The organism is Xanthomonas sp. 3075 (genome assembly GCF_014197275.1).
GTDB lineage: Bacteria > Pseudomonadota > Gammaproteobacteria > Xanthomonadales > Xanthomonadaceae > Xanthomonas > Xanthomonas campestris_B.
The window spans coordinates 1-57,671 of sequence record NZ_JACIFI010000013.1 but is presented as its reverse complement, the minus strand read 5'-3'; the positions used below and the strand labels follow the sequence as shown (position 1 = coordinate 57,671).

Below are 57,671 nucleotides of genomic sequence, written 5' to 3'. Positions count from 1 at the left end.
CATGCCGCACAACGGCGCACGTGGCTGGCCGCTGCACGATTGTCGAAAGTGCAGCGTTGCCAGCGCCACTGCGGCCGCGACGCTGGCACCGGCCGGCACGTCGACCGGCTGCGCATCCACGTACAGGCGCACGGTCGCGCTCATGCCGCCGCGCCGTGCACGGCGCGCGCCGGCGCGTACGGCGCCGGGTCGATCGCCGGGGTGCGTCCGAGCAGGCTGTCCACGATCACCCGTGCGCTCCCCAGCGCCGTGGTGACACCCAGGCCCTCGTGACCGGCGGCCACCCACACATCGCGCCGGCCGGGCACTGCCCCCAGATACGGGCGCCCGTCCGGCGTGGCCGGACGCAGACCGGTCCACACCCGGATCGCCTGCAACTCGCGCAATACCGGCAGATACGCGAATGCGCGCTGCAGCATCTGCTGCAACACCGGCATCGACAGCGCGCGATCGTCCTCGCCGAACTGGCGCGAGGAGCCGATCAGGATCTGCCCGGTCGGTCGCGGCTGCACATTGAACGCCACGCTGGTGTCGTCGGCGCCATGCGCCGAATCGGCGTAGCCCAACTCCAGCAACTGATGCCGGATCACCCCCGGATGGCGATCGGTGATGACCAGATGGCCCTTGCGCGGACGCACCGCCAGCTCCGGCAGCAACTGCGGCAGGGCCACGCCGCTGGCCACCAGCACCGGCCCGGCCAGCACCTGTCCATCATCCAGACGCACCCCATGCGCCTGCAGCTGCTCCACCTTGCGGCCGGCAAACAGCTGCGCGCCGGCCCTGCAGGCCAGGCTCACCAGATGCCGCGCCACCCGTGGCGGATACACCACGGCTTCATCGGGTACGCGCATGCCGCCGGCCAGACCCGACACCAGCTGCGGCTCCAGTGCGTACAACTGCGCCGCATCGACGGCCTCGGCATGCAGATCGGCCGCAGCCAGCCGGGCGATCTTGGCCGGCACCGCAGCCAGTTCGCGCGCATCGCGTGCCACCCACAGCGTGCCGCAGCGGCTGAATTCGGCCTCGTTCAAGTGCGCAAACCGTTCCCACAACCGCAGCGAGTAGGCCGACAACGCCAGCTCGGCCGGGTCGTCGTCCATCGCCACCAGGTGCCCCATCGCCGCGGCGGTGGAACCGCCGCCGATCGACCCCGGCTCGACGATCGCCACGCGCAGACCTTCGCCAGCCGCCGCCTCGGCACAGGCTGCGCCGACAATGCCCGCGCCCACCACAATCAGGTCGTAGCTGCGGCGTGTGGACACAGCGGCCAGCGCGGCATCGGCGGCCGGCATGCCGCCAACGCCCTCCGATGCTGGCCGCAGCGTGTCCATCAGGCAACGATGCCCCACGCGAACGGGTCGGCCGGGTCGATCACCAACTGCGAGCGCGCCGTGACATGGGCATGCCCGCTGATGCGCGGTGCAATGCCGCGCCCGCTCAGGCGATAGCTACCCTCGAACGCACTGCCCAGAATGCCCTGCTGCACCCAGCGCTCGCCCTCGCCCAGCTTGCCGTCGGCGGCCAGACAGGCCAGCTTGGCGCTGGTGCCGGTGCCGCAGGGCGAGCGGTCATAGGCCAGCCCTGGGCACAGCACGAAGTTGCGCGCCACGCCGCTGCCGTCGGGCGCGGCGCCGTTGACTTCGATATGGTCGATCTCGCCACCGGCCTCGCCGGTGATGCCGGCCGCGTCCAGCGCCAGCCGGACCGCCTCGGTGTACGCGGTCAACTCGCGCTGATGCGCCAGATCGAGCACGCACGGCGCCTGTTCGGTGATGAAGAACCAGTTGCCGCCCCAGGCCACGTCGCCGCGCACCCGGCCGTGTCCGGGCACGTCCACCTCCACACCCGCCGCAAAGCGGTAGCTCTCGACATTGTCCACCGACACCGTGCCGTCGGCGGCCAGTTCCACGCCTACCGTGCCGACCGGGGTCTCGATGCGGTGCTGGCCAGGGCCGATGCGCCCCAGCTCGGCCAGGGTGCGGACCACCCCGATGGTGCCGTGCCCGCACATGCCCAGATAGCCGACGTTATTGAAGAAGATCACTCCGGTGCAGGCAGCAGGGTCGCGCGCCGGCAGCAGCAAGGCGCCGACCATGGTGTCCGAGCCGCGCGGCTCGCAGGCGATCGCGCTGCGCCACTGGTCGAAATCGCCGCGGAAACGCTCGCGGCACTGCGCCAGATCGCCGTCGCCCAGATCGGGGAAACCGGAGAGGACCACGCGGGTGGGTTCGCCAGCCGTATGGGAGTCGATGACGTCGATGGTGTGCATGACGCATGCTCCCATTGCCGACCCGCGGGCGACTAGCGTCCAATGCGAAGTGCAAATGCGGAAATCCGCACAATCGACAACCTGATTCACAGCCTCGCGTTTGCGCTAGGATCATCGCTGGGCCGCACCTTCGTGCAGCCGTCAAATCGTGACCGCCACCATGACGCCGATGGACCTCAACCTTCCCGCGCTGGAAATGCAGACGCTGTTCGATGCACTGCCGGACGTGGTGTTCTTCATCAAGGACAGCGAGGGCCGCTACAGCCATTGCAACCTGACCCTGGTGCGCCGGCTCGGGCGCAAGCTGCGCAGCGAAATCATCGGCCGCTCGCCGCTGGAAGTGTTCCCGCTGCCGCTGGGCGGCAGCTACATGATGCAGGACCGCCGCGTGCTGTGCGGCGAGCTCATCGACAACCAGCTCGAAGTGCATCTGTATCCCAACCGCCTGCCCGGCTGGTGCCTGACGTTCAAGCGCCCGCTGTGCGAGGCAAACGAGGTGATCGGCGTGGTCGGTATTTCGCGCGACCTGGGCCAGCCCGACAGCCGCCACTCGGCATACGAGCGCCTGAGCCAGGTGATGGAGCACATGCAGGCCAATTTCGGCGACAACCTGCGCGTGCAGAGCCTGGCCGATCTGGCCGGGCTGTCGGTGGCGCAGCTGGAGCGGCACTTCCGCCGCGTGTTTCAGGTCACCCCGCAGCAACTGCTGACCAAGCTGCGCATCGAATCGGCGATGCGGCTGCTGTACGGCGACGACAGCATCGCCAGCATCGGGCAACGCTGCGGCTTCGCCGACCAGAGCGCCTTCGCGCGTCAGTTCAAGGCCACGGTCGGCATGACCCCGCGCGATTACCGCGCGCTCAAGGGCCAGCTGTAAGCCCGACAGCGCGCGTTGCCACATGCCTGGCACAAATGCCGAATTCGGCAGGATATGCGACAAGCCGGCATCGCAATTTACCGCGCATTCCTGACGCCGATGCAGCACGCGGCGCGATGCCGCGCAGAGGACGCCACTGAAGGACGCGTCAAGGCGGCACGGGACCCGGATGGTAGAATGTCGGGTTTCCCCTACTGCGTTGCCAATGGCCAGCTTTTTCCGCCGTAACAAGCCAACCACGCCCGACAGCGCGCGTACCTCGCGCTACAGCCTGGAAGAACTGGCAGCCGCCTTCCCGACTGCGCCATCCACCGCCACGCCGGTGTCGCCGGTCGAGGCGATGCCGACTGCGGATCCCGACACGGCATCGACCACAGCGCCGGCCGCGCCTGCGTCCCTCGCACCCGCGGCGCCGGCCGAACAGCTTGCGCAGGACATCGCCGCGCGCACTGGCCAGGCGCAAAGCATCGCCGCGGTGCCGACTGCCCCCGCGCCGCAGCCAACGCCCGCGCCGTCGGCATTGCAGGCGCTGCCCGATCCAACCCCGGCTTCCATCCCCAGCGCTCCACCGCAGGTGGTGGTGCCGTCGATTGTCGCGCAGCCGCAACGCGCGCCCGCACCGCCACCGAGCACGCCGGCGACGCCCTCGCACGGCTCGGCTCCGGCGGCTGCGCCAGCCGCCCTGTCCCCTGCACCGCCTGCCACACCGCCTGTCGTTGCGCCGGCTGCCGCGACACCTGCGCATCCCGTGTTGCCGCCCGTCGCTGCGCCCGTCGTCGCCCCCGCCGTTATCAGCACCCCGTCGCCGGCCACGTCCGACACCGACAGCATCGACGGCCGGGAAGACACGCTACCGGCCGCCCCGGCCGGAAAACCGGGCTGGCGCGACCGCCTGCGCAACAGCACGTTCGCGCGCAGCTTCGGCGGTCTGTTCTCGCGCAATCCCAAGCTCGACGACGATCTGCTCGACGAGATCGAAACCGCGCTGATCACCGCCGACGTCGGCATCGGCGCGACCACCGCCTTGGTCGAAGGGCTGCGCAAGCGCATGAAGTCGCGCGAATTCGTCGATGCGCAGGCGATGTTCAAGGCCTTGCGCGCCGATCTCATCGCGCTGCTGCAGCCGGTATCCAAGCCGTTGGTCATCGACCGCTCGGCCAAGCCGTTCGTGGTACTCACCGTCGGCGTCAACGGCGTCGGCAAGACCACTACCATCGGCAAGCTGGCCAAGCGATTCAAGGACGATGGCAATAGCCTGATGCTGGCCGCCGGCGACACCTTTCGCGCCGCTGCGGTGGCGCAATTGCAGGCCTGGGGTGATCGCAACGGCGTGGCCGTGATCGCGCAGGGACAGAACGCCGATGCCGCCTCGGTGGCATTCGACGCATTGCAGGCCGCCAAGGCGCGCGGCACCGAGGTGTTGATCGCCGACACCGCCGGCCGCCTGCACACCCAGACCGGCCTGATGAACGAGCTGGGCAAGATCCGCCGCGTGCTCGGCAAGATCGACCCCGCCGCACCACACGAGGTGCTGATGGTCATCGACGGCACCACCGGCCAGAACGCCATCTCGCAGCTGCGCCAGTTCCATGCCGCGGTTGGCGTCACCGGCCTGGTGGTGACCAAGCTCGATGGCACCGCCAAGGGCGGCGTGGTGTTCGCGCTGGCGCGCGAGTTCAATATTCCGATCCGTTTTGCCGGCATCGGCGAACGCCCGGAAGACCTCCGCGTGTTCGACCCGGTCGCCTTCGTCGATGCCTTGCTGCCGGAAGCATTGGGCAGCTGAATGGAAGACGCCTGCCCGCATCTGCAGCCACTGTACGCAAGCGCGTTGCAGGCCGGCTGCGCGGTGCAGCAGGTGTCGCACGGCTGGTCGCGTGCCAAACGCGTGCTGGAGTTCGCGCGCCCCATGCCCGCCGCGCTGCGTGCAACACAGTGCAGCGATGCTGCGGTGTCTTACTACCACGCACCTCAGGCGCCGCATTGGCCTGGCGATGAAGGATTCTTCTGCCAGCAGTGCCTGGTCTGCATTGCGTTTCCATTGCGCTGAGATCGCCACCGCAACACCGCGCTTGTGCCCAGCACCGCCCTCCTTCACCGCCAGCAGACCTCATGCCCGCAGATCTCGCCGTTTCATCCGCTGACGCCTTCGTCGCCCCGTTGCTGCACTGGTTCGACGGCCACGGGCGTCACGACCTGCCCTGGCAACATCCGCGCGCGCCATACCGGGTCTGGCTGTCGGAAATCATGCTGCAGCAGACCCAGGTCGCGGTGGTCATTCCGTACTTCCAGAAGTTCGTCGCCAGCTTCCCGACCCTGGCCGATCTGGCTGCGGCCGACAACGACACGGTGATGGCGCATTGGGCGGGGCTGGGCTACTACGCACGCGCACGCAATCTGCATGCCGCTGCCAGGCAGTGCGTCGCCCTGCACGGTGGCGAGCTGCCGCGCGATTTCGATGCGCTGCTGGCGCTGCCCGGCATCGGCCGTAGCACCGCTGGCGCCATCCTCAGCCAGGCCTGGAACGACCGCTTCGCGATCATGGACGGCAACGTCAAACGCGTGCTGACGCGCTTCCACGGCATTGCAGGTTATCCCGGCCTGCCGCTGATCGAAAAACAGTTGTGGCAACTGGCGACGACGCATGTCGCGCAGGTTCCAGCCGGCCGCCTGGCCGACTACACCCAGGCGCAGATGGATTTCGGCGCCACGCTGTGCACACGTGCAAAACCGGCCTGCGTGCTATGCCCGCTGCAGGACGATTGCGTGGCGCGCCGCGATGGGCTGGTCGAGGCACTGCCCACGCCCAAGCCCGGCAAGCAACTACCCGAGCGCGAAGCCACCGCCTTGCTGCTGGAAAACGCCGACAGGCAGATCCTGCTGCAGCGCCGCCCGCCGAGCGGCATCTGGGCCTCGCTGTGGACGCTACCGCAGGCCGAGACCGATAGCGGCATGCGCGCATGGTTCGCTGCGCATGTGGATGGCAACTACGAACGCGCCGACGAAATGCCACTGATCGTGCATACCTTCAGCCATTACCGCCTGCATCTGCAGCCGTTGCGCATCCGCCAGGTCGCGCTGCGCCCGGCGGTACGCGACAATGACGATCTGCGCTGGGTCGCCCGCGCCGATCTCGCATCGCTGGGCCTGCCGGCGCCGATCCGCAAACTGCTAGACGCCCTCTAGAGCGCCGGCCCTATCAGGCGCACTCTTCAAAGGAATTCGCATGTCCCGCACCGTGTTCTGTCAGTACCAGCAATGCGACACCGAAGGCCTGGATTTTGTGCCCTATCCCGGCGAGCTCGGCCAGCGCGTGTTCGCGCAGATCGGCAAGTCCGCATGGCAGGCATGGTTGGCGCACCAGACCATGCTGATCAACGAAAACCGGCTCTCTCCGCGCGACCCCAAGCACCGCGCATTCCTCGAAGCCGAGCTGCAGAAGTTCCTGTTCGAGCGCAACGCCGACAAGCCGGATGGCTATGTCGCACCGATGAGCGAAGAGTAAGAGCGGCTAACAAGACGACCTCGCGTCAGCCTACTGCAGGTCGGCTGATCTGCGGCCTGGCTGCAGGGCCCTTGCCCGTCCAGCGTCGCGGGACCTTACGCGGCATGGATGCCGCGTAAGCGCTGACAAGGACGTACTTGCAGCGTATCCCGCGACGCTGGGCGGGCAAGGACCAGTCGAGATGGTCGGCATGCATGGGTTTAAACCAAGCAACCAGCGGAGTCTCTGGTGTGGTGTGCTCGCCGCTTGCGGGACCGTGTGGCGGCATGGATGCCGCCACCGAGCCTCCAGGGATGGATTCACGGCGTGTCCCGCGAGCGGTGAGGGCACCGCGCATTCGACCCACTCGGTGTTTGATCTGGACTTCTGACTGCATCCCCAAGATACGGCCGACAAAACCACTGCACTCACTGACAGGCGCTCGCTAGGTCTTGTTAGCTGCTCTAAGTACGCCAAGATTCAGAGCACCCGGCAGACGACTGCGCTCACTCGTCGGGCCAACGCGGCCAACGCCCGGGATTGACGGGCATCACGTGCGCCCTGCGGATCCTGCGCGCCGTCCATGCCCCCCCGAGAACTGCTCGCACGGGCTAGCTTCGGCTCGCTGGCCGCTCCTTAGGCGCGACAAGCGGAGCGCAGCGCATACCGGCGACGCAGCCGCCGCACGATCGCATTGACCAGCGGCGCGCGATCCGGGCATTGCACTACCCGGATGCATGCATCCTCAGCCGACTCCGGTCGGCCCGTCCAGCAACATGCGGACCCGCTTGAGCAACTCCTTCTGCGTATACGGCTTGTTGACCACGCCGAATTCCGCACCGCCCACATCGGTGCGCTGAATGCTGGCATCGGCGTAACCGGTGGTGAGCAGGATCTTGATCCTGGGCAGCATGCGGCGTGCTTCACGCGCCAGCACCACGCCATTCATGCCGCCGGGCATGATCAGATCGGTAAACAACGCATCCACTTCCGGATGCTGCTCCAGCACCTCGATCGCCTCGCGTCCGCTGGACGCGGTCAGGATGCGATAACCGGCACCTTCCAGAAACATCTGCGCCACCACCGACACATCCTGCTTGTCTTCCACGATCAGAATGGTTTCGTTGCCGCCCTTGTCGATCGCACGACTCTTGACGGCCTGCAGATCGTTGGCAAATTCGCTGGATGCGGGGAAATACAACCGCACCGTGGTGCCTTCGCCCACTTCGCTGTAGATGCGCACGGTGCCGCCAGACTGCTTGACGAAGCCGTACACCATCGACAGCCCAAGTCCGGTGCCCTGTCCTTCGTCCTTGGTGGTGAAGAACGGCTCCATCACCCGGCTGACGACATCCGGCGGCATGCCGGAACCGGTATCGCTCACCGCCAGGCTCACATAACGGCCTGGCGCCAGCTGGTGGTACATCGCCAGATCGTGGCTGGTGATCTCCACATTCTGCGTCTGCACGGTGACCCGCTTGCGCTCGGCCTGCGCCATCGCATCGCGCGCGTTGATCAATACATTCAACAACGCCACCTCGGCCTGCGTGGTGTCGATCTGACAATTCCACAGCCGCTCTTCCAGCGCCTGATGCATGGTGATGCCGCCACCCAGCACGCGCTCGGCCATGTTGTTCATGCCCGACACCAGGCCATTGAGGTTGACCACGCGCCCGCGCAGCTTCTGCTTGCGCGAAAACGCCAGCAATTGCTGGGTCAACGTCGCCGCCTTGGCCGCCGCGGCTGCCGCGTGCTCGGCACTGAACGCGATGCGCTGGGTATTGTCACCGCCCTTGTTGACCATCATCTGGATCACCTCCAGATGCCCGGACATCACCTGCAACAGGTTGTTGAAATCGTGCGCAATGCCGCCGGTCAGCTGTCCCAACGCTTCCATCTTCTGTGCCTGCCGCAATGCATCCTCAGCGTCACGGCGGCGGCTCACGTCCAGCTGCGAGCCGAAGAAATAGACCAGGTTGCCCTTGTCGTCGAACACCGGCGAGACGAACAACGCATTCCAGAACGACGACCCATCCTTGCGGTAATTCAGCACCTCGGTGGCGAACTCGCGTCGGGTTTGAATCGATTCGCGCACATCGTCGACGCTGGACCGGTCGGTTTCCGGCCCCTGCAAGAATCGACAGTTCTTACCAATGATCTCGTCGGCCGCATATCCGGTCATTTCCAGGAATGCGCGGTTGGCGAAGACGATCGGGTTATCCGGCAGATGCGGGTCGGTGACCGTCATCGGCATCCGCGTGGTTTCCACTGCGGCGAAGAAGATATCCGAGCGATGCTTCTCGACAGGAAGACTCCGCGATTGGCTGATGTGAGGCGCCCGTAGCTCTCCGTGACCGGGATCGTTCAAGTGATGTTCTCCGCGGGGCCATTCCCGTGGCCACAGTCTAGTGGTGCGCGGTGAGTTGATTCCTCACATCCGTGAGCCTTTCCCATACGGCTGCAGTCGCCAATGCGATCGGCCATGGAGCAGTGCGTGATCGCTCGACGAGGCCCACCATGCGCGATGCCGCGGGCAGCGCTGGACAACACGCGCCCGGCGTGTTTGCCGTAGCATGCGCGGGCAGCAAGCAGCTCTTGCGCTTCGTCCGGCCGTCCTGGCGCCGTTGCGCGCGTTTTCCAGCCAGCGCGGGTTCTGGCGACCATGCGATGCCATCATGCCGGGCTATCAGACCCAGATTCACACGTTGACCTTCGGGCAACTGACCTATGTCATCCGCGCGCTGGCCGATAAACAGCAATACGCCGACCCCGACGACAGTGCCGCAGACGCAGGCATTTCGTCGGCGCAGTGGAGCCTGTTCGGACAGGTCTGGCCTGCCGGTCAATTCCTGGCCGAAGCGATGGCCACGCATCCGATCGAAGGCAAGCGCATCCTCGAGCTCGGGTGCGGCCTGGGGCTGGCGAGTCTGGTGCTGCGCAGGCGCGGCGCCGATGTGGTCGCAAGCGACCACCATCCGTTGGCGGAAGTCTTCCTGGCCTACAACGCCGCGCTCAACGCACTGGACTCGGTGCCGTATCGGCGGCTGGACTGGGACACCGGTGCGTCGAACATGGGCCAGTTCGACATGATCATCGCCAGCGACGTGCTCTACGAAACACGTCACGCCACCATGCTGGCCAAGTTGATTCCCGCGCTGGCCAGGCCCTCCTGCGAGATCGTCATCAGTGACCCGGGCCGGGGCAATGCCAACGCGCTGTCGCGCATGCTGGCCGATATCGGGTTCTCATTCACTGCCGGCGAACGCCAGGTCGCAGCCAAAGCGCCACGCTTGTTCGTCTATCGGCGCGAGGCGAACAACGACACGCACGCGGGCCGTTAATCGTCTCAGCGTGCGTTGCTGTTTCAGCGCCCGACGATGCGCCGGCACGATCGCCAGGCGCGCGCCTTCGACACAGCTGCCAGCCTTCCCCTTACCGAGGCCGGCTCTCAGGGCCGGTATTCCTTTGGATCCAGGAATTCCGCCAGACAGGAGCCGACACGTAGCGCTTGCTCGCGTGCATCACCGCGATATTCGCCCTGCCCGGCACCTTCGATCGTTGCGATCGGGGAGGCGCGATCACGGTGATACACAAATGCGGTCGACAGCCACAGCGTCGCGCCAGGAGCCTGACTTTCCATCGTCTCCACGCGGAATTCGCCGCAATACCCGTGAATCAATGTGCGTCGAAGTGTCTTGTGCGTCATGCGCGCAAGTATCGCTGCAGGCGGTTGAAGACCACGTGGAAATACCGCGGGTTTCCAAAGCTGCCGCCGGCATTCAAACCACGGTCCTGCTTGCTGATCGCGCAAGCGGCGCAGCGTTGCCCGATCACGCGCAGAGCGCAGACGCGCGCAGCGACACCGCATCCGCAACACGGTGCAAAATCGACGCCATCGCATGGCGCTATACAGAGAGGCGGCGGATCCGGCGATAACCGGGAAGCCTTGCCAACGCAGGCCCGGCGGAGGGCGCCCGTATCAATCGGTGCTGCGAGACGCAACCTGTCGCCGTAGCACCTTGCAGTGGACGCAACGCAACTGCACATTCCTGCAACGGGTGCAAAAAACGGATCACATTCAAAACCGGGGGGTTAACTCGATCGCAGCACCAAGGGGAAAACACCTGCGCTGCAAGACTTTCAAATGGTGGCCGAGGACGGAATCGAACCGCCGACACGGGGATTTTCAATCCCCTGCTCTACCAACTGAGCTACTCGGCCACTGTCGCAACATGCTGCCTGCGTTGCGAGGACGCGCATCATAGCGAGCAGGCGCAGTTTGGGCAAGCGTTGCGACGAACTTTGTTGCGCGCCGACGCGGCAGCGGCGGATTCTTGCGCCGGTTCACGCCGCGCGGCGGGCGGCATGGCCTAGCCTGCGCGCGTCCCAAGGAGATTGTCATGTCCCTGCCCCGCCTGCTGTTGTCGTTCGTTGTCCTGCTGCCATTGGCCGCCTTTGCCCAACAGCCGGTGCGTGCGGTGCCGCACCTGGACATCTCCCGCTACGCAGGCCAGTGGCACGAGATCGCGCATTTGCCGGTGTCGTTCCAGAAGAAATGCCGCAGCGACATCACCGCCCGCTACACCTTGCGCGACGATGGCTTGATCGGCGTGCACAACGGCTGCCGCACCACCAAAGGCGCATTGACCCAGGCCGATGGCGTGGCGCGACCGGTCGATGGCCACCCCGGGCAGTTGCAGGTGCGCTTCGCCCCGGATTGGCTGAGCTGGTTGCCGCTGGTATGGGCAGACTATTGGGTGATCGCGCTCGACCCGGATTACCAATGGGCAGTGGTCGGTGAGCCGGATCGCCAGTACCTGTGGATCCTGTCGCGCTCGCCACAGATGCAACGCGCGCAGTTCGAGCAGCTCAAGGCCAAGGCCACCCAGATGGGATACGACCTGTCGCCACTGATCGTGGCCGCGCCGCTGCTGTGACCGCGCGACCTGATTGGCCCGCTGCAGCGGCCCGTCGCGCGCGGCAAGGCAGCGACCGTACTGCGTAGTATTCTGGGCGCCGCCTCATTCCGCCAAGGACTTCCGTACATGCGCCGTGCCTATCGCCTCCTGATCGTATCGCTGGCCTGCGGCCTGCTGCTGAGCGCCTGCGGCGGCGCGGTACGCCGCGTGTCCGAACCGGCTGCCAGCATCCAGCAGCTCACCGTGCGTGCCGACGGCTCGTGGTCGGTCGATCTGCGGCTGCAGAACTACAGCAGCATCCCGATGCAGTTCGAGCGCGTGGCGCTGGAAATGTCTGCAGGCGACCAGCTGGCGGGCAAGCTCGACCAGACCGTGGGCATCTCGATCGGCCCGGAAACCGCCGACGTGGTGACCCTCAGCGTGCAACCCACCTCGCTGGGACGCCTCACCATTGCCGACGTGCTCGCTGGTGGCCGCTCGCTGCCTTACACACTCAAGGGCACGGTGTGGGCGACGCCGCAGGACAAGAAACAGCGCGACTTCCCGGTCGAGTCGCACAACACGCTCAGCCCGGCCCCCGGCCTCAACGGCGTGCTGCGCTGACGCGCACGCCCTTCCGCACCCGTTTGAAGGACCCCGCATGAGCAGCTACACCGCCCCGCTGACCGATTTCCGTTTTGCCCTGCACGACGTGCTCGGCGCACACGCCTTGTTCGCGCGGCTTGGCTATCCCGACGCCAGCACCGACATCATCGACGCCGTGCTCGAAGAGGCCGCCCGCTTCACCTCGCAGGTGCTTGCGCCGCTCAACAGCATCGGCGATGAAATCGGCTGCGCGTTCGACAAGAGCACCCACGCGGTGACCACCCCGCCCGGCTTCCGTGCGGCCTACGACCAGTTCGTCGAAGGCGGCTGGAACGGGCTTACCGCCGAGCCACAATTCGGTGGTCAGGGCATGCCGCACACGCTGGGCGTGCCGTTGAGCGAAATGATCAACTCGGCCAACCTGGCCTGGGGCAACTTCCCGCTGCTCTCGCACGGCGCGATGGAAGCGCTGCGTCAGCACGGCGAGGCCTGGCAGCAGGAGGCGTTCCTCAAACCGCTGACCGACGGCCGCTGGACCGGCACCATGTGCCTGACCGAGCCGCATTGCGGCACCGACCTGGGCCTGCTCAAGACCCGCGCCGACCCCAACGCCGACGGCAGCTACGCCATCACCGGCACCAAGATCTTCATCACTGCCGGCGAACACGACCTCACCGACAACATCGTGCACCTGGTGCTGGCCAAATTGCCGGATGCGCCGGCCGGTGCCAAGGGCATCTCGCTGTTCGTCACCCCCAAGTTCAAGGTTGACCGCGACGGCAACGTCGGCGAGCGCAACGCGCTGCACTGCGGTTCGATCGAGCACAAGATGGGCATCAAGGGCTCGGTGACCTGCGTGATGAACTTCGACGGTGCGCAAGGCTATCTGGTCGGGCAGCCGCACAAGGGACTGCAGGCGATGTTTACGATGATGAATACCGCACGCCTGAGCGTGGGCCTGCAGGGCATCGGCCTATCCGAGCGCGCCTATCAAAATGCCCTGCGTTACAGCCGCGAGCGTCTGCAATCGCGCGCGCTCAGCGGCGCCAAGTTCCCCGATAAACCGGCCGACCCGCTCATCGTGCACCCGGACGTGCGCCGCATGCTGCTGACCATCAAGTCGCTGACCGAAGGCAGCCGCCTGCTGGCGCTGCATGCGGCCAGCCTGGTCGATGTGTCGCACCGTGGCGCCACCGAGCAGGAGCGCGCCGATGCCGAGACATTGGTAAGCTTTCTCACCCCGATTTCCAAGGCCTGCCAGACCGAGTGGTCGATCGAGAACACCTACCACGCACTGCAATGCTTCGGCGGCCACGGCTACATCCGCGAATACGGCATGGAGCAGCTGGCCCGCGATGCGCGCATCACCACCATCTACGAGGGCACCACCGGCATCCAGGCGCTGGATCTGATCGGCCGCAAGACCGCCGCCAGCCAGGCCGCCGGGTTGAAGCTGTTCCTGGCCGAGGTGGAAACCTTTGCCAATGCGCAGCAAGGCAACGCAGCGCTGGCCGAATTCATCAAGCCGCTGCGCGACAAGTGCAGCGAGTGGGCGATGCTGACCCGCGACGTGCTCGATCGCGCCACACGCAACCCGGACGAACTCGGCGCCGCCAGCTACGACTATCTGTTCTATTCGGGCTATGTAGTGCTGGCGTACTGGTGGGCGCGCAGCGTGGCCGCTGCCGAGACCTCCGCGCACGGCGAGGATTTCAAACGCGCCAAGCGCGAAACCGCGCGCTTCTACTTCGCCCGCGTGCTGCCGCGTACGCTGACCCATGCCGCCACCATTCGTAGCGGCGCGACGCCGTTGATGACACTGGAAGCGGAGCTGTTCGGCGACAGCTGAGCCATCTCGTGTTGATGTGTTTGCCGCATGCAGCACGAAGGCTGGCGCGGCAAGCACGTGCGGGGTGGCAGCGCTCATGCACGCGACGATCACCCTGGTGTGGCGCGGCGCGCCCCCCGCAACCCGCCCGAAGCGATGAGTCCAGCTGCGATACACAAACTGTCAATGATCGGGTATAAGCTGTTTTCCCGATGGAGACAGACACGCACGCAGGTGATGTGATCGTCCCGGGAGGCAGCTACGCCCCGGTCGCGGGCACCGCTGTCGCTGCGATCCAGCAACGTCCCGCACTGCGCCTGCTGTCGCTCGATGCGCATGGCCGGGTGCTGGACTGGATCAACTGGCAAGATGCCGCCTGCCTGTATGCCCGCGATGCGGTGTCCTGGACGCTGGGCGAGCCCTGCATGGAGATCCACGGTGGCATTTCGCGGCTGACCGGCGAGCGCAGCACGCTGGCGTTGCATCCCATCATCGCAGCGCGCGGGCATGCCCGTTCGCGTGCGCTGGACCCGACTCCGACCCTCAGCAACACCGCCCTGTTCGCGCGCGACTCGCAGTTGTGCATGTACTGCGGCCAGCACTTCAGCCGCCCGCACCTGACCCGCGACCACGTCATGCCGGTTTCCAAGGGCGGCCGCGACAGCTGGGAAAACGTGGTCACCGCTTGTTTCCAGTGCAATTCGCGCAAGGCCAACCGCACCCCGCAGCAGGCGTCGATGCCGTTGCTGGCGGTGCCATACCGGCCGAGCTGGATCGAGCATCTGATCCTGTCCAACCGCAACATCCTCTCCGACCAGATGGCGTTTCTGCGCGCGCAGCTGCCGAAGCGCTCCAAGCTGTCGTTATCAGCTGGCTGATCCGCCGCTGCCCATCACCGGTGATGGCGGTACGCAGGTCGTCCGTGGCAATACCTGGCTGACAACACGGCTCTGGCGACGTGCCATGTGTAATGCCAACCGCGCTCTGTGCCAGCGCCCGCATGGATCTCGCGCCTGCGGTTGCGCCCGGGTGCGGCAAATTGCCGCAGCCAACTGCCGGCATCGCACCTGCCCGCATCATCTTGCCTCTATTGACACCGGCGTGTCGTCACCGCCCGCTGACAGCTGAACCGGTTTGCTTGCCGGGCCTTCGCATGGGGAGGACAATGGAGTTTCAGAACAGTGACACGATGATGATCGACTCCACCCGCTATCCGCGCCTGTCCCGCATCCAGACCCCCGACGATCTGCGTCGCTTCGACGAGGCCGACCTCACGACGATCGCGGAAGAACTGCGCGCCTATCTCATCGAGTCGGTGGGCAAGAGCGGCGGGCACTTTGCGGCCGGCCTGGGCGTGATCGAACTCACCGTCGCCCTGCACTACCTGTATCAGACCCCGGTCGATCAGCTGGTATGGGATGTCGGTCATCAGACCTACCCGCACAAGATCCTCACCGGCCGGCGCGACCAGATCCACACGGTCAAGCAGAAAGACGGCGTGGCGCCGTTCCCCAAGCGCGAAGAGAGCATTTACGACACCTTCGGCGTCGGCCATTCGTCGACCTCGATCTCGGCCGCGCTCGGCATGGCGATCGCCGCGCAACGCAATGGCGACGACCGCAAGGTGGTGGCGGTGATCGGCGACGGCGCGATGACCGCCGGCATGGTCTACGAAGCACTCAACCATGCCGGCGGCATGGACCCGGAACCGAACCTGCTGGTGATCCTCAACGACAACCGCATGTCGATCTCCGAAGCGGTGGGCGGGCTGACCAAGATGCTGGGCCGCGCCAGCGGCAGCCGTACGCTCAACGCCATCCGCGAAGGCGGCAAGAAGATCCTTGGCGACAAGAAGAACAACCCCACTGCGCGCTTCGTGCGGCGCTGGGAAGAACACTGGAAAGGCATGTTCGTGCCCTCCACGCTGTTCGAGGAAATGGGCTTCCATTACACCGGCCCCATCGATGGTCACGACCTGCCCGGCCTGGTCGGCGCGCTCAAGACGCTGAAGACCCTCAAGGGTCCGCAGCTGCTGCACGTCATCACCACCAAGGGCAAGGGCTACGAGCTGGCCGAAGGCGACCAGATCGGCTACCACGCCGTCGGCCCGTTCGATCCGAGCAAGGGCCTGGTGGCCAAGACCGGCGCCAAGAAGCCGACCTATACCGACGTCTTCAGCGACTGGGTCTGCGACATGGCCGCCGCCGAGCCCAAGCTGCTGGTGATCACCCCGGCGATGCGCGAAGGCTCGGGCCTGGTGCGCTTCAGCAAGGACTATCCGCAACGCTATTTCGACGTGGCGATCGCCGAGCAGCATGCGGTGACGCTGGCCGCCGGCATGGCCACGCAGGGGGCCAAGCCGGTCGTGGCGATCTATTCCACCTTCCTGCAACGCGGCTACGACCAGCTGGTGCATGACGTGGCGGTGCAAAAACTCGACGTGCTGTTTGCGATCGATCGCGGCGGCGTGGTCGGTCCCGACGGCGCCACCCATGCCGGAAATCTCGATCTGAGCTTCCTGCGCTGCGTGCCGCACATGGTGGTGATGGCGCCGGCCGACGAAGCCGAGTGCCGGCAGATGCTGAGTACCGGCGTGCGTTACGAAGGCCCGGCCGCCGTGCGTTATCCGCGTGGCACCGGTCCTGGCGTTGCGCTCGACACCACGCTCGCCACCCTGCCGATCGGCAAGGCGCAGCTGCGCCACGGCGGCGCGCGCATTGCCCTGCTGGGCTTTGGCGCGAGCGTGGATGCGGCAGAAGCGGTCGGGCGCGAACTCGGCCTGACCGTGGTCAACATGCGCTTCGTCAAGCCACTCGACAAGACGATGCTGCTGGAACTGGCCAAGACCCACGAAGGCTTCGTCACCATCGAAGACAACGTGGTTGCCGGTGGTGCCGGCTCGGGCGTGGCGGAACTGCTCAACGCCGAAGCCGTCACCATGCCGATCCTGCACCTGGGCCTGCCCGATAGCTTCCAGCATCACGCCAGCCGCGAAGACCTGCTGGCCGAGGCCGGCATCGACCAAGCCGGCATCCGCGCCGCCGTGCTCAAGCGCTGGCCACAGCTGATGGCCCGCAAGGCGCCGTCGTTGAATGCCGCTGCAGGCTGAGGCCTGCGCTAGTCACGAACACAGCGATCACGATGCCGGGCCGATGTACCGGATCGTCCAGGATCGCCTGACTGTGCAATGCATGGCCCTGCATTGCACTGACGCAATTGGGCTGTTGCCCCGGGCAATCGCGCATCACGTGCGCAACCGCGTTACAACGGCGGCACTGCACCCGTCTGCGCAACTGCATCCACCAACCGCACAATGCGCGTCTGTGCAGCGATGGCATGCAACTCGGTCTGCAAGCGATGCACACCCGGTAACGTCCCGGTCGCGCCAAGCGCCTGCTGCAGCATCGCCGGCAGGCCGTCCAGATCGCGCAACCACCATGAGGCGCCGGCGCTCTGCAATCGCGCGGCATGGTCGAACTGATCGTAGTCCAGCGGATACACGATCGACGGCAGCCCGGCGGCCAGGCAGGCATACAGGATGCCGGCACCGCCGTGGTGAACCACCAGCGCGTAGCGATGCACGTGCTGCGCGTAATCCACGTACGGCAAACGCCGATAGTTGCCCTGGCCGGGACGTTGCGGCGCGGCGGTATCGCCATCGCTGAAGTGGAAGATCACCTCCGGGAACTGCGGTGCCACCGCACGCAGCATCTCGTCCATGCGCTGCTTGACCCATTGCAGGTGCGTGCCCAGCGTCACCAGCACATGCCGACGACCGGGAACGAAGTCCGGCGGCGCCACCGTCGATGGCGGCGTGCAAAGCTGCGGCCCGACAAAGCGCACTGCCGCCGGCCAACGTCGCGCAAACTCGAACGATGGCAACCCCAACGCCAGGATGCAGTGCGGCGAATACACGGCCTCGCTGCGATCGCTGCGATACAGCGCCGGCAATCCGCAGGCACGCATCCGAGACCGATAACAGGCATGCAAGCTGCGTTTGAAGCCACGGGTGAGCCGGCGCGCCAGTGCATGCCAGAGCCGCTGCCTCGCATGGGCGGCAGGAAGCAATCCCCCGAAGTAGGCGGGCGGCCCGTCGCTGGTCTCGATGACGCAAGGCGACGGCATGCTGGTCCACCAGGCAATTCCCATCGCCTGCGCGGCCAGTCCCGCGCTTGGCAGCGTGAAGTCGACGATCACCAGCTCTGGCCGTCTGTCGCGCCAGTGTGCTTTCAGCGTGTCGCCCAGCCGCGCCATCAGCCCAAGCGCGCTGTGCAATTGTCGGCGCAGCCGCAGCGGATTGTGGCCCACCGCATGCGGTGGGTTGGCGATGTCGAGCAACAGTCCATCGGCTTGCGCATCCAATACGCTGACCGCAACCAACCCGCATGCATGGATACGTGCGCGTGCTGACGGCGTGCTGATGACGCGCACATCGTGCTGCGGCGCCAGCTGCCGGGCGATCGCCAGGATCGGGTGCAGATGCCCGCTATAGGGCGGCGCGACCAGATCAATGCGCATGGACGCTTGCCTGCCCTGCCTGCTCGATCCCGGCGATAAAGCGCTTGCAGTCGGCGAGGACCGTTGCCTCGCGCAGATAGTCCATGTGACCGCAGGCCGGCGCCAGATCGACCGTGCCGGCGAACAGCGCGCGCGAAATCCAATCGGCGCGCCCTTGCACGAGACGCAACTGCCCGAACGATGCCGGCGCGCTGCACACCGGGCCATAGGCAAACACCGCCAGGCGTGCACGTATGGCTTGCGGCAACTGCAACGCGGTCAGCAACTGCAGGCCACAGCTGCCGGCCAGCAGCACCGTCAACGGCGCCCGCTCCAGCAATGTCGCCACGCGCGTGCGATCTGCATCTGCGACGCGTGCGGCGCGTGCAGCCAGGTACTGGCCCGCGTTGGACACACTCGCGCGCCACAGCGGTGTGCGCTGGTATGGCGCGTTATCGCAACGATACGGGTAATTGCCGTCGACCAGTTGACGGCCCGGCCCGCGCAACTGCTGCAGGAAAGCGTCTTGCTCCGCACTCAAGGCGCAGCATGCGGGATCGCTTTGCCCGGTCAGGAACGCGATCTGCATCGTCATCTCACTCGGCACGGAAGCACCCATTGGCTAGCACGCGGTAACGGCGTGTGCGCCAGCGAATCGTCCGCACCAAGGCAGCGTGCAACAGGTGCAACGGCTGCAGAAGTTCGGCGCATAGCGACAGGAGCGGACGATGACGAACCGCACCGCTGACACGCCATTGCACATGGCACAGCAGGAGCGCGCGCAGCAACAGCGTGATGAGCAAGCAGGTCACCGATGACAACGCCGGCTGCATGCAGACGCAGATCGCCAAGGCCGACAACAGCAACGGCGGCAATCCCTGCAACACACCGATGGCCAGACCAGTACCCATTGTCTGCCGACGCAGCAGGATCAATGCAAACAGCATCCAGCGATGCATCTGGCGGGCGTAGCTGGCCAGATCCGGCATCGCGGTGCGCATCGCCACCGGGGCGGTGGATTGGCACACCCGTCCGCCGCGTTCACGCACGAGCGTGGCGAAAGCCAGATCGTCGGTGAGCTGCTCCAGCAGTGGGGCAAACCCGCCCCACGCGCGCAATTGCTCGGTACGCACGGCATAACACATGCCATTGATGGTCAGCGGTGCGGCGAACGGCACCCAGCCCAGATACGTGAGCGCGGCATTGTTGTTGACGAACTGCGACAACAAACGGCCGGCCAGGGTGCTGCTGTCGCGGTAATACGGCAGCGCGGTGACCACATCGGCCTGGGTCAGATCCTGCAGCAGCCGCGCCAGCGCGTCATTGCTCAGATGCGCATCGTCGTCGAGGATCAAGCTGATCGGTGCATGCACCTGCGCAAGCGCGTCGTCGAGCTTCCACGCCTTGGGGTTGATGCCGGGCGGCGCAGGAGATACCTGCCTGCGTGTAATGCGCAAGTGCGGATGCAGCGCAACCAGGCCATCGGCAACCGCATTTCCCTCACCATCGTCTGCATCCAGCAACCAGATGAAGTGTGCGTGCGGCAGCGTCTGCAGGTTGGCGGCAAGCACCTGCTGCAGATGCGCATCGCCGCCAAGGATCGGCTGCAGGATCGCCACCTCGGCCTGTGTTGCAACGGGGTTGCCAGCTGGCCGCAAGCGCTCGCTGCGCATGACCCACAACGCCGCAGACGTCTTGACCAACAGCACCAGCAGATAGACCGCTGCCAGCGTCGGTGCGACTAGGCCCATTGCGCCGCCTGCCAACGCACGAACGCGTCCACGCCCGCTTCCAGGCCGACGCTGGGTTGGCCCAGATCGGCAAGCGTACGCCGTGGATCGAACGTCTTGGAATAGGCGAAGACACCAACGCCAAAGCGCGTTATCGGCGGCTCCCCCCGTAGCTGCAGCAGGCGGTAGACGCCCTCCACCATACTGGCCATGCGCAACGCGGTGCCGATACGCACGTCGCGCCGTGGCAGTGGCAACTCCAGACGTGCCAGTACATCCAGCAACAGGTGCTGCAGATCCACCGGCTGCGCATTGGTGAGGTTGTAGGCACGCTGCAGCTGCGTGGCCGTGGCCGCGCGGTAGAGGTAATCGCACAGCGCATCGATATAGATCAGATCGCCGATCACCGGCTGCGTCTGGCCGACAAAGCGCGGCAGCGCCCCCTTGCGCGCGGCGGCGATCACGCGCGGGAACAGCACCGTATCTCCCGGCCCGAATACCGCACGCGGACGCAATACGCAGGCTTCGCCCGGATAACCGTCAAGCAAGGTCTCCCCCAGGTATTTGGTACGCGCGTAGGTGTTGACGAAGTCCGGCCCGATCGGGCTGTCTTCGTTGAGGTCGTATTGATGCGCTTCGCGATAGAACACCGAACTCGACGACACATACAGCAGACGCGGGCAGCCATTGCGTTTGCAGAAATCGATGACGTTGGCGGTGGCCTGCACGTTGTGCAACTGGAACTGCGCGCGCGTGCCCCATGGCGAGGCCAGGGCTGCAGCGTGGATCACCACATCCGGACGCCAATCCAGCGAGAACGGTTGGCTCAGATCGATGCGGTGGTAATTGGGGAGATCGCTGGCGCGGCGCCCGATGCCGTGCATCTCCACACCCGGCCGGCCGTGGAAACGCCGCAGGAAGGAACCACCGACAAAACCGGACGCGCCGGTCACGAGAATGCGCAGCGTCATCGCCACTCCGGTTGATAACGGTCCAGACTGGGCTGGCAATGCGAGGGCAGGATTGCCAACTCCGGATGCGCCTGCGACAGCCCATGCAAGGCATGCACGGTCTGCCGAAATGCCGCCCAATCGTGCATCAGCAGGCGCGTGGGCCAGGCCGGCCACTGCAATGTGGCCCAGGTTGCCGACGACCACACCGCGTCGGCGCACAACAGCACCTCGCGGTCGTGCTGGTCGCGCAACCACAGTCCCATCTGCCCGGGCACGTGTCCGGGCAACGGCACCGCCAGGACGCTGCCGTCCTCGAACAGATCGTATGCCGCGCCCAGCCCCTGCCAGGCACCCGTCAGCGCGCGCAACGGTGCGTGCTCGGCAAACTGCAGGCGTCGATCGAAATCCGCCGGCAGCAGCTGCGGCAACAAGGCGCGGCGCAAGCCGCCGATGCGCGAACAACCACGCAGCTGCTGGTAGTCCGCACGCAGGCAGATGAAACGCGCGTTCGGCAGATCGCGCAGACCGCCGACATGGTCGGCATGGAAGTGCGAGATCAGGCACCAGGCGATGTCGTCGAGCGCGACCTCGCGCCTGGCCAATTGCGCCGCCAGGGTTTGGTGTGCGGGCAGGGTCACCGGCGTGGTCCAGCGATACAGTCGCTCCGGCCAGGGATCGGTGGCACGAAAAAAATGCGCGGCATAGCCGGTGTCGTACAGCAGCGCGCCGCGTTGCGGGTGCCGGATCAACACGCTCAATGCCGGGAATTCCACCGTGTGCCAGTGACCATCCGCACGCACCATGCGTTCGCAATGGCGACAGTGACCGATGCGCAGCAGTTCGAGCGAGACGCGCGTTGGCATCCGCATCAGTACCGCAACACCATGCCGCCGATCGCCAGCCCGGCGCCGGTGCCCAGCAATGCGAACAGATCGCCACGCTGCAACTGCTGCTCGACCCGCGCGTGATGCAGCGCGTGTGGCAACGACGCGGCAACCTGGTTGCCGGTGGCATGCAGGATGCGCACCACTTGATCGGGACGCAATGCCAGCGCCTGCACCACATGATCCAGGCCGCCGCCGGAGGCTTGATGCGGGACCAGGTAGCGCAATGCCGCCGTGGTGGTCCCGGCATCGCGCAGCAGCTGGTCCCAGAACGCAGGCAGATGCCGCGCGGCAAAGCGGTAGGCGCCGCGTCCATCCATGCGGAACACGCGTGCGGCACCGGGTGCGCTGTCCTCGCCATGCGGATAGCGCGTCCCGCCACCGCGGACACTGCACAGATCGGCGCCATTGCCATAACTGGACAGGCGACTGGACAGCAACGCCGAGCCCTCGTTCGCCGTGCTACGCGCCACCACCACGGCAGCGGCGCCATCGCCGAACAGGCCGGCCGTGGCCGGTGTCGATGCGTCCAACCCGGCCGATGCCACCTCGCTGGAGACGATCAGCACGCGGCGATAGCGGCCAAGAGCCAGCGCATTGGCGGCCATGTCCAGTGCGACCAGAAAGCTCAGGCAGGTTGCGTTGACGTCGAATGCCGGGATACCGGAATCGCCCAGGCCGAGCGCGCGCTGGATCAGCACCGCCTGGCAGGGAATCGGCTGCTCCATGACACCGCATGCCGAGATCAGGCAGTCGATCTGGCTGGCATCGATGCCGGCGCTTGCCAGTGCCTGCTGCGCGGCGGCCGCCCCCATCGATGAGGCGGTCTCGCCCTCGCCCACGTAATGCCGCGTGGCCACGCCCAGGCGCGTGAAGGTGGTGCCCGCCGGCAACTGCCAGCGCTCGTCCAACTGTTGCGAGGTCACCTCCGTCGCAGGAACGTGGCACCCGGTACCCAGAATGCGCAGCGGCAATGCGTTCAACAGGAAGGTCTCATCGGACAAGGCGCGCAGCATACCGTGGCCGGCAGTGGCTGACCCGTTCGGACGTCCCCGGGTGTCGCCTCGCCATTCTCCGGGCGAGGAGGCGAACCACTGGGCCATTGCCTCAACGGAACGGCTGGCTGCGCCCATGTTGCCCGGCCCGTCAGCTGCCTGCAGACGGCGCGCAAGAGACGTCAGGACACCCGGACATGTCGCATGTCGAGCCCACCGGGCTCCCAGACTGCGGCTTTTTACGATCCCTGTTGGCTCAAGGTGCCTCCACCGCGTAGCCCAACGCCTGCAACCGCGCCAGATAGCCGTCCGCTGCCGTCATGCGGCTGATCGGCAGCACCGCGAAGGTGCTGCGATTGCGTTGCAACGCGGTGGTGGCGATGCTCAGCCAGTGCTCGCGCATGCGGCGCTCCAGATCGTCGATGCCGCGCTTCCGGGCGGCGCCGGAGCTGGCCATCGCACTCATGCAGGCCGCCTGCGGATCTTCGCGCGGCAGGTGCCGCAACGCCTCGATATCGCCGACCGACCATGCGTTGGCACGCTCGACCATCGTCGGCAGGTCGCGCTCCACCGTGACCAGGATGCTACGGAAGCACGCGGTATCGTCCATGCCGCCGGCGCGGAATTCCTTGATCGCCTGACGCGGGTCGCTGATCTTGTAGTCCAGTGCCGTGGGCGTCGGCGTGATGCCCGCACGCTTGGCGGCACGCTCCACCACCGACCAGACCAGCGGCGCACGCGCGAGGCCGGAACGCTTGAGTGCTGCCTGATACAACTCACCGGCCGCAAGCATCGGGCGCTTGCGTTCCACGCCACGATCGCTGCCGATATAACGCGCCTTGGCCACGCTCCAGCGCGCATACAGATCGGCCGGCAGCACCTCGCGCAGCTGGCGGCCGTCCTCGTTCTTCATCGCCTTCATCGCCGACGGCAGCAAGGTCAGCTTGCCGAAGAATCCCATGTCCGCATCCACCTGCACGGTCGGCGCCATCAGCACCTGCTGGGACTGGCCGATGATCGCCTCCACCTCGGCCGATTGCCATTGCAGACGCTTCGGCAATGGCGACAAGGTGCCCAGGATCCACAACACATGATCGCCCTTGCTGACCTTCCACAGGCCCGGACCGGGCTGCACGCCGCGCACCACCATCGCTTCCAGATCGACCACCGGCGGTGGCGGCACAGCCGCGTTAGGCGTCGCACTATCGCTGGCTGCCGCCAGCATCGACACCAGCATCAAGCCCGCTCCCCACACCGCTGCCTTGCGTCGCATCGCGTAGTGCCCCCTTGTTTGCGCGGACACTACGCCAAGCCAGCGCGCGCTGCGTTAGCGAAGCGTTCAACGCCGCAGCTCGCTCAGGCACGAACCAGCGTTGCAAGATGCGCCGCCAGGGGCGAGGCAGCATCGAGCAGGGAGAAGCCTTCCCAAACGAATCCCGGCGACACCGTGCAGCCCACCAGGGTGAAGTGGCCGAGCGAGCGCGCCGCCTGCCAGCACCCGGCAGGCACCACCTGCATCGGTTCGCCGCGCTCGGCGGCATCCAGGACCACACGCTGCAATTGCCCGATCGCCTCATCGTAAATCAACAACTCCAGCGCATCGCCCTGCTGCCAATGCCAGCTCTCCTCCGCATCGACGCGATGCCAGGCGCTACGTTCACCGGCGTTGAGCAGGAAGCGGATCGCCGTCAGCGCCGGACGCGCCTGCCCGTTGTCGGCGACCTGACGTGCCGAGGCATAGACACGGCGAAAGTGCCCGCCTTCCGGGTGCGGGGCGAGGTCCAGCGAGCGAATCAGCGCAGCGGCAGTCGGATGCATGGGCGCATGCTAGAGCGGATTACACGTGTCGAGGTGAGTGCGAAGCAGCCGGTGGCCCTTCCAGACAAGCGGGCGCCACCACCGTGGATCAGGGCAGATACTTGCCGGCACGCAGGCAGGTGCGGAAGAACACCAGCAGATCCCAGCTATAGCGCTTGAGCAACCGGCGCGGCTCGTTGAGCAGCCGGTACATCCATTCCATATGCAGGCGCCGCACCCAGTTGGGTGCACGTTTGGCGGTACCGGACAGAAAATCCAGCAGCGCACCCACGCCGAACACCAGCGGCACGCTCAGGGCATGGCTGTGATCGAGAATCCAGCGTTCCTGCAGCGGATTACCGAACGCCACCAGCAATACATCGGCGCCGGAACGATTGATGCGTTCGGCCAGGCCTTCGCCCGCTGCGGCGAACTCGCCATAACCATCGCACATGCCGACCACCTGCTGACCCAGCGTGCCGGTCAGGGTGGCGGCAGCGGTCTTGCCCACACCGGGACGCCCGCCCAGCAGGAAGAACTTGAGCGGTTGTGCGCTCTCGCGGCACAGATACGGAATCAGATCGGTGCCATTGAGATTGCCGGCGAAGCGACGGCCGTGGATCAGCCGCGCCGCCAGGTCCATCCCGATGCCATCGTTGACGATGCGCACGGCGGGCTCGCGCATGCGCATCCGCAGCGCCTGGCACTGCACGATGAAATTGGTATTGGCAAAGAACACCCGACGCGGCTGATGCGCTGCCAGTGCATGAAACAGATCCAGCGCAAAGGCTTCCTGCGTCGTGGACAACACCGGAAATCCGCCGAGTGGAATCACCACACCCGGTGGTACCGCAACGTTGTCGACGCCGGTCGTACCCACATCCGCGCGCTGGCCCTGCATCATCGAATCACCAAAGGTCGTAAGGGAACGCGGCCAGCAACCCGGCCTGCAGTTTTTCCAGATCGAACACGCCGTTGCCGCCCAGATCCAGACACTCTTCCACGCTGTTGCCCGAATGCCACTGCATGCGTCCGGTGCCGTTGTAGTAGTCGTCGTACTTGAAACGATCCTCGCCATTGCCCCAGTCCAGGTACACCGCCGGAATTCCGTACGCTTCGGCAAGAATCAGACCGTGCAGCGAGCTGCTGATCACCAACTCGGCGCCCAGCAATGCGCTCATGAAAGTCGCAGGCTTGACGTTGGGAAACACCAGGTGATCTGCATAGGCGCTGTACTTTTCGACCGGCTCATTGAAGTGCGGGACGATGGCGAAGGGACGCTTCTTCACCGTTCCCAACGCATCGCCGGGAAAGAACATCGGCGTCAGCAGGCCAGGGTCGCCGTAGACCTCGGGCACCGCGATGCCGCGATCCATCAGGAATTTACGCGTTTTCGGCCCACGCACCGCACGCACGTCGAGCGTACTGAAGGTATTGCGCTCGGCGGGAATCTTGCCGTTGATGCCACTGCCCCAGACGGTGTCGCCGTCTTTTGCGAAGTGCAACACCGACCCGATGGCGATCAGCTTCTTGCTCAGATCGCGCTTCTCGATCAGGGTTTTGTCCTGCAAGGAGAGCACACAGGACACGATCACCTTGGACAGGTGATCGCCCATGTTCACGCCAGCGTTCTTGGGCTGCCACCAGAAAAGTGCACGACGTTCTGCATGTTCAATCCATTTCTGCAGCAAGACGTTGGCCATAACTAAGGTGTCTCCTTCTAAAAGTTGAATGCGCCGCTCAATGCGAGAGCGCGGCCTCCGCCGAAGCATGCACGGCTGCGCCGTTCTGTTGCGGGTACAAACGGGTTTCCGGATACGCGCCGGGATTGAGCACGCGATCGGTGGTGTCGGACCAGTTCAAGCACTGCCGGTAACGCACGCGTGGCGCTTCCAGAGCGCGACCGATGGCTGCAATGACCGCGTCAGCGTTACCCGGAGTGTAGCCGAAACGCGACTGATACGGCCCGACGACCGCATTCGGGCACACCGCTGGCAAGCCGAAAAAGTCGTATTGCAGCAGCTTCATCGAACTATCGGCCAGATAGACCGGCACCTGCTCGGATGCATACGGTGCGATGCCGAAACGGGCGTGCTTGATGTAGCCGATGGTCTCGGCATGCTTCATCTCGCCGTACACGATCACGTTATCGCCATAGCCGGGATGACGGCCCATGCCCGAGCCGATCACATGGAAGGTGACGTGCGGAAACGCCTTGCTGGCAACGACGAAGAAATCCGGATCGAACAACATCGAGCCCACCGCAACGGCGTGGATGCCCTCGCCGTAGGGAGACGGATCGCCCAACTGGTCCAGGTTGTGATCCACGCCGTGACCGACGTGATAGACGTTGTCGCGGCTGGCAACTTCTTCGGCCATCGCCGGCGACACCAGCGCGATCACATCCAGCGTGGGCGCCACGCGGTCGAACTCGCGCTCGATATAGGACGCCACGTTGATCGTGCTCAGCCCATCGGAAGCGCGATACACCAGCTTTGCCGCCGGGTTGATGCGCTTGGCCAGCTCGATGAAGGCCACGGCGATACCGCTTTCGAACACGATCACATCCGCCTCGCGCATCCAGTCCAGCAGCTGGCGCGGCGGATGCGCGGCGTACCACCGGAACATCGCATCTTCGACCGAACGCAGCCACGCGCGGCGCGTGTTGAACGGATGCACGGTCGTCCGCCACAGATAGCAATCGACACCCTTGTGCGACACCACCGTATTTGCGGTGGCGTCCAGCGGCAGCCGCATATCGCCCTTCATGCGCGACAACCGGCTATAACGCAGCGAAAAGAAGCGCGTCGTCCCGCGTAGCGCGAGTTGGTCGGTGATGAAGTGGATATTGGCGCGACGTGGCGTGCGGTAATCGTGAGCGGACAAGACCAGATAGCAAGGCCGGCGAATGCCGGAAGCGGCGGCGGAGGTGTCGCTCATGGGCCGTGTCCTATGAATGAATGAAAGAAAGCATGACCGAACGCAGGCGAAGACATTGTCGATCTCATCAGCGTGCCTTGGCTTGTTTCAACAACTTGCGAATATTGAGGATGGAGATCACGTCGCGGCGGAAAGCCGGCCAGATCGCCAACGCCAGCAGGCACACTGCCGCCATGGCCACCGCACCGGCGGCCAGTTGTTCCCAGAGCGGGCCACCGACCGTGATCGATGCGTAGTACGCGCAAGCACCGGCCACGCCATAGGCCAGCATCGCGCGCACGGCATTGTTGAACAACGCCCCTACCGGGGTGTCGGAAATCCTGCCGACCCAGACCAACGACAACGGCCAGGTCACGAGCAGACCGAACGAATAGCCGATCGCCACGCCCATCGCGCCCCAGTGCGAGCCGACAAAGATGCAGCCGATCAGCACGATGCGGCTGACCAGCGAAAACAGCAGCTGCGCGCGCATCAAGCCTCTGGCAAGAAACACCCAGTAGGTGGCATAGGACGCGGTCTGGAAAATGCCGCCCAGCGTCAGCACCTGGAACAACGGGACCGCCTCGCGCCACTGTTCGCCGAGCACCAGCACGATCAGCGGCATCGCCAGCGCACAGGCGAACGCGAACAGTGCCACGATCAAATGCACCATCACCGTCTGCCCACGCAGCAGGAACGCGCTGAAGCGCTCGCGATCGTCCTGCAGCTGCGACAGCACCGGCAACGCCACGCTGGTGGCAGGCGCATTGATCTGGTTCAACGGCATCATCAGCAACTGGAAGGCGCGGTTGTACAGACCCAGCGCATCCGGGCCGGTGCGCCACCCGATGATCACCTGGCCCACGTTGCGGCTGGCATATCCCAGCAGCTGCGCAGCCATCAGGTTCCAGCCGAAGCTCATAAAGTCGCGCATTGGCGCGGCGCGCTGATACCCGCCCGGCAACCAGCGTGCGCAGCTTGCGGCGATGACAAAATTGACCAGCGCCTGCACGACCTGCTGCACCACCAGCGCCCAATAGCCCCAGCCCAGCAATGCGGCAGCAACGGCCGCGCACAGGCCCAGCACCTGCGATCCCACGTCGCTGAGCGCAACCTGCCCGAAACGCAGATCGCGGCTCAGATGCGCGCGGTACTGCGTAGTCATGCCGTTGATCAGGAAGGTGACCGCCAGCGCCTGGGAAATCGTCACCAGCGCCGGTTCGTTGTAGAAGTTCGCAATCACATGCGCCGATGCGAACACCAGCACCGACAGCAACAAGCCGATGCCGCTGTTGATCCAGAACAGGTTGTCGCGCTGTTCGCGGCTGACATGCTTGGCCTGTACCGCAGCGGCGGACAGGCCGAAATCCCGCAGGATTTCGGCAGCACCGACGATCGCGGTCACCATGGCCATCAGGCCGTAGTCATAAGGCGTCAGCAACCGCGCCAGCAGGATGATGCCGCCGAACTGCACGACCATCTTCGACGACTGGCCGATCATGGTCACCGCTGCGCCACCGGCAGCGCGCGAGCCGAGGCTGCGCTGTGGTGGTGGCGGCGTGGAAGATGTCGTCGGCGGGGTCTGTGTGGTCACAGCGCGAGATCTCCATCCTGGCCGAGCGCTTCCAGATAGGTGCGGTAATGCAACTGCCCGATCCGCGGCCAGTCACGCTGCGACAGATCCGGCGCAGGCCCACGCGGCGCCGCGCGAACCTTGTCCAGCATGCCGGTCAGCAACGCCGCATCGAACTCGCCTTCGTAGAGAAACACCCAGCCAGGGCCGACCTCCTCGGCGATGGCGGCATTGGATTCGCTCCACGGCGCCAACACCGGACGTGCCAGCGACAACGCCAGCAGCAGCGTGCCGGAGTTGTGCATCTGCCGATACGGCAACACCACCAGCTCTGCTGCGCTGACTTCGCGCGCCAGTACCGGTTCTTCGACATAGGCCAGCAATGCGCTGACGCGTGGGTCCTGTGCGCAGGCTTCCTCGACCAGGGTCCGCATCTGTGGCGTCGCCGGGTTACCGACGATGCGTAGGTTCAACCGCGGATCGTTCACCTTGCCCATGACCTCCAGCAAGGTCTCCACGCCCTTGTACGGACGGATCAGACCGAAGTGCAGCAACCGCCCCGGAACCGGGCTTCCCTGCTCCATCTTCGCGAACCAGTCGCGATAGTGACCGTGCAGGATGGTGTCGGTGAACGGCGGACGCGGTGGCGTGGTCGCGTTGATGCGGATCCAGCGGCGCGTCAGGCGGTCGATCCAGCGCAACAGGCTGCGCTCGCGCCAACCACGATCTTCGTGCGGCGCCAGATTGTGCAAGGTGCGGACCACCGGTGTGCCGGTCAGTTGCAGTTTGAGCAGCAACAGTGCCGCGCACACCTGCTTGGCCAACGTGCCCGCCGCGCTCGGATGGCGCAGCAGATACTCCGGCCAATGCAGATGCAGCACGTCGTAGCGCGACAGCAGCGCATCGCGCATCGAAAAGAAACGCAGCTGCACCGCATCGGGCAACGCGTCATAGAGCTGGGTTAGATACGGATTGGTGCTGGCGTTGGGTTTTTCGGTGGAAAACAGCACCGTGACCTGCGGCTTGGTTGCCGCACGGGGTATCGATGGGGACGCGAGCGCGCTCATCGCACTGCCTCCTGCGGGCGACGCGTGCCCAGCGCCGTGTGATATTCGTCGATATAGCGCCCGACCACATGCTTCCAGTCGTAGCGGCTCACGTAGGCCATCGACGCCGCACGCCGCGTGTGGAAGTCGGCATCGGCCTGCAGCGCAAGCGCCTGCACCTGATCTGCGGCAACCGCGATCTTGTCGCGATTGACGATCACGCCCTGCGCCGACTCAGTGGCAAGCCGCACGAACGGCGGGATATCGCTGAGGATCGGGATCAGCCCCGCGCTCATCGCCTCGACCGCCGCAATGCCAAACCCTTCATGCCGCGACAGGCACACGAAGAACTGCGCCTGCTGCATCAACGCACGCAGCTGTTCCTGCGACGGCGACATGCTCAGCTGCACCTTGTCCTGTAGCCCACGCTCGGCGATCGCCTTGCGCAGGTCGGCCTCGTTCAAATCGTATTCGCGGCCGGCAATGATCAGCCGCCATTGCGGGTCGCGCGTGAGTGCAGCCTGCAGCAACTCCAGCGTTTCGATCAGCCCCTTGTTCACCGACCAACGCCCGAAGTAGAGCATCGTCCGGCCGGGCACCGTCGCGCCCTGCCCGGCATACTTCTCCACGTCCACCCCGTTCTCGATCACCCGCAAACGCGCCGGCGCAACCACTTTTGCGAACAGATCGCCATCGTTTTCGCTGGTGGCGATCACTCGTGCATAGGCCAACGCAGAGGCCCGCGTCAGGGTCTGGAACCAGACCTGCTTCATGCGCGATGCGTACGCGGTATGAAAGAACCCGCCGTGCGTGGAGACCACCATCGGCTTGCCGTGCAGCGGCTTGGTCAACGCAAGATAGTCGTAGAAAAAATCGATGCCATGCAAATGCACCAGGTCCGCCGAGCGAATCGCACCCAGCACCGACGGCGCCAGCGGATAACGCGACGAACCGCGATAGCCGATACGGCGGATCGGCAAGCCTTCAAACGTTTCCTGCGCAGCAAGCTGCGCGCCGGGGTCGGTGAACACACGATCCAACGTGACGACCTCTACCGTATCGGCGCTATTGGCCTGATGCTGGCGAGCCACATTGAGAACGACTTCCTCCATACCCCCGATCGAGGGGTGGAATTGGCGGACGACATGCACCACTTTCATTACGCCAATCTCCTTTGCCAACGACACACACTTGATTGCTGCGACGGCTGATGATTCTGGAAGTGCATCATTTCCCTTTCAATCCCAACATCCACGGCGCGATTCGCACCAATACCGCACGCATCGGGACGCACGCGGCAACGGCAACCACGCAGAGCCCCATCGCCCAGATCGGCGTACCGATCACATGGCGATCGATCACCCCCGTTCGCGCCACCACACTGGTGACCACCAAGAACACCAGCGTATGCGTACACAGGATCAGCAAGGTGTTGGTGCCAATCCACTGCACCCAGCGCCAGTGCCGGATGAAATACGCCACACACAAGGTCATCGCGGTTCCCAGCAGGCTGACCAGCAAGAACACTGCGGCCGACTGCCCGAACTGCAGATTGTTGACGTCCACCTGCCCGTTCGCAGCGGCCAGCCACCACCACGTCACAGCCACCACAGGCAATGCCGCTGCCCAGACGCGCATGCCAAGCGAGCGCAGCGCATCGGCAAAGCGCGACAGCCAACCACCGATGGCGATGAAGAACAGTGCGACGGGCAAGACGTCCAACGCAAACGGTAACCGCAGATGCAGCGACGGAAACCAACCAGCCCACACCAACGCGAGTGGCACGCTGAGCACGGCAACCATGGCCGTGCTGAGGCGTGCACGCAGCGCAATGTAGGCGAGCGTTGTGACAAACAGCGCAGGCAGGAACCACAGCGCAGGAAGCACATACAAGCTGGAGCCATTGGACCAGAACAGCCCGGCGAACGGGTCCCACCAGGAGTGCGCATTGGGTTGATGCAGCGCGCCGTTGAGCGCGGCGGTCAGCAACCAGTACCCATACGCCACCAGGAAGAAGGCCAGGTAAGGAAGCAGCAACGTCCGCGCCAGTTTTTGCGTCGTCGCGACGTTGAGTGCGCGGCTGCCAAAACGTTCGCCGACCCAGCCGGAAAGCACAAAGAACAACGGCACGTGGAAACTGTAGGCGAACAACTTGTACGCCGGCGGCATCCCGCTGGCGTGCCCCAACATCACCAGAACGATGGCGAGCGCCTTGGCGGCATCGATCTGCCAGTCGCGCGTCAACGCGGGCGCCGGCCCGGCTTTTGCTGGAGCACTGTTGTGTCCGGCGTTGGCGGAATACGCTGCGGTGGTCATGCTGCGGCGCCGGTCATGCCGCCACCGGGCGCGCACCCAAGGTCCACGGCGCAAAGCGCATCAGCAACCAGCGCAACGGAACGCACGCAGCCAACGCGAACACCGTGACGAACACCGCCCAGCCCAGCCCGGGACGCCAGGCACCGAAGATGCCCGACACGGCGGCAACGCCGGACAACACAAAGAACACCAGCATGTGCGTGCACAAGATCAGCAAGGTGTTGCGGCCGATCCACTGCACCCACGCCCAGCCCTGTACCAATCGTGCAGCGCAGATCACCATCAACGAACCCAGCACTGCACTCAGCACGAACGCGGCGTGGTCACGGCCAAATTCCAGCATATTGACGTCGATGCGTCCGTTGGTCTGGGCAAGCCACACCACCGGCAGCGCCAACAGCACCGTTGCCAGCGCACTGCCCGGCAAGGACGTCGGCAGACGCGGCGAGAGATAGATCAACAAGGCGCCAAGTGCGTAGAAACACAACGACACCGGCAACACGTCCAGTCCGAAGAACAGCCGCAGCTGCTGCGCCGGAAACCAGCCCATCCACAACCACGCCAGTAGCAACGATGCCAGCGCGATCACCATCGGCGACATCCACCGGCGTAGCAGCGCGTAACCGATCACCGTCACCAACATCACCGGCAGAAACCACAGGGGCGGCTGCACATACAGGTCCGGGCCGATGCCGGTGAACATCGAAACGATCGGCTCCCACCACGGGTGACTGCCCCAGCGGGCGGCCTTCTCGCCGATGTTGCGGGTCAGCAACCAGTAAACGTAACCCAATAGATAGAACGTCGCATACGGCACCAACAGACTGCGTGCATGCCGGCTCAGTGAACGCCGGTCAAGCCCGGTGGTGCGTGAGGCATAGCCGGATGCCAGCCAGCCGGACACCAGGAAGAACAGCGGCACATGGAAGCTGTACGCAAACAAGGTCATGCCGTGCGGCACGCCCTTGGCATGGCAGAACACCACCAGCAGGATGGCGATGGCCTTGGTGGCATCGATGCGTGGATCACGCGCACGTCCAGTGGTCGCGACATGCGCGCCAGCCGTCGGCGCTGCCGACGATTGCGTTTGCATCGCCGCTACGCTCACCGCGCCCCTCCCGCAGGCAATGGCAACTGCGCGCCATCTGCCGTTGGATCGTCCTTGATCAGCGTGCCAGGTGTACCCGTCGCCGCAGACCAGGTCGGCAGCATGTGCCACAGGTAGCCGCAGACGAACCACCACAGCGCCGAGGTCTTGATCGAGAAGTAGCCGTTGGACACCAGCAGACTCAGCGCAAATGCAAAGATGGCCAGGTTCTTGAACAGCTGCCCCTCCTTGCTCGGCATCAGCAACAGGAACGAGTAAGACAGCAGGAATGCCAGCACGCCGACGATCGACTGCGATGCAATGAAATACGCAATGCCGCTATCGAAGTAGCGATACGCCTGCGCAAAATCCAGACCCATCCAGGACTCGAACGACAGGTTGTTCATCGAGTAAACGGTGAAGAACACCCGCCCCATCGTGGTGTCCTGATAGGCGGTGATTCCGGTCATCCACACCAGCAACCACGCCGTCATGATCACCAGCAGGAACACCAGGAACGCCAATCGCTGATCCAGGCGTTTCAATAGCGGCGTCAACAGGACCATCAGCACGCAGGTGCCCGCAGCCAGGCGTCCATCCGAGGCCACGACCATGAAACCGATCAGTCCCACCGACAGGATCAGCATCGATGGCCGCATCCAGCGCCAGAACACCAGCAGGATGGCGGTGAAGAAGCAGATGTAGTTACCCATCGTCACCGGCTCGATGAACATCGAGGAGGCACGTGGAAGATTGGAGCCAGGCAAAAAATTACGCTCGCCCGGGCGCGTCGCACTGACGAACAGATTGCTGTCTTCGTTCCAGAAGCCCTCGGCGCTCATGCCGCGCGCATTGACGAAGAAGCTCTTGGGGTTGACCAGATCGCCGTATGCGGTGGGCATTGCCAATTCGAACGCAGCCACCAGCGACACGATGATGGTCATGCGCAAGAACAACTTGGGCACCGACCCCGTGTAGGCAGACCCCAGCACGACAAAAGCAAACACCACCAATGCGTCGCGGAAGAACTTCGGGTCGATCTCCCAGTTCACCAGGAAACGCACGAACATCAGGGTGACAATCAGCCCCAATCCGCTGACGATCAACGCGATGCGCTTTCGGCTCAGCGAGCCGAGGCCGAGCAGAAAGCAGGCCGCGTAGACCATGAACTCGACTGCATAAGTGACCACCGGGCGGACGGTGAATACGTTCGCGTTGATCAACGCCAGTACAAGGTTGTAACCCACGCCGACCAGGAGCGTCAGCTCGATCAGCAGGTTGTGCAGGCGCACGCGCGTTGCATCGCTCATTCGGATCAGCATGCAGACGCCTGCTTGAAAAGGGCGGCTGCAATGCAGCCGCCCGCAGCGCCGGACGCGCCAAGTCGCACGCTCCCCGCCATCATCAGTACGCGGTCTTCTGTCCGAGCACCCGCACCGCGGTGAGCACGATGATGCGGATATCCAGCCACAGCGACCAACGACGGATGTAATCGAGGTCGTACTGGATACGCTTCTTCATCGTCCGCAGCTCGGGCGTTTCGCCACGGAAGCCGTTGACCTGCGCCCAACCGGTGATGCCCGGCTTGACGTAATGGCGCTGCATGTAGTGATTGATCAGCTTTTCGTAATGGGTATTGTGCTGCGCGGCATGCGGACGCGGACCGACGATCGACATGCTGCCACCGAGCACGTTGAAGATCTGCGGCAACTCGTCCAGGCTGCTGCGGCGCAGGAACGCACCGAACCGGGTGATACGGGTGTCGTTCTTGGTCGCCTGCTGGATGGTGGTGCCATGATCGTCATGCACGCGCATCGAGCGGAACTTGAACATATAGAACTCACGACCACCCAACCCATGGCGGCGCTGACGGAAGAACACCGGACCGGGCGAGCTCATCTTGACGCCCACTGCAATCGCAGCCATCAGCGGCCAGAGGCCCATCAACGCGATCACGGCCAGGATCTTGTCCTGCAATGCCTTGGCAACCACGAAGTAGTTGTCGCGATCGACACCGCCCTGGCGCAGGTTGATCACCGGCACGTTGCCGATCTGCTCACCGGATTGATTCAACAGGCCGAAGTCGAACAGGTCCGGCACCAGCTTCACGTTGATCGGATAACGATCCAGACGCTGCAGCAGCTGCTTGATGTGATCGCGCTCGCCCAGCGGCAGCGAAATCCACACCTGCTCGACCTGGTTGTCCTTCAGATACTCGATCAACGCGTCCGGGTCGCCCAGACACGGCAGCGACTGGCGCTGCTCGGTCACGGCGATGTCGTAAGGCGTGCGGAAATAACCGACCAGGTTCATGCCGACCCACGGATTACGGCTCAGGTAGTGATTGATCTTCATCACCGGATGGCGCAGACCGACCACCACCACACGCTGTACGTCCACGCCCTGGGTGCGCAGATGGTTCAAGAAACCGCGCAGCAAGGTGCGCGCCGCCACCAGCGATGCCAGACCGCCGACAAACCACAGCCCGATCCAGCCGCGCGACACCTGCTCGCCGACCTGCACGATCAGCGCGTGCACCGCAAACAGCGCGAACACGCCGCCGAACGCACCACCGAGCACCATCAGCTCGCTCAACAGTCCGCGCCCGCGCCAGCTGCGATACAACGGGAACAACGCAAAGCAGATCACCGAGTACAGCAGCGTGGTGGCGATGGCGACCCGGTACGGTGCCGCAGGCACCCAGGAGCCGAAGACGATACGGTAGGCAATCAGCCCGGAGACCACGACCATGGTCAGGTCGAAGACGCGCAGGACCAGATCGGCCGCAGCCGAGTATTTCGACAACAGGCGCGGCGAGGATGTCGTGTAGGTCGCGCTACTCAAGTCTGCCAAAAGCATGGGGATGTCCTCCAAACCCGATACGGCGCATGCGGGGGAACATGCGAAACGCAAGCGAGCTTTCAATCATCTCCGCCGGGTGATCACCGCGGTAATACTTACCGACCCCAGATCACTCGACAGCCATTTGTTTCAACAGAGACAAACTTTCAAACGAAGGAGCCCAGAACATACGGGATCCGACCTTTTCCACGCTGAATCAGTTGTCACTTAAATTAACCACCGTTCTGGAACGGCGCATTCTCAGTTCAACCGCGTTTCCGCCGTATTACCGCGCAGGAAGTAACGCACAAGCGCCACCGCCACACCCAGGAATACGCCAAAGATGAAGCCCAAAGCGAGGTTCAATTTGATTTTCGGCGAGGTCTTCGACGTAGGCACATCTGCGGTATCGACGATGGTCACGTTGTTGGCTGCAATGTTGCCGGCCACACCGATCTCCTTGTAGCGCTGCAGGAGCGCATCGTAGAGCTGGCGGTTGGTATCGACGTCGCGCTTGAGCATGTTGTAGTGGATGCTGCGGCTCTGCAGATCCAGTTCGCTGTTGCGCAGACCGGCAATACGTTGGTTGAGCAGTTCTTCCTGATGCACCGACGCGTCGTAGGTCGCCTTCAGCGACTGGCGGATGTTGATCACCTCGCCATTGATCTGACGACGCGATTCTTCGATCTGCGCTTTGAGGCGCTGCATTTCCGGGTAATCGGGCTTGAAGGTCGACAGCTTCTGCTGATACTCGGTGGTCAGACGGATCTGTTCGCCGCGCAGGCTCTGGATGAGCGGATTGCTGAGTACCTGCGGCAGCGACATAGAATCGCCGCTCGCAGCCTGGCGCCACGCCGCCTCGGCCTTGATGCGGGTGTCCTGCGCCGATGCCAGCAACGCGTTGAGGTCGGTCAGGTTCTGAGCAGGCAACGAGGGCTTGTCATCGCCCACCGACACGATCTGCTCCTCGGTCGAGTAGGAGACCAGGTTCTTCTCGGAGTCTTCGACCTTGGCGCGCAACTGCTCCAGACGTTCGGCCAGAAACTGGGTCGCGAACGAAGACGCCTTCATGCGGCGCTCCTGGGTGCTGACGATGAACACCTTGGGATAGGTGTTGGCGATCTTGGCTGCCAGCACCGGGTCGGGCGAATCGTAGTTGACGTACACCAGGCGCGAATTGAGGATCGGCTCGACCACCAGTCCGGCCAGCAGGGTATCGGTGAGGCTGCGCTCGACGATCGCCTGACGCGAGTCCAACGACTTGCCGGCTTCCGGATTCTTGGCGGCCGCCTTTTCCAGCGCTTCCTCGACCTGCTCCTTGAAGGCCGGCTCCTGATCGAGCTTGGCTTCGCGAATCACCGCGCGCGCCAGCGAACGGCTCTGCAGCAACTGGTACTGGGTCTGGTAAAAGTCACGATCCTGCGGCGACTCCACCGGCATCAGGTTCGCCACGTTCACCACGTTGAGCGAGTCGCGCTCGATCTGCAGCGTGCTGGTGGCACGGTACTTCTCGGGCATCAGCAAGGTGACGCCAAGCGCCAGCAACACCGCACCCAGGATGATCAGAAGGATCAACCAGCGCTGCGACACCAAGGCGCGCCAGTAGTCGAGCAGGCTCACATCCGCCAGCTCGAGATGCCCGTGACGATGAGACGAAGAGGAACGATTGTCGGAATTCATACTCATCGGTAAGCGCGCCACACCATCACAAGAGGAGTCAGTTCCAGCATGGTGCGCAACCAAACGCGCGCATCCGAGCGGTACACCACGATAATGTCGCCGCCGTAAATCTCAGGATCGGGATTGGCTCCCTTCTCGATCTCGGTCAGGTCGAATCGCGCAATCATCTTTTGCCCGTTGACCATGCGGAATACGATGACGTTGCCACGGCTGGCCACCGTACTCACGCCCTTGGCCTGGGCAATGGCTTGCTGCAGGGTGAGGTTGGAGCCGATCACCGGGTAGATGCCCGGCTCGTCGACCGCGCCGGTCACGGTGACGCGACGGCCATTGGACTCCTGCACGAACACCGACACCTGCGGATTCTGCAGGTAGCCGGAGCGGTAGCGGTCGGCCACGATCTTTTCAAATTCACCCACACCCATGCCGGCGGCGTTGATGTCGCCGATCAGCGGCAACGAGATATGGCCGTTCTGATCGATGCGGACCTGACGCTCCAGATCATCGATCTGGAACACCTTGACCAGCAGCAAGTCGCCTGGGGAGAGTCGGTACTCGGGCTGCACAGCGGACATTGCGAGCGGGTCGGGAAGCGGCAATGACGACGCCATGCCCTTCCCGGTGCTGCAAGCGCCCAGTGTCATCGAGCAGATCAACGCCAGGCTGATACCTTGGCAGAATCGTCCGATCAGTTTCTTCATGCGTGTGGCTGGCTGCCTCGGTTGGGTGGGACAGGACCTCGCGCAGCATTCAACCGGCCAAACGCGCCAGCACGAACGTACGACAGAGAGTTGCTTCCCGAGCAGATCGGGATCACGACAGGTGTGACGTGTTGCAGTGCACTATGGCATAGAACCAACGCATCGCAAGCTGCCGCACGCCATTTTTTTGACGGCGTTGGACCATTGATTCAAGTTCGTCATTGCCGCGTTAACAGAACGTGATCCAGATCGGGATTCAACCGCAATGATTCGGAGCATTTTCTGACACTTAGCAGCATTCCGTGAACCAGGTCCATCGCGGATTCAGCTGCACAGGAACGGTCTCTACAGAACGGATCCCGCATGGCTCCACTATGCCGATCCGCATACTAAGTCACCCGTATGACAACCCGGAAACATCGTGCTGCGTCGCAACAAAAAAGCCCACGTCCGTGAAGACATGGGCCTTGTGTTTGGTCGGGGTAGCCGGATTCGAACCGACGACCACTAGTCCCCCAGACTAGTGCGCTACCAGGCTGCGCTATACCCCGAAGATGCTGCATCCGCCGCGAGGGCGGCCTGCGAGTATAGCGGCTTTGTGAAGCGTTTTCCTAGCGTCGCAGCAGTTGCAGCACTTCTTCCAGTTCCATGCGCACCTGCTTGATGATCTGATTGCTCAATGCCGACTCGCTCTTGGCACCATCGCCTTCCAGACGCAGACGCGCGCCACCGATGGTGTAGCCCTGCTCGTAGAGCAGGCCACGAATCTGCCGCACCATCAGCACGTCGTGGCGCTGGTAGTAGCGTCGATTGCCGCGGCGCTTGACCGGCTCCAGGCTCGGAAACTCGGTTTCCCAATAGCGCAGCACGTGCGGTTTGACGTCGCACAACTCGCTGACCTCGCCGATGGTGAAGTAGCGCTTGGCCGGAATCGGCGGTAGCTCGCGATTACTGCCCGGATCCAGCATAAGCCTCCACCCGCTCCTTGAGCTTCTGGCCAGGACGGAAGGTCACCACCGTGCGTGCCGAAATCGGAATTTCTTCGCCGGTCTTGGGGTTGCGACCGGGCCGTTGATTCTTGCGCCGCAGATCGAAGTTGCCGAACCCGGACAGCTTCACCTGACGGCCCTGCTCCAGCGCATCGCGCAGCACATCGAAAAACGCATCGACAAATTCCTTTGCCTCGCGCTTGTTCAGACCGACCTCGTCGAACAGACGTTCGGCCATCTCCGCTTTCGTCAATGCCATGCCAATCCCCTGGTTACCGCCTCAACTCCGGATCCGGGCGCGGTGCTCGCGCTCGATCGCGGCCACCACATCGGTAACGACCGCATCCACGTCCCGGTCGGTGAGAGTGCGCGAGTTATCCTGCAAAATCAAGCCCATAGCCAGACTCTTGAAACCTGGCTCGACCCCCTGCCCGACATAACGGTCGAACAGCTGCACCTCGCGCAACAACGGCCCCACCGAGGTGCGTACGCTGGCCGACAGCGCCGCCCAGCTCACCTCTTCCGGCACCAGGAAGGCCAGATCGCGGCGCACCGATGGGAACCGCGACAGTTCGCCGGCGCGCGGCAGCGCACGCTGCACCAGCGGGGCAAGCTGCAGCTCGAATGCGATCACGTCCACGTCGATGTCCAGCGCCTTGGCCAGGCGCGGGTGCACCTGCCCGATCCAGCCGATGCGCACGCCGTCGCGATGGATATCGGCCGAGCGCCCCGGGTGCCCGAACGGCTCGGTGGAAGGCTGGAACTCCAGCACCGCACCACTGGCCGCAGCCAGCGCCATCAGGTCGCCCTTCAGGTCATGGAAGTCCACCTTGCGCGCGGGTTCGCCCCATTGCAGCGCCAAGGCATCGCCACAGACGGCAGCGGCGACATGCTGCGCCTCCAGCGGCGCGGCGCCGGTGTCGGCAGCCGCCGCGAACACCTTGCCCAATTCGAACAGGCGCACGCGCCCGGCCTGGCGGGCGGCGTTGCGGCCCAGTGTCGCCACCAGGCCCGGCAACAGGCGCGGACGCATGATCGCAAGCTCGGCACTGAGCGGATTGGCCAACGGCACCAGGCCATCGGCCAGCTTCCAGCGCTCCAGCAACGTGGCATCGACGAAGGCGTAATTGATGGTTTCCTGCAGCTCGCGCGCCACCAGCTGGCGTCGCACGCTGAGCTCATCGAGCTGGGTCTCGCTCGGCATGGCGATGCGACTGGCACCGCCAGGCAATGTGGTCGGTACCCGGTCGTACCCGTGAATCCGCGCCAGCTCTTCGATCAGATCCTCTTCGATGGCGATATCGAAGCGGCGGCTCGGCGCCATCACCTGCCAGCCTTCGGCCACCGCCTCGAGCTGCATGCCGAGCGCGCTCAGAATGCGCACAACCTCGGCATCGTCGATCTGGATGCCGAGCACGCGCGCGATCCGCGCACGCCGCAGCAGGATGCGCGCCGGCTGCGGCAGATGCTGCGGCAATTGCGCATGCACGACCGGGCCCGGCGTGCCGCCCGCAAGTTCCAGCACCAACCGCGTGGCCACCTCGATCGCTTGCGGCGGCAATGCTGGATCCACACCGCGCTCGAAGCGATGGCCGGCATCGGTATGCAGGCCTAACTTGCGGCCACGGCCCATGATCGCGGCCGGGTCGAAGTACGCGGCCTCAATGAACACATCGCGGGTGGCATCGTCGACTTTTGTATCCTCCCCGCCCATGATTCCCGCCAGTCCGATCGCACGCTCCTTGCCTGCGACCCCACCGAAATCAGAGATCACTAGGAATTCCCTCCCCGTCCCCAGACCGGCGAGCTGGCCATTCAGCAGCATCAGAGCCTCGTTAGAGTGCGAACGGCGCACACTGATCGGGCCGGAAAGTTTATCCAGGTCGTAGGCATGCATCGGCTGGCCCAGTTCCAGCATCACGTACTGGGTGATATCCACCAGCAGCGAGACCGGCCGCACACCGCTGCGGCGCAGCCGCTCGGCCAACCACACTGGCGTTTTGGCCGCCGGGTCGATGCCTTCGATCACACGCCCGCAATAACGCGGCGCCTCGCTGCCGGCATGCAATTCCACCGCCAGCGTGCGCATCGACACCGGCGCTACCGCAGCCGCATCGAAGGCCACCACTTGGCTGGCGCATGCGGCCGCCACATCGAAGGCGATGCCGCGCACGCTGAAACAATCGGCGCGATTGGGCGTGAGTTTGATCTCGATGCTGGCGTCGGGCAGCCCCAGATACTCGGCCAGCGCCTGACCCACCGGCGCATCGTCCGGCAACTCGAACAGCCCGGACGCATCGCTATCAAGCCCCAGCTCCTTGGCCGAACACAACATGCCATTGGACGCCACCCCGCGCAGCTTGGCGGCAGTGATGGTCAGCTCGCCGATCCGCGCACCGACCAGCGCCAACGGCGCTACCAGACCGGCGCGCGCATTGGGCGCGCCACACACGATCTGCAGCAACTCGCCCTGCCCTGCATCGACGCTGCACACCTGCAAACGATCGGCTTCCGGGTGACGCACCGCCGCGACAATGCGCGCTACCACCACTTGACCCAGGGCCTCGCCCAATGGCGTGACCTCTTCGACCTCCAGACCGATCGCCGTCAGCGTCGCGGCAAGCTCGTCGCGGGTCGCCTGGATGGGAACGTGGCTGCGCAGCCAATTTTCAGAGAATTTCATGAGAAGCCGGGAATGGAGAATAGGGAATCGGGAATCGCAACAGCGGGAGGTCTTCGGGGATCTGGAAGGTGGGCTAGGAGCGCGCTTGGCTGCTCCGATTCTCCACTCCCGATTCCCGATTCCCGGCCGTCAAGCAAACTGCCTGAGAAAGCGCACATCGTTTTCGAAGAACGCGCGCAGGTCGTTGACGCCATAGCGCAGCATCGCAAAGCGCTCCACGCCCAGGCCGAACGCGAAGCCGGTGTAGCGCTCCGGGTCGATGCCGACGCTACGCAGCACGTTCGGATGCACCATGCCGCAGCCGAGCACTTCCAGCCAGCGCGTGCTGCCGTCGGGCTGCTGCCAGGCGATATCCACTTCCGCGCCCGGTTCCACGAACGGGAAATAGCTGGGGCGGAAGCGCATTTCGAAATCGCGCTCGAAAAACGCCCGCACGAACTCGGACAAAGTGCCCTTGAGATCGGCGAAAGTGGAATGCTCGTCCACCAGCAGGCCTTCGACCTGGTGGAACATCGGCGAGTGGGTCTGGTCCGAGTCGGAGCGATACACCTTGCCGGCCGCGATCATGCGCAGCGGCGGTTTGTGCGCATCCATGTAGCGCACCTGCACGCCGGAAGTGTGGGTGCGCAACAGGCGGCCATCGCCGAAATAGAACGTGTCGTGCATCGCACGCGCCGGATGGTGCGGCGGAAAGTTCAACGCTTCGAAGTTGTGCCAGTCGTCCTCGATCTCCGGACCATCGGACACCTCATAGCCCAGGCGCGCAAAGATCTCGACGATGCGCTCAAGCGTGCGCGTGACCGGATGCAACCCGCCACGTTCGCTGCGACGACCCGGCAAGGTGACATCGATCCGCTCTCCGGCCAGACGTGCGTCCAGCGCGGCATTTTCCAGCGTGTGTTTGCGCTCGGCCAATGCAGCGGTCAGCGCATCGCGCGACAGGTTGATCGCTTCGCCAGCGGCTTTGCGCTGATCGGCTGGCAGCGTGCCGAGCTGCTTGAGCTGTGCGGTGATGCTGCCGCTCTTGCCCAGCAACGCGACGCGCAAGGCCTCCAGTTGGTCCGGCGTCTGCGCGGCGGCGACATCGGCCAGCGCACGCTCGGTCAGGGATTGAATCTCACTCATTGCACTCGCGCCTCAACTGCGTCAACCGAACGATGTTTCCGGATGCACCGGAACGCATTGCCACTCAAATCTCGTCTTGCCATGCACCCAAGCAACGATGCCTGTCGTCTAAAACGCAAAAGGGGAAGGACTCGCGCCCTTCCCCCCTGCATATCTGCGTTTCATCACCAAAAGCAGGCACACGAGTGTGCGGCTGCTCGAGACGATCTACCCCTTCAACAGTCCGCACATGGATGTGCGGGCTCTTGCGAAGGACTCGCACCAACCACGTGCGGGCTCTTGCGAGGGACTCGCACCTATGCCGCCAGCGCACCCTTGGCTTTCTCGGCCAGCGCAGCAAAGCCGGCGGCGTCGTGCACGGCGATATCGGCCAGCACCTTGCGGTCCAGGGTGATACCGGCCTTCAACAGGCCATTCATGAAGCGGCTGTAGCTCAGGCCATTGATGCGGGCAGCCGCATTGATGCGGGTGATCCACAACGAACGGAAGACGCGCTTCTTCTGCTTACGGCCGATATAGGCGTACTGCTGTGCCTTGATGACCGCCTGCTTGGCGACGCGGAAGACCTTGCGGCGGGCATTGTAGTAGCCCTTCGCCAGAGTCAGAATTTTCTTGTGGCGGCGGCGCGCCTGCACACCACGCTTTACTCGTGCCATGGTTCAGTCCTCAGAGGTAGGGAAGCATACGGTCAAGACGGCCTGCGTCCTCGGCACGGACGTGATTCGTCTGCCGCAGGTTGCGCTTCCGCTTGGTCGCTTTCTTCGTGAGGATATGGCTACGGTTTGCGTGGCCGCACTTGTACTTGCCGGAGGCGGTCTTGCGGAAACGCTTGGCCGCCGCCCGGTTGGTCTTGATCTTGGGCATTGCTATGTCCTTGATGGTGTTTTGTCACTGACCCGGGCGGCAGTCTTGCGACCACGCTTTCCATCCATGCCCTTGCCTGCTTGTAAGTCCTTGATCGAACACGATCCGGACAGGTCCTGTACCGCCTACGCGGCGCCCCGGCAAAACCGGGCCGCGCAGTCTACCCGTTACCGGGAATTCTTGCAAATCGGACGCCGCCGCAGCAGCGCCGGACCCCAGCGAGGCCCGGCGCAACGTGCGATCAGATCTTCTTCTTCGGCGCGATCATCATGACCATCTGCCGCCCTTCCAGGCGCGGACGCGACTCGATGACGATGTCTTCGCCCAGATCGGCTTCGATCCGGGACGCCATTTCGCGACCCAGCTCCTGGTGGCTCATTTCACGGCCACGGAAGCGGATATTGACCTTGACCTTGTCGCCCTCTTCCAGGAAGCGGCGCATGTTGCGCAGCTTGATCTGGTAGTCGCCCTCGTCCGTGACCGGACGGAACTTGAGTTCCTTGATCTCGACCTGCTTGGTCTTCTTCTTGGCCTCGTTGGCCTTTTTCTGCTGCTCGAACTTGAACTTGCCGAAATCCATGATCTTGCAGACCGGCGGATCGGCCTGCGGCTGGATTTCGACCAGATCCAGGCCTTCTTCCTCGGCCTTGGCGAGCGCTTCGTCGCGCGACAACACGCCGACCATCTCACCGTCACTGCCGATCACGCGGACGCGCGGCACACGGATTTCTTGGTTCTTGCGGTTCTGTTTGTTGTCAGGGGTACTGATATTGCAATCTCCCAGGGGAATCGAACCGGCGCATCCGGATCATCCAGACCGGCCGGGGTTGGCTCACGCTGCCTGCTCTGCCTGCAGGCGTTCGATGAAGGCAGAGACCGTCATGGTCCCGAGGTCCTCCCCCGAACGCGTCCGCACGGCGACTGCGCCATTTTCCTTCTCGCGGTCACCGACGACGAGCAGGTACGGCACGCGTTGCAGCGTATGCTCGCGAATCTTATAACCGATCTTCTCATTACGCAAATCGGCGTTGACACGGAAGCCTTGATTTGCAAGGGTTTTCCGAACCGAGTCCACATAGTCTGCCTGTGCGTCGGTGATATTTGCGACAACGACCTGGACCGGGGCGAGCCAGGACGGGAAGGCACCGGCGTGGTGTTCGATCAAGATGCCGATGAAACGCTCCATCGAACCGACGATCGCCCGGTGCAGCATCACCGGATGCTTTTTCTGGCTGTGCTCGTCCACGTACTCGGCGCCAAGGCGGCCGGGCATCATGAAATCGACCTGCATGGTACCCAGCTGCCAGGTGCGGCCGATGGCGTCCTTGAGGTGGTATTCGATCTTGGGGCCGTAGAAGGCGCCCTCGCCCGGCAGCTCCTGCCACTCCACCCCGCACACGCCCAGCGCGCTGCGCAGCGCCGCCTCGGCCTTGTCCCAGGTGACGTCGTCGCCCAGGCGCTTTTCCGGGCGCAGCGCAATCTTGATCTCGATGTCGTCGAAGCCGAACGCGGTGTAGACCGCCAACGCCTGCTGATGGAACGCGGTGACTTCGGATTCGATCTGCGATTCCAGGCAGAACACGTGCCCGTCGTCCTGGGTGAAGCCGCGCACGCGCAGGATGCCGTGCAGGGCGCCGGACGGCTCGTTGCGGTGGCAGGCACCGAACTCACCGTAGCGGATCGGCAGATCGCGGTAGCTGTGCAGGCCCTGGTTGAACACCTGTACGTGGCCGGGGCAGTTCATCGGCTTGACCGCGTAGGTGCGCTTCTCCGACTCGGTGAAGAACATCGCGTCCTGGTAATTGTCCCAGTGGCCGGATTTCTGCCACAGCGACACGTCCAGGATTTGCGGGCAACGCACCTCGCCGTAGCCGCTGTCGCGATAGACCTTGCGCATGTACTGCTCGACCACCTGCCACAGCGACCAGCCCTTGGGGTGCCAGAACACCAGACCGGGCGCCTCTTCCTGCAGATGGAACAGGTCCTGCTGCTTGCCGATGCGGCGATGGTCGCGCTTGTCGGCTTCTTCCATGCGCAGGATGTAGGCGTCCAGCTGCTTCTTGTCGGCCCAGGCAGTGCCGTAGATGCGCTGCAGCTGCTCGTTCTTGGCATCGCCGCGCCAGTAGGCGCCGGAAATGCGGGTCAGCTTGAAGGCCTTGAGGAAGCGCGTATTGGGCACGTGCGGACCACGGCACATGTCCACGTATTCCTGGTGGTAGTACAGGCCCATCGCGGTGATGTCGTCGGACATGTCCTCGATCAGCCGCAGCTTGTATTCCTCGCCGCGCTGGGCGAACAGCTCGATCACCTCGGCGCGCGGGGTGACCTTCTTGATCACCTCGTAGTCCTGCGCGATCAGTTCCTGCATGCGCTGCTCGATCGCGGCCATGTCTTCGGGCGTGAAGGGGCGCTCGCTGTAGATGTCGTAATAGAAGCCTTCGGCGATGACCGGGCCGATCACCATCTTGACCTCGGGATACAGCTGCTTGACCGCATGCCCGACCAAGTGCGCGCACGAGTGGCGGATGATCTCCACGCCTTCGGCGTCCTTGGCGGTGATGATGCGCAGGCTGGCGTCATGGTCGATGACGTCGCTGGCGTCGACCAGCTGGCCGTCCACTTGGCCGGCGATGGTGGCCTTGGCCAGGCCGGCACCGATCGACTGGGCGACCTGCATCACCGAGACGGGGGATTCGAATTCGCGGCGGCTGCCGTCGGGGAGCGTGATGTTGATCATGGGCAAGAATGAGGTCTGTGCTGGCTGCAGCGCGACGGCTGCAAGGGAGATCTGCCCGTTGCGGGACAGGCTCGGATAGGGATGCGGCGAGAGGTGATGCGGGAAGAACGCCGCGCGGGCGCCCTGCGAACTGGCGCGTCCGGAATCAGCGGTGGGCGGTGGTAGTGCTCATGTCGCACGCTGGGCCGGCGCGGGGCGCGGGCCACCTTCTCGCAAGGGGTCTTGGAGACGAATGGTAAACCAATCAGCCCGGCGTTGCGCATGCCAGCACGGGGCCGGCGGGCGGGTGGCATGATGCCGGCCACTCGCCCGCCGCTACCGATCAAAGCGATGTGGTCGAAGACCTATAACTCGTCGCAAGACCGATGATCAACGCCGCGCGCAGCGCCGTCACCACCAGGCCCATCGCCGCTTCACGCGACTGACCCGTCACGATCCGATAGCCCTGGATCAAGATCCACAGCGTCAGCACCGTCAGCGCCATCACCCCCACCCATGCCGTCGTCCGCTGCAACAGATTCCACTGGAAAATCGCGATCTCGTCGCGCAGGTCGTTGGAAGTAGAGCCAAGGCGGACATTCCTGACCGCCTTGGCGATTTACCAAATCGCTGAAGCGCTTCGACCAACACGCCCGACTTACATGGACATCGACCGCGAGGCAGTCTCCTGGGCCTGCACCTGCGTCGCCTGACGCTGGCTTTCCTCGGCCGCCTGTCGGCTGCTGTGTTCCAATGGTTGCGCTTCCGCTTGTGCACGATCCACATAAACACGGCGCATTGCCGGGTCCGTCATCTCGCCTTGCACTGCAAAGAAGCCGTCGCCGCTCTTGTTGGGCACCACGTGATCGATGCGCTGTAGACCACTGACCTTGGCCTCGAACACGATCTGTCCGGCCGCCTGCTGGAGTTCCTGGCGGCTGGAGAAACCGCCCCGTTCGCCCAAGGCTTCCAGCTTGCTGACCGCACCGTTGTACATCGCGTTGTCGGGATGGCGGGGGTCGGACAGCAAGGGGCTGCTGCTGGATGCTGCCTGTCCTGGCGCAGCAGGAGCGGCCGCCTGCTCGGCTTGCTTGGCGCTGTGCTGCGACAACGCCTGGCCCAAGGCTGCCTGCGTCTGCTGGCCAACGACGCCATCTACCTGCAACCCATGCTCGCGCTGGAATTGCTCGACCGCGTGCTTGGTGTTGGCGCCGAAGTCGCCGTCTGGCTGTAAAGGCTTGCCGTCGCGGCCGGTAGCGCCGAGTTGAGCCAGTTGGCCTTGCAGCTGCTTGACTGACTCGCCGCGCTCGCCTTGTTCCAGTTTGCCATCATTGGATGACGGAGAACTATTAGACCTAGATGAGGAACCTTGAGTTGGTAGCCGACCTTCGGTCAGACCAACTAAATCCTTCTTTTCCTCAAGCGCCCGATTACGCAACGAATCCCACTGTGTGGGTGAACTCTTGAATAACGTCTCAGTGTGAGAATATTTGTAGTCCTGCAATGCCTCAACGATCTGCTTATCTGACAAATCGGAAAGTTTATAGCCCTCGCCAAACTTCGCTTCAAGCCCGTTCCGAAATAGGGATGGAGTCAAGGCTCGGTACTGCACTGAGGTACTCCAAATCGCGTCCTGGACAGCAGGACCACGATCGCTTAAATCAAGCCCACCAGCCTTTAGTGCGGAAACCTGTCTGTCGTAATGCGTACTTTTGATGAAATCGTGCTGGTCCCGGCCAAAAGCGGGATCGGCGCGTGCAAGCTGAGTCCACTTTTCATTAAAGTCAACTGTCGCAGGCGACAATCCTTCGAACTCTTTCTCATAACGCGACTGATCCAAATATTCCCGCAATGTTCCTGACTTAGAGGAAAGCTGATAAGCGCCGTAAGAAACGCCACCGTGGTCTCCCTTACCCGTCGAAATGGTCTCAGCTCCACGCCGACCACTTTCATGTCGGGCAGAAGTCATTCCCAAATTCCATCCATCCATAGTTGCCATCATCGAGCCCTCGGATTTTTCGATTTATTATATAAATAAATGAGATTAACGATTTTCCAGTTCTTCGGCACGCTTTGCTGTCGCATTCAATTCACAAGAACTGTCTTCCAACTCTTCAGCCTGCCCGCCGCCAAGCGATCCACCTGATTGGCAAAGTGCGTCACGCTTCTTAATCCAATCTCGCTCCTCCTGCTTGAGTGCAGCCTTATCGCCTGCTGACAAGTTGTCCAAGAGGCGGCTATACGCCCTATTTAAACGTGCATCTTGATATTCATACTCTTCATTATTGCAATCCATCAATGCAGGCATGACCGCATCGGAATCTTTAACACATTGAGCATAAGACGAACGGAGTTTCACAGCTTTAGCCAACTCGCCCCGTTGCTGTTGAGCATCGTTGTTAAGTGCTTTCTCTAACAATTCATCTTGCTCGCGGGCGACCCGTTGCTGGTCGCGTGTGATCTCTTCAGAATTTCCAGTCTGAGAAACTCCCTTAGTCACTCCCAATTTCGAATTTTGAGGTTGACTAGGGAGCCCAGCAACCGCCTCCGGAACAACTTCCTGTTTACAGGCGCAAAGTAATATAAAGATAACCCCTGCTGTTAGGAAATACATAATTTTTAAAAAATTAAACATTAAGTCCTCGCCACTAAAATCAAGAATCCTGACAACTAAAATCAGGGAGCCATTTCGGACTGCCTAGCCATAGGGAAAACACACCTTTCAAATGATCAACGTGGTCAGTACCAAGCCCAATCCTCCCTGCTGCAGCGCCATGCTGCTGATGCCTTCGCCGCTGCCGCCGTTCAATGCCCACTTCGCCACAAAGGCCGCGCCCACTGCGCCCACCACCTTGGTCGCCAAGCTCACTGTGAAGGTCAGCACCGACAACGAGAACACCGTGCCGATGCCGTACAACAACCATTTGCTGAACAACGACTTCGTTGCCTGGAATAGCAGACACAGGATGAACAATGGCCCAAAACCTACCACCAGTGCCATGGCCAGCTTGTTCAGCAGCAGCATCGAGCCGGCGACCACGCCAGGCCCGGCCATGCCGATGCCGGTAAACCAGCGCGCACGGTCCTTGGCATCCTTGCTCTCTTCGTCGCCGCCGGTCTTGATCTGGTCAAGACCCGTCATCGCCACCTGCATCAACATCAGGTTCTTGTCGATCGCCTCGTACGGGCTGTCGGAGTCACCGGTCACCGTCTTGGTGATCGCATGGCTGACCCCGTCGGTCAAACTCCAATACAGCTGCGACGACCCCTGCGCCATGCTCGTCGCAAGACCGATGATCAACGCCGCGCGCAGCGCCGTCACCACCAGGCCCATCGCCGCTTCACGCGACTGACCCGTCACGATCCGATAGCCCTGGATCAAGATCCACAGCGTCAGCACCGTCAGCGCCATCACCCCCACCCATGCCGTCGTCCGCTGCAACAGATTCCACTGGAAAATCGCGATCTCGTCGCGCAGGTCGTTAGAAGTAGAGCCAAGGCGGACATTCCTGACCGCCTTGGCGATTTACCAAATCGCTGAAGCACAGCGACCACCACTCCCGAATTACATGGACATCGACCGCGAGGCAGTCTCCTGGGCCTGCACCTGGCTGGCCTGACGCTGGCTTTCCTCGGCCGCCTGTCGGCTGCTGTGTTCCAATGGCTGATTCTGTGCCTGCGCGCGATCCACAAAGACGCGTTGCATCGCCGGGTCGGTCATCTCGCCCTGCACTGCGAAGAAGCCGTCGCCGCTCTTGTTGGGCACCACGTGATCGATGCGCTGTAGACCACTGACCTTGGCCTCGAACACGATCTGTCCGGCCGCTTGCTGGAGTTCCTGGCGGCTGGAGAAACCGCCCCGTTCGCCCAAGGCTTCCAGCTTGCTGACCGCACCGTTGTACATCGCGTTGTCCGGGTGGCGAGGGTCAGACAGCAAGGGACTGGATGCCTCAGGAGCGGCCGTCTGCTCGGCTTGCTTGGCCGTTTGCTGCGACAGCGCCTGAGCCAAGGCTGCTTGCGTCTGGTTGCCCACCACACCATCTACCTGCAAACCACGCTCGCGCTGAAATTGCTCGACGGCGTATTTGGTGTTGGCGCCGAAATCGCCATCGGGGTGCAGCGGCTTGCCATCGCGGCCAACTGCGCCTAGCTGTACAAGCTGGCCTTGCAACTGCTTCACTGAATCGCCGCGCTCGCCCTGTTCTAGTTTGCCGTCGTGTGATTTCGCGGCGTGATGGGAGGTCGAACTGGGCGCAATGCTGGCTTTGAGATCAACACCATCGCGCTTGACGCTCTCGATCAAATCAGGAACACGACGCTCCCAACTTTCCGCGTGCCTTTGGCAGTCTTTGGCTGCTTCGATACTCCAAGGTTTGCTGGGAGTAACACCATTTACTACACGCCTGGCGTTATAGACGTCGTGGCTATCGGCATCAATGTATCGATCAAGAGGCTTGCCGGTAAACAAGCCATCGCGCATACCAACAACCAGCACCTTTGCGGCGATTTCTGGATCTTTCGCCATATCTGGATTACGGACCATTTCGCCATTTAGGCGCAGCAACTTGTCAAACTTTGCATAATTATAGTCGTGCGTGAGATGCACATAGCCACGGCCATAAAATTCTTCGCCGCCGCTGTATCCAAGCTTGCGCGCCTGGCTACGCCCGAAATCTTCTTCAGGCGCCTGAAAATTACGCGTCTCATGCTGAGCCGTCGCCAACATGTACGATATTTGCTTTGGATCGGTCACACCGTTCTCAAGCGCGGTTTTGACGATCAACCTAACGGAATATTCCCGATCCACACCAAAGCCTTCGGTGCTCCGACCACGTCCATCACTCATAGTATTCTCCGTACGTGCATGTCATTAGAATTTGTTGTTGCATCATCGGCACTACAAACCCGAAGATGCGTTGCATGTACTCACTACAAACTACCACTCACTTCCTATTTAGTTACCTCCTTCATCTCACCGTTTTGAAGCCGCTCGATCCTTTTCTTCGGGGTGGCCGGATCATTCGTGTCTTCGGTTACCCGCTCTATCAGCACTGCCTCGTTCTTTCTGAGTTCGTAGGTATCAAAAACATGGATACAGCATCCATCCCCAGAAGTAGACGTCAGTAGATTCCCTTTCACGGAGAATAGGCCATTAGCCATTACCGTGATATCAGAAAGCGATGGATTGAAGACCAAGCGTTTCTGCGCAGTATCGAAAAGATAGACGCTGTAAGAGGGACCACCATAATTCCCCTCTTTTCCAGACCACACCACTACATCTTCGTGCCCATCGCCATTGATATCGGTCAGAACGATTGAATGGCGGTTTTTCTTGTAAGAATCGTCTAGCGGACCATGATAGAACGTGGAATTGCTATCAACGTACAATGCCTCGGGCTCCAGAGCAATTGACTCGACTCCTGGAAATGCCACCTCTACAACCGGCGAGCGATTACACAGCATTATCCCTGGACTATCTTCGTTGCAGCCCTGCGCCTTAATTGAAACAGTGATATCGCTGATATTTACGCTCATCTCGCCCTGACTATTGAGTTTAGCATTGACAGTAGATGGCATCTTCAAATCCTTTTGGAGCGCGAATACAGGTTTATTTTCAACTTGATTCTCGGCGAGTGCTTTTGCTGAGTCAGTGCCCGCGGACGGAGTATGACCAGGGCTACACGCCACGAGTGAAATGACGCATGTGAAAAAAGTCGAAATCACCAAAGTCTCTAATGATGCGCGCAAGCCGGCCATAAAAACCCCGATTAATTACTTCAACACTTCTTGAAAATAGGATAGAAATCACAGCATCCAACTTTGCATGAACAACCATTACTCTCTTCGCATTTTTTCACCGAACTTACAGCACACACTTCCGTGGTAGAGACTTGAAAAATATTTTCAGACTGAAATACGGCAAAAGCAGCGCATTGGCAATGCTAAATAAGATAAGCCCGACAATCCACTGATCCATCCAAGTTACCCACCAGCCGAGGCAGCTCCACCAATCTGCGAGTACGCCATGAAGCTGCCCAGCGTGCCCTGGAAGAAGAATGCGGCCATCGGCGGGGTCGTCAGGATCAGGAGCGTCAACAATACGCCCATCCCGCCCGTTTGCAACAACACGCCAAGCCCCTTGACCGCCCAGAGCGATCCGGCAACCTTCACGACCATCTTCATACAGATCGACACCATGGCCGCCAGCACCCCCATCGAGAACATCGTGCCGATCCCGTAAAGCAGCCACTTCTGGAACAGCTGCTTGGTCTGATCGAAAAGCAGGCACAGGATGAACAGTGGACCAAAGCCAATGAACATGGCAATTGCGACCTGGTAAAGCAACAACATGGCGGCTGCCGTCAGCGCCGGCCCGCCAGTACCAATGCCGGTAAGCCATAGTGCCGTGGCCTTCTCTCGTTCAAGACCTTGGTCACCGACCACCTGTAGCGAATCGATCGTGGTCAGCGCAACCTGCATCCAGGCCAGGCTTTGGTCGATCTGCTCCGCCGTTTCATCTTCGTTGCCGGTGATCAACCCAGTGATTTCCTGGGGAACATCCACCGCTAGAAACTGGTGCAGCTCCTGCCCAAAAAATTTATTCAAAAAAGGCCATCATTGTGGCTTAATCGATTCATTCGTGCATTTCACGCTAAGGCAAAAATCCCACTAATCTTTCTTTACATCAATATTCTTGAAACTCCGCTTTACTACAATCTGAATAGCCCACTACGCAGTCCGAATTTCCGCAGTCTCGCAATGCATTACTTTCCGCCAACTCTTTGGAGTTATCGTTAAAAGTGTTGAATCTTCCAAGCTGAGTTGACTGCGCTTGAGCTATACAACTATTTTTATAAAAAACTTTCACCTTACAATCGGTTCCACCAATTTCCACACAGGCCTTAATTGCATTTTTCTTTGCTGCAGACTTGGAATGCTCCTTTGCTGCAAAGCCTAGTACTGAGTTGTCCTGACTTCTAGCAAGAGCCCCCCACCGGGTGCTCCACTCACCGGTTGGCTGAGGTGCATTTGAGTTTCCAGCCGCTATAGGCGCGCACCCTGACACTCCCTGACCGCCTATAGGGTAAAAGCCAGGCGGACATGCACCTTCTGCAGAAGCCAGGACCGGAAACATACTAAGAAAAAAAGCAAGAAATAACGTTTCATAAGCATTTCTAGTTGGAATTTCGATTGGAAGCGCGCTCACCCGTCTGCTGGGACTGCGGGGCATTGGAACCTGACATTCGCATTCCTGTCATTGCTCCATCGTCTACTCGATTTGGCTGTGCAGAAGGTTCCGCAGGTCGATAAGACCCCGGCGCCTGCCCCTGCGGCCCTGGCAACCTACCAGCCGATGTAGCACCGCCAATCTGCGAGTAGGCCACAAATCTGCCCCAGCTTACCTTGGAAGAAGAGTGCTACCGCTGACGGTGCGGTTGGGCTTAGGCTATAGGACAAGCAGACATACCGGATGTTGGTCACGCCCCATAGTTAGGCGAGGCAGCTCGAATTCACTATGCTGACGACAACTGAAGATGGCATTTCTTTGGCCGTCGCCAGCGGCGTATAAGACCCGGGTGCCTACCCGAGCGAGAATTCCGCTAATATCAGGCTTCTTCGCGGCACGAACACCACCCAACTTGCGAAACCTAATACTTCCTGAAAGACGACATACTGCATGCAGAGTATGTGATCTTACACTTCCCGACATCTGATTTTGCAGAACACGCTTTCATTGCTGACGTCTCCGCTTCGTTAGTCGAGGGTGCGCCAGAATATCCAAAACCACTCGTTCCTAAAGAGACGGCAATGGCCGCGCATTGGTTTTTGTAGTAAAAAATCGGCCTGCATTTAACTCCACCTAGCTTCTTACATTCAAGCTCGGCCTCTTTGCGCGCGAGACTTTTTGACTTTTGACTTGAAGATGCTCCGACAAACCCATTAGCTTCATCCATAGAGAGAGCCCCCCAACGGGTTTCCCATTCTCCAGTAGCAGTTGGGGAAGCTGCCCCGGAGGAGCCTTCAATCGGTGCACATCCGGATACTCCTTGCCCACCGATAGGATAAAATCCGGGGGGGCAATTACCTTCTGCGCGAGCTAAAGAGGGTTGACCCAATGCTACGTAAACAAAAAGACCAATTAGTAGGAACTTATACACGCATCTATACCTATGTATTCAGGTCGCGGTGGGCCCCGCGGCTAGCTTGGCTAGATTCGGAGGTTGGCGAGGTGGTGGCTGACGTACCCCGAATCTGCGAATTAGTAGCTGCCGTGCTGTTACTTCCATCAACCCGTTGAGCAGGAGTGTACGACCCCGGCGCCTGCCCCTGCGGCCCAGGCGATCCAGCAGCCGATGCAGCACCACCAATCTGCGAGTACGCCATGAAGCTGCCCAGCGTGCCCTGGAAGAAGAATGCTGCCATTGGTGGGGTCGTCAGGATCAAGAGCGTCAACAATACGTCCATTCCGCCGGTTTGCATTGCCTAGCTTGTAATGCCGCTGGTTAAATCCATGCTTAACGCCATGCCCAGCCTCTGCACTGCCCAACCTTTGTGACCACCTTCACTGCCCATAGCAGCAAACGACCTTGGCGAGCATCTGCATTGAGATCGACATCATGCCGCGAGCCCCCATCGAGAACATCGTACCGGTGCGATAGAGCAACTACTTCTTAAAGAATTGCTTGGCTTAATCCAATGCGAACAAATTACTTTATTGCTACCGCTTAAAATTTACATAAATAGTAATTAAATTATTTAAACAAAATTAACGCGCTAATTTTTTATAGTGCCTTACTTTAGTACGCTCTGAATTCTGGATCACTGCAAGCCGAGTAAGTTAACTTGCAGTCTGAAACACCGCGCCCCTCACACTTTTCAGTAGCCATTTTAAGAGCTTGCTTACTATCCGGCGCGGAGGTTACGCTTGAGTTCGCAGCAGACTGGGACTCCATGACAGCAACACAAGCGTTTTTGTAAACAAATACGACTTTGCAAGCCTTAGCGCCATTTTGACTGCAAAAATCGATAGCAGCATGGCGCGCAGCTGATTTAGATTTTTCCCCTGCCGCGACCCCAAGAGTTTGCGTAATCTCATCTCTTGCTAGAGCTCCCCAACGAGTTTTCCATTCACCAGTAGGCTGAGGCGAAGAGTTTGCACCTTGGCTATTAATAGGTGCGCATCCTGAGACACCTTGACCTCCTATGGGATAATAGCCCTGGGGGCAATTGCCTTCAGCGAGCACCGGCCAAGCACATGAAAAGAAGATAAGCAACAAACCTAGCTGAAATAAAATTTTCATAAAGATCTCTACGAATTCTGGATTCTTTCAGAAGCTCGACTGCCACTATTTTGTTGTTGAATAGGGGAAGATCCAATAACTTGCCGATTATTTCCAAAATCATTCGAGCCAGAGGACTCAATCGGCCTAGGCGGAGTGTACGACCCCGGCGCCTGCCCCTGCGGCCCAGGCGATCCGCCGGCCGAGGCAGCGCCACCGATCTGCGAGTACGCCATGAAGCTGCCCAGCGTGCCCTGGAAGAAGAATGCTGCCATCGGAGGGGTCGTCAGGATCAGGAGCGTCAACAATACGCCCATCCCGCCCGTTTGCATGGCCTGGCTTGTGATGCCGTTCGTGAAATCGGTTTGCAACAACACGCCAAGTCCCTTGACCGCCCAGAGCGATCCGGCAACCTTCACAACCATCTTCATGCAGATCGACACCATGGCCGCCAGCACCCCCATCGAGAACATCGTGCCGATCCAGTCGAGCAGCCATTTCTGGAACAGCCGATGATTTTGATCAAAGAGCGAGTACGAAATGAACCATGAGCCAAAGCCGAGGAATATGGTGAGGGCAAGCTAGTAAAGCAACAATTGCCATTGCAGAAGTCGACCAGCAACGAAATTTCAGCTGCAGAAAAATATGAGAAAATTATTTAACACCCTTAAGATATTATTTCATAATCAAAATAATAACTTTACCGCATTCTGCGAGACCATAACGGAGCCTGACGCCACAGAGTTTTAGTGCATTTTTCAGCAAATATTTTAAATTATTGATTCATATATTTAATATGCCACGACTCTCAGGCTGTTATTGCATCCACCCTTGAAGAAACCTTAAATTCAAAATTTTAACTACCAGCTCTTGTGCAAAACTCCATATCGATTTTCTTCGCGACGGATCTGGAGGACTCCTTCGCATCGATACCAAGGGTAATCCCCCCTCAGATCAGCAGACGTCAAAAGTGGAATTTTCTCGTAACCTTTCCTGAGGAGATTTCCATGAAGACATCACGATTCACCGACA

General features: G+C 62.4%; 52 protein-coding genes, 2 tRNA genes and 3 pseudogenes (1 of these 57 running past the window's edge). 12 read left to right on the top strand and 45 right to left on the bottom strand.

The annotated features are described in order from the left end of the window. The 3 genes in view from GGR62_RS13440 to GGR62_RS13430 are tightly spaced (at most 38 nt apart) and all read right to left on the bottom strand, a layout consistent with a single transcriptional unit that may run on beyond the window. A protein-coding gene (locus GGR62_RS13440; RefSeq protein ID WP_184408375.1) for a 2Fe-2S iron-sulfur cluster-binding protein crosses the window boundary here: on the bottom strand, positions 1–144 show its 5' portion. 102 nt of this gene lie to the left of the window's left edge; only the first 144 of its 246 coding nucleotides appear in the window; it begins with the start codon at positions 142–144; its stop codon lies off the left edge, out of view. Further along, positions 141–1,292, bottom strand: a complete 1,152-nt coding sequence (locus GGR62_RS13435; protein ID WP_184408456.1) for an FAD-dependent oxidoreductase — start codon at positions 1,290–1,292, stop codon at positions 141–143. The genes GGR62_RS13440 and GGR62_RS13435 overlap by 4 nt, the downstream gene beginning before the upstream one ends. Positions 1,293–1,330: 38 nt before the next feature. Beyond that, positions 1,331–2,269, bottom strand: coding sequence for a proline racemase family protein (locus GGR62_RS13430; RefSeq protein WP_184408374.1), 939 nt, complete (start codon positions 2,267–2,269; stop codon positions 1,331–1,333). Positions 2,270–2,429: 160 nt separating this feature from the next. Between GGR62_RS13430 and GGR62_RS13425 the strand changes: the two genes are divergently transcribed. The 5 genes from GGR62_RS13425 to GGR62_RS13405 all read left to right on the top strand — a co-directional run bounded on the left by GGR62_RS13425 (position 2,430) and on the right by GGR62_RS13405 (position 6,651). Further along, positions 2,430–3,146, top strand: coding sequence for an AraC family transcriptional regulator (locus tag GGR62_RS13425; RefSeq protein ID WP_184408455.1), 717 nt, complete (start codon positions 2,430–2,432; stop codon positions 3,144–3,146). A 205-nt stretch (positions 3,147–3,351) separates the two neighbouring features. Beyond that, a complete protein-coding gene (ftsY, locus tag GGR62_RS13420) occupies positions 3,352–4,932 on the top strand; it encodes a signal recognition particle-docking protein FtsY (RefSeq protein ID WP_184408373.1) in 1,581 nt (526 codons plus the stop codon). Beyond that, positions 4,933–5,196 (top strand): hypothetical protein, encoded by a 264-nt coding sequence (locus GGR62_RS13415; protein ID WP_104536945.1) that lies wholly within the window; start codon positions 4,933–4,935, stop codon positions 5,194–5,196. Positions 5,197–5,258: 62 nt separating this feature from the next. Next, positions 5,259–6,332, top strand: a complete 1,074-nt coding sequence (gene mutY, locus GGR62_RS13410; protein ID WP_184408372.1) for an A/G-specific adenine glycosylase — start codon at positions 5,259–5,261, stop codon at positions 6,330–6,332. Between the two features lie 40 nt (positions 6,333–6,372). Then, the gene (locus tag GGR62_RS13405; protein WP_016902008.1) at positions 6,373–6,651 is read left to right on the top strand and encodes an oxidative damage protection protein; all 279 of its coding nucleotides are present in this window, start codon (positions 6,373–6,375) and stop codon (positions 6,649–6,651) included. 724 nt (positions 6,652–7,375) lie between these two features. Here the strand turns inward: GGR62_RS13405 and GGR62_RS13400 are convergent. Next, complete coding sequence (locus GGR62_RS13400) at positions 7,376–8,998, bottom strand: hybrid sensor histidine kinase/response regulator (protein WP_184408371.1); 1,623 nt, start codon at positions 8,996–8,998, stop codon at positions 7,376–7,378. Positions 8,999–9,305: 307 nt separating this feature from the next. Between GGR62_RS13400 and GGR62_RS13395 the strand changes: the two genes are divergently transcribed. Then, positions 9,306–9,971, top strand: a complete 666-nt coding sequence (locus GGR62_RS13395) for a methyltransferase domain-containing protein (protein WP_184408370.1) — start codon at positions 9,306–9,308, stop codon at positions 9,969–9,971. A gap of 107 nt (positions 9,972–10,078) precedes the next feature. Here the strand turns inward: GGR62_RS13395 and GGR62_RS13390 are convergent, their stop codons facing one another. Continuing rightward, positions 10,079–10,336: a hypothetical protein gene (locus tag GGR62_RS13390; protein ID WP_184408369.1), complete on the bottom strand. Its 258-nt coding sequence runs from the start codon at positions 10,334–10,336 to the stop codon at positions 10,079–10,081. Positions 10,337–10,775: 439 nt separating this feature from the next. After that, positions 10,776–10,851: transfer RNA gene (locus GGR62_RS13385), tRNA-Phe, on the bottom strand. A gap of 179 nt (positions 10,852–11,030) precedes the next feature. Between GGR62_RS13385 and GGR62_RS13380 the strand changes: the two genes are divergently transcribed. The 5 genes from GGR62_RS13380 to dxs all read left to right on the top strand — a co-directional run bounded on the left by GGR62_RS13380 (position 11,031) and on the right by dxs (position 17,071). Next, positions 11,031–11,567 (top strand): lipocalin family protein, encoded by a 537-nt coding sequence (locus tag GGR62_RS13380; protein WP_184408368.1) that lies wholly within the window; start codon positions 11,031–11,033, stop codon positions 11,565–11,567. 108 nt (positions 11,568–11,675) lie between these two features. Next, positions 11,676–12,152, top strand: coding sequence for an LEA type 2 family protein (locus tag GGR62_RS13375; RefSeq protein WP_184408367.1), 477 nt, complete (start codon positions 11,676–11,678; stop codon positions 12,150–12,152). A gap of 37 nt (positions 12,153–12,189) precedes the next feature. After that, positions 12,190–13,983, top strand: a complete 1,794-nt coding sequence (locus tag GGR62_RS13370) for an acyl-CoA dehydrogenase C-terminal domain-containing protein (protein WP_184408366.1) — start codon at positions 12,190–12,192, stop codon at positions 13,981–13,983. A 191-nt stretch (positions 13,984–14,174) separates the two neighbouring features. Beyond that, the gene (locus GGR62_RS13365) at positions 14,175–14,840 is read left to right on the top strand and encodes an HNH endonuclease (RefSeq protein WP_184408365.1); all 666 of its coding nucleotides are present in this window, start codon (positions 14,175–14,177) and stop codon (positions 14,838–14,840) included. 314 nt (positions 14,841–15,154) lie between these two features. Beyond that, positions 15,155–17,071 carry a 1-deoxy-D-xylulose-5-phosphate synthase gene (gene dxs / locus GGR62_RS13360; RefSeq protein ID WP_184408454.1) on the top strand — a complete coding sequence of 639 codons (1,917 nt, stop codon included), beginning with the start codon at positions 15,155–15,157 and terminating at the stop codon, positions 17,069–17,071. 152 nt (positions 17,072–17,223) lie between these two features. Here the strand turns inward: dxs and GGR62_RS13355 are convergent, their stop codons facing one another. The 39 genes and pseudogenes from GGR62_RS13355 to GGR62_RS13165 form a co-directional block, all read right to left on the bottom strand. Next, entirely contained in the window at positions 17,224–18,480 is a 1,257-nt protein-coding gene (locus GGR62_RS13355) for a glycosyltransferase (RefSeq protein WP_184408364.1), read from the bottom strand. Beyond that, positions 18,470–19,078: a hypothetical protein gene (locus GGR62_RS13350; protein WP_184408363.1), complete on the bottom strand. Its 609-nt coding sequence runs from the start codon at positions 19,076–19,078 to the stop codon at positions 18,470–18,472. Before GGR62_RS13350 ends, GGR62_RS13355 begins: the two co-directional genes overlap by 11 nt. Continuing rightward, positions 19,056–20,210 (bottom strand): glycosyltransferase, encoded by a 1,155-nt coding sequence (locus GGR62_RS13345; protein ID WP_184408362.1) that lies wholly within the window; start codon positions 20,208–20,210, stop codon positions 19,056–19,058. The genes GGR62_RS13350 and GGR62_RS13345 overlap by 23 nt, the downstream gene beginning before the upstream one ends. Then, entirely contained in the window at positions 20,201–21,160 is a 960-nt protein-coding gene (locus tag GGR62_RS13340) for an NAD(P)-dependent oxidoreductase (protein ID WP_184408361.1), read from the bottom strand. The genes GGR62_RS13345 and GGR62_RS13340 overlap by 10 nt, the downstream gene beginning before the upstream one ends. Then, positions 21,157–22,005, bottom strand: coding sequence for an MBL fold metallo-hydrolase (locus GGR62_RS13335; RefSeq protein WP_184408453.1), 849 nt, complete (start codon positions 22,003–22,005; stop codon positions 21,157–21,159). The genes GGR62_RS13340 and GGR62_RS13335 overlap by 4 nt, the downstream gene beginning before the upstream one ends. Before the next feature lie 5 nt (positions 22,006–22,010). Further along, positions 22,011–23,042, bottom strand: a complete 1,032-nt coding sequence (locus GGR62_RS13330) for a 3-oxoacyl-[acyl-carrier-protein] synthase III C-terminal domain-containing protein (protein ID WP_184408360.1) — start codon at positions 23,040–23,042, stop codon at positions 22,011–22,013. A 235-nt stretch (positions 23,043–23,277) separates the two neighbouring features. Beyond that, positions 23,278–24,294, bottom strand: coding sequence for a TraB/GumN family protein (locus tag GGR62_RS13325; protein WP_184408359.1), 1,017 nt, complete (start codon positions 24,292–24,294; stop codon positions 23,278–23,280). Positions 24,295–24,377: 83 nt separating this feature from the next. Beyond that, on the bottom strand, positions 24,378–24,839 hold the full coding sequence (locus GGR62_RS13320) for a cupin domain-containing protein (RefSeq protein WP_184408358.1): 462 nt from the start codon (positions 24,837–24,839) through the stop codon (positions 24,378–24,380). Between the two features lie 88 nt (positions 24,840–24,927). Next, positions 24,928–25,722 carry a WecB/TagA/CpsF family glycosyltransferase gene (locus GGR62_RS13315; RefSeq protein ID WP_184408357.1) on the bottom strand — a complete coding sequence of 265 codons (795 nt, stop codon included), beginning with the start codon at positions 25,720–25,722 and terminating at the stop codon, positions 24,928–24,930. Between the two features lie 4 nt (positions 25,723–25,726). After that, positions 25,727–26,521: a polysaccharide pyruvyl transferase family protein gene (locus tag GGR62_RS13310; protein WP_184408356.1), complete on the bottom strand. Its 795-nt coding sequence runs from the start codon at positions 26,519–26,521 to the stop codon at positions 25,727–25,729. Between the two features lie 37 nt (positions 26,522–26,558). After that, positions 26,559–27,758 (bottom strand): glycosyltransferase, encoded by a 1,200-nt coding sequence (locus GGR62_RS13305; RefSeq protein ID WP_184408355.1) that lies wholly within the window; start codon positions 27,756–27,758, stop codon positions 26,559–26,561. A gap of 67 nt (positions 27,759–27,825) precedes the next feature. After that, complete coding sequence (locus GGR62_RS13300) at positions 27,826–29,331, bottom strand: lipopolysaccharide biosynthesis protein (protein WP_184408354.1); 1,506 nt, start codon at positions 29,329–29,331, stop codon at positions 27,826–27,828. Beyond that, positions 29,328–30,377 (bottom strand): glycosyltransferase, encoded by a 1,050-nt coding sequence (locus GGR62_RS13295; RefSeq protein WP_184408353.1) that lies wholly within the window; start codon positions 30,375–30,377, stop codon positions 29,328–29,330. Before GGR62_RS13295 ends, GGR62_RS13300 begins: the two co-directional genes overlap by 4 nt. Beyond that, entirely contained in the window at positions 30,374–31,516 is a 1,143-nt protein-coding gene (locus GGR62_RS13290) for a glycosyltransferase family 4 protein (RefSeq protein WP_184408352.1), read from the bottom strand. Before GGR62_RS13290 ends, GGR62_RS13295 begins: the two co-directional genes overlap by 4 nt. A gap of 67 nt (positions 31,517–31,583) precedes the next feature. Next, on the bottom strand, positions 31,584–32,708 hold the full coding sequence (locus GGR62_RS13285; RefSeq protein ID WP_326520263.1) for an acyltransferase family protein: 1,125 nt from the start codon (positions 32,706–32,708) through the stop codon (positions 31,584–31,586). Next, entirely contained in the window at positions 32,686–33,780 is a 1,095-nt protein-coding gene (locus GGR62_RS13280; protein ID WP_184408350.1) for an acyltransferase family protein, read from the bottom strand. The genes GGR62_RS13285 and GGR62_RS13280 overlap by 23 nt, the downstream gene beginning before the upstream one ends. Continuing rightward, complete coding sequence (locus GGR62_RS13275; RefSeq protein WP_184408349.1) at positions 33,777–35,069, bottom strand: polysaccharide biosynthesis protein GumE; 1,293 nt, start codon at positions 35,067–35,069, stop codon at positions 33,777–33,779. Before GGR62_RS13275 ends, GGR62_RS13280 begins: the two co-directional genes overlap by 4 nt. 94 nt (positions 35,070–35,163) lie before the next feature. Then, positions 35,164–36,618: an undecaprenyl-phosphate glucose phosphotransferase gene (locus GGR62_RS13270; RefSeq protein ID WP_184408348.1), complete on the bottom strand. Its 1,455-nt coding sequence runs from the start codon at positions 36,616–36,618 to the stop codon at positions 35,164–35,166. 243 nt (positions 36,619–36,861) lie between these two features. Next, the gene (locus GGR62_RS13265) at positions 36,862–38,301 is read right to left on the bottom strand and encodes a GumC family protein (RefSeq protein ID WP_184408347.1); all 1,440 of its coding nucleotides are present in this window, start codon (positions 38,299–38,301) and stop codon (positions 36,862–36,864) included. Continuing rightward, positions 38,283–38,981 (bottom strand): polysaccharide biosynthesis/export family protein, encoded by a 699-nt coding sequence (locus GGR62_RS13260; RefSeq protein ID WP_184408346.1) that lies wholly within the window; start codon positions 38,979–38,981, stop codon positions 38,283–38,285. Before GGR62_RS13260 ends, GGR62_RS13265 begins: the two co-directional genes overlap by 19 nt. Before the next feature lie 474 nt (positions 38,982–39,455). Continuing rightward, positions 39,456–39,532, bottom strand: a tRNA-Pro gene (locus tag GGR62_RS13255). 60 nt (positions 39,533–39,592) lie between these two features. Beyond that, the gene (locus GGR62_RS13250) at positions 39,593–39,949 is read right to left on the bottom strand and encodes a MerR family transcriptional regulator (protein WP_005995911.1); all 357 of its coding nucleotides are present in this window, start codon (positions 39,947–39,949) and stop codon (positions 39,593–39,595) included. Further along, positions 39,930–40,229: an integration host factor subunit alpha gene (locus GGR62_RS13245; RefSeq protein WP_002811076.1), complete on the bottom strand. Its 300-nt coding sequence runs from the start codon at positions 40,227–40,229 to the stop codon at positions 39,930–39,932. Before GGR62_RS13245 ends, GGR62_RS13250 begins: the two co-directional genes overlap by 20 nt. Positions 40,230–40,250: 21 nt before the next feature. Continuing rightward, a complete protein-coding gene (pheT, locus tag GGR62_RS13240; RefSeq protein WP_184408345.1) occupies positions 40,251–42,653 on the bottom strand; it encodes a phenylalanine--tRNA ligase subunit beta in 2,403 nt (800 codons plus the stop codon). 129 nt (positions 42,654–42,782) lie between these two features. Further along, complete coding sequence (pheS, locus tag GGR62_RS13235) at positions 42,783–43,778, bottom strand: phenylalanine--tRNA ligase subunit alpha (protein WP_184408344.1); 996 nt, start codon at positions 43,776–43,778, stop codon at positions 42,783–42,785. Between the two features lie 296 nt (positions 43,779–44,074). Then, positions 44,075–44,434 (bottom strand): 50S ribosomal protein L20, encoded by a 360-nt coding sequence (gene rplT / locus GGR62_RS13230; RefSeq protein WP_016903313.1) that lies wholly within the window; start codon positions 44,432–44,434, stop codon positions 44,075–44,077. A 10-nt stretch (positions 44,435–44,444) separates the two neighbouring features. After that, a complete protein-coding gene (rpmI, locus tag GGR62_RS13225) occupies positions 44,445–44,642 on the bottom strand; it encodes a 50S ribosomal protein L35 (RefSeq protein ID WP_002811096.1) in 198 nt (65 codons plus the stop codon). 241 nt (positions 44,643–44,883) lie between these two features. Continuing rightward, positions 44,884–45,411 (bottom strand): translation initiation factor IF-3, encoded by a 528-nt coding sequence (infC, locus tag GGR62_RS13220; protein WP_074057168.1) that lies wholly within the window; start codon positions 45,409–45,411, stop codon positions 44,884–44,886. A 63-nt stretch (positions 45,412–45,474) separates the two neighbouring features. Beyond that, a complete protein-coding gene (thrS, locus tag GGR62_RS13215; protein ID WP_184408343.1) occupies positions 45,475–47,379 on the bottom strand; it encodes a threonine--tRNA ligase in 1,905 nt (634 codons plus the stop codon). Positions 47,380–47,728: 349 nt separating this feature from the next. After that, positions 47,729–47,977 (bottom strand): annotated as a pseudogene (locus GGR62_RS13210) (conjugal transfer protein TrbL); the annotation flags it as partial. Between the two features lie 39 nt (positions 47,978–48,016). Further along, a complete protein-coding gene (locus tag GGR62_RS13205; RefSeq protein ID WP_184408451.1) occupies positions 48,017–49,357 on the bottom strand; it encodes a peptidoglycan-binding domain-containing protein in 1,341 nt (446 codons plus the stop codon). A 45-nt stretch (positions 49,358–49,402) separates the two neighbouring features. Continuing rightward, positions 49,403–49,993 carry a lysozyme inhibitor LprI family protein gene (locus tag GGR62_RS13200; protein WP_184408342.1) on the bottom strand — a complete coding sequence of 197 codons (591 nt, stop codon included), beginning with the start codon at positions 49,991–49,993 and terminating at the stop codon, positions 49,403–49,405. Between the two features lie 90 nt (positions 49,994–50,083). Continuing rightward, a pseudogene (locus GGR62_RS13195) lies at positions 50,084–50,884 on the bottom strand (type IV secretion system protein); the annotation flags it as partial. 39 nt (positions 50,885–50,923) lie between these two features. Next, entirely contained in the window at positions 50,924–52,204 is a 1,281-nt protein-coding gene (locus GGR62_RS13190; RefSeq protein ID WP_184408341.1) for a peptidoglycan-binding protein, read from the bottom strand. A 104-nt stretch (positions 52,205–52,308) separates the two neighbouring features. Then, entirely contained in the window at positions 52,309–53,115 is an 807-nt protein-coding gene (locus tag GGR62_RS13185; RefSeq protein WP_260305966.1) for an FG-GAP repeat protein, read from the bottom strand. Positions 53,116–53,340: 225 nt separating this feature from the next. Beyond that, positions 53,341–53,964: a type IV secretion system protein gene (locus GGR62_RS13180; protein WP_326520262.1), complete on the bottom strand. Its 624-nt coding sequence runs from the start codon at positions 53,962–53,964 to the stop codon at positions 53,341–53,343. Positions 53,965–54,043: 79 nt separating this feature from the next. Further along, on the bottom strand, positions 54,044–54,565 hold the full coding sequence (locus GGR62_RS13175) for a DUF4189 domain-containing protein (protein ID WP_184408340.1): 522 nt from the start codon (positions 54,563–54,565) through the stop codon (positions 54,044–54,046). 1,091 nt (positions 54,566–55,656) lie between these two features. Then, positions 55,657–55,863: pseudogene (locus GGR62_RS21260) on the bottom strand (conjugal transfer protein TrbL); the annotation flags it as partial. Between the two features lie 293 nt (positions 55,864–56,156). Then, positions 56,157–56,660 carry a DUF4189 domain-containing protein gene (locus GGR62_RS13165; protein WP_184408338.1) on the bottom strand — a complete coding sequence of 168 codons (504 nt, stop codon included), beginning with the start codon at positions 56,658–56,660 and terminating at the stop codon, positions 56,157–56,159. 213 nt (positions 56,661–56,873) lie between these two features. Between GGR62_RS13165 and GGR62_RS21455 the strand changes: the two genes are divergently transcribed. Further along, on the top strand, positions 56,874–57,155 hold the full coding sequence (locus tag GGR62_RS21455) for a hypothetical protein (protein WP_326520261.1): 282 nt from the start codon (positions 56,874–56,876) through the stop codon (positions 57,153–57,155). Positions 57,156–57,671: the final 516 nt, after the last annotated feature.

What these genes read in the sequence shown, in the direction of transcription:
- GGR62_RS13165 (WP_184408338.1), bottom strand. Translation starts at nt 56,660, where the DNA reads ATGAAAATTTTATTTCAGCTAGGTTTGTTGCTTATCTTCTTTTCATGT.
- GGR62_RS13305 (WP_184408355.1), bottom strand. Translation starts at nt 27,758, where the DNA reads ATGAGCGACACCTCCGCCGCCGCTTCCGGCATTCGCCGGCCTTGCTAT.
- pheS (WP_184408344.1), bottom strand. Translation starts at nt 43,778, where the DNA reads ATGAGTGAGATTCAATCCCTGACCGAGCGTGCGCTGGCCGATGTCGCC.
- GGR62_RS13355 (WP_184408364.1), bottom strand. Translation starts at nt 18,480, where the DNA reads ATGCGCATTGATCTGGTCGCGCCGCCCTATAGCGGGCATCTGCACCCG.
- GGR62_RS13200 (WP_184408342.1), bottom strand. Translation starts at nt 49,993, where the DNA reads ATGTTTAATTTTTTAAAAATTATGTATTTCCTAACAGCAGGGGTTATC.
- GGR62_RS13275 (WP_184408349.1), bottom strand. Translation starts at nt 35,069, where the DNA reads ATGAGCGATGCAACGCGCGTGCGCCTGCACAACCTGCTGATCGAGCTG.
- thrS (WP_184408343.1), bottom strand. Translation starts at nt 47,379, where the DNA reads ATGATCAACATCACGCTCCCCGACGGCAGCCGCCGCGAATTCGAATCC.
- GGR62_RS13375 (WP_184408367.1), top strand. Translation starts at nt 11,676, where the DNA reads ATGCGCCGTGCCTATCGCCTCCTGATCGTATCGCTGGCCTGCGGCCTG.
- ftsY (WP_184408373.1), top strand. Translation starts at nt 3,352, where the DNA reads ATGGCCAGCTTTTTCCGCCGTAACAAGCCAACCACGCCCGACAGCGCG.
- GGR62_RS13295 (WP_184408353.1), bottom strand. Translation starts at nt 30,377, where the DNA reads ATGAGCGCGCTCGCGTCCCCATCGATACCCCGTGCGGCAACCAAGCCG.
- GGR62_RS13395 (WP_184408370.1), top strand. Translation starts at nt 9,306, where the DNA reads ATGCCGGGCTATCAGACCCAGATTCACACGTTGACCTTCGGGCAACTG.
- GGR62_RS13370 (WP_184408366.1), top strand. Translation starts at nt 12,190, where the DNA reads ATGAGCAGCTACACCGCCCCGCTGACCGATTTCCGTTTTGCCCTGCAC.
- dxs (WP_184408454.1), top strand. Translation starts at nt 15,155, where the DNA reads ATGATCGACTCCACCCGCTATCCGCGCCTGTCCCGCATCCAGACCCCC.
- mutY (WP_184408372.1), top strand. Translation starts at nt 5,259, where the DNA reads ATGCCCGCAGATCTCGCCGTTTCATCCGCTGACGCCTTCGTCGCCCCG.
- GGR62_RS13405 (WP_016902008.1), top strand. Translation starts at nt 6,373, where the DNA reads ATGTCCCGCACCGTGTTCTGTCAGTACCAGCAATGCGACACCGAAGGC.
- GGR62_RS13335 (WP_184408453.1), bottom strand. Translation starts at nt 22,005, where the DNA reads ATGCCAACGCGCGTCTCGCTCGAACTGCTGCGCATCGGTCACTGTCGC.
- GGR62_RS13260 (WP_184408346.1), bottom strand. Translation starts at nt 38,981, where the DNA reads ATGAAGAAACTGATCGGACGATTCTGCCAAGGTATCAGCCTGGCGTTG.
- rpmI (WP_002811096.1), bottom strand. Translation starts at nt 44,642, where the DNA reads ATGCCCAAGATCAAGACCAACCGGGCGGCGGCCAAGCGTTTCCGCAAG.
- pheT (WP_184408345.1), bottom strand. Translation starts at nt 42,653, where the DNA reads ATGAAATTCTCTGAAAATTGGCTGCGCAGCCACGTTCCCATCCAGGCG.
- GGR62_RS13320 (WP_184408358.1), bottom strand. Translation starts at nt 24,839, where the DNA reads ATGCATCCGACTGCCGCTGCGCTGATTCGCTCGCTGGACCTCGCCCCG.
- GGR62_RS13290 (WP_184408352.1), bottom strand. Translation starts at nt 31,516, where the DNA reads ATGAAAGTGGTGCATGTCGTCCGCCAATTCCACCCCTCGATCGGGGGT.
- GGR62_RS13270 (WP_184408348.1), bottom strand. Translation starts at nt 36,618, where the DNA reads ATGCTTTTGGCAGACTTGAGTAGCGCGACCTACACGACATCCTCGCCG.
- GGR62_RS13435 (WP_184408456.1), bottom strand. Translation starts at nt 1,292, where the DNA reads ATGCCGGCCGCCGATGCCGCGCTGGCCGCTGTGTCCACACGCCGCAGC.
- GGR62_RS13245 (WP_002811076.1), bottom strand. Translation starts at nt 40,229, where the DNA reads ATGGCATTGACGAAAGCGGAGATGGCCGAACGTCTGTTCGACGAGGTC.
- GGR62_RS13340 (WP_184408361.1), bottom strand. Translation starts at nt 21,160, where the DNA reads ATGACGCTGCGCATTCTCGTGACCGGCGCGTCCGGTTTTGTCGGTGGT.
- GGR62_RS13325 (WP_184408359.1), bottom strand. Translation starts at nt 24,294, where the DNA reads ATGCGACGCAAGGCAGCGGTGTGGGGAGCGGGCTTGATGCTGGTGTCG.
- GGR62_RS13190 (WP_184408341.1), bottom strand. Translation starts at nt 52,204, where the DNA reads ATGAGTGATGGACGTGGTCGGAGCACCGAAGGCTTTGGTGTGGATCGG.
- GGR62_RS13390 (WP_184408369.1), bottom strand. Translation starts at nt 10,336, where the DNA reads ATGACGCACAAGACACTTCGACGCACATTGATTCACGGGTATTGCGGC.
- GGR62_RS13415 (WP_104536945.1), top strand. Translation starts at nt 4,933, where the DNA reads ATGGAAGACGCCTGCCCGCATCTGCAGCCACTGTACGCAAGCGCGTTG.
- rplT (WP_016903313.1), bottom strand. Translation starts at nt 44,434, where the DNA reads ATGGCACGAGTAAAGCGTGGTGTGCAGGCGCGCCGCCGCCACAAGAAA.
- GGR62_RS13250 (WP_005995911.1), bottom strand. Translation starts at nt 39,949, where the DNA reads ATGCTGGATCCGGGCAGTAATCGCGAGCTACCGCCGATTCCGGCCAAG.
- GGR62_RS13365 (WP_184408365.1), top strand. Translation starts at nt 14,175, where the DNA reads ATGGAGACAGACACGCACGCAGGTGATGTGATCGTCCCGGGAGGCAGC.
- GGR62_RS13315 (WP_184408357.1), bottom strand. Translation starts at nt 25,722, where the DNA reads ATGATGCAGGGCCAGCGCGCGGATGTGGGTACGACCGGCGTCGACAAC.
- GGR62_RS13185 (WP_260305966.1), bottom strand. Translation starts at nt 53,115, where the DNA reads ATGGCCGGCTTGCGCGCATCATTAGAGACTTTGGTGATTTCGACTTTT.
- GGR62_RS13430 (WP_184408374.1), bottom strand. Translation starts at nt 2,269, where the DNA reads ATGCACACCATCGACGTCATCGACTCCCATACGGCTGGCGAACCCACC.
- GGR62_RS13380 (WP_184408368.1), top strand. Translation starts at nt 11,031, where the DNA reads ATGTCCCTGCCCCGCCTGCTGTTGTCGTTCGTTGTCCTGCTGCCATTG.
- GGR62_RS13310 (WP_184408356.1), bottom strand. Translation starts at nt 26,521, where the DNA reads ATGGCCAACGTCTTGCTGCAGAAATGGATTGAACATGCAGAACGTCGT.
- GGR62_RS13425 (WP_184408455.1), top strand. Translation starts at nt 2,430, where the DNA reads ATGACGCCGATGGACCTCAACCTTCCCGCGCTGGAAATGCAGACGCTG.
- GGR62_RS13350 (WP_184408363.1), bottom strand. Translation starts at nt 19,078, where the DNA reads ATGGGTGCTTCCGTGCCGAGTGAGATGACGATGCAGATCGCGTTCCTG.
- GGR62_RS13205 (WP_184408451.1), bottom strand. Translation starts at nt 49,357, where the DNA reads ATGGCAACTATGGATGGATGGAATTTGGGAATGACTTCTGCCCGACAT.
- GGR62_RS13345 (WP_184408362.1), bottom strand. Translation starts at nt 20,210, where the DNA reads ATGGGCCTAGTCGCACCGACGCTGGCAGCGGTCTATCTGCTGGTGCTG.
- GGR62_RS21455 (WP_326520261.1), top strand. Translation starts at nt 56,874, where the DNA reads ATGAAGCTGCCCAGCGTGCCCTGGAAGAAGAATGCTGCCATCGGAGGG.
- GGR62_RS13330 (WP_184408360.1), bottom strand. Translation starts at nt 23,042, where the DNA reads ATGCTGCGCGCCTTGTCCGATGAGACCTTCCTGTTGAACGCATTGCCG.